The following is a 53,125-nucleotide window of genomic DNA, read 5'->3' on the forward strand; positions in this document are numbered from 1 at the left end:
TTGCAGGCTAGAATTACAATCCTAATTTCTTCTCAAGATAGTGGATGTTAGTACCACCATTTTGGAAGTTTTCATCTGCAAGAATTCTCTTATGCAAAGGAGTATTAGTTTTAATTCCGTCAATTACTAGCTCGTTAAGTGCATTGCGCGCGCGGGCAATAGCTACGTCACGGTTTTCACCGTAAGTAATTAACTTACCAATCATTGAATCATAATGTGGTGGAACCGTGTAGTCAGCGTAAATATGGCTGTCCCAACGAATACCTAAGCCACCTGCTGGATGGAAACGTGTAATTTTACCCGGTGACGGGATAAACGTTTCAGGATCTTCAGCATTAATACGACACTCAATAGCATGACCACGAATAACAACGTCGTCTTGAGTGAATGATAACGGCTGACCCGCTGCAATTTTTAACTGCTCTTTCACTAAATCGATACCAGTAACCATTTCAGTTACAGGGTGTTCAACCTGAATACGTGTATTCATTTCGATGAAGTAAAACTCGCCGTTTTCGTATAAAAACTCAAACGTACCTGCACCGCGGTATCCAATTTCAATACATGCACGTGTACAGCGCTCGCCAATGAATTTACGCGTTTCAGCAGTAATTCCTGGTGCTGGTGCTTCTTCAACTACTTTTTGGTGACGACGTTGCATAGAACAATCACGTTCACCTAAATGCACTGCATTACCTTGGCCGTCTGCTAATACTTGGACTTCGATATGGCGTGGATTTTCAAGGAATTTTTCCATGTAAACCATGCTATTACCAAAGAATTGCTTAGCTTCTTGCTGTGTTAATGCAATTGAATCAATAAGTTCAGATTCGCTGCGAACAACACGCATACCACGACCACCACCGCCACCAGCGGCTTTGATGATTACCGGGTAACCGATACGCTTAGCGATTTGCATGTTACGTTCTTTATCATCTGATACCGGACCGTCTGAGCCTGGTACACATGGTACACCTGCTTTACGCATTGCTGCGATAGCAGACACTTTATCACCCATAAGGCGAATAGTGTCGCCACGAGGACCGATAAATACAAATCCACTTTGCTCAACTTGGTCGGCAAAATCAGCATTTTCTGCAAGGAAACCGTAACCAGGATGAATCGCTACAGCGTCAGTTATTTCAGCCGCAGCAATAATGCGCGGAATATCTAAATAACTTTCAGTTGCTGATGGTCTACCAATACAGATGGTTTCATCTGCAAGCAATACATGCTTAAGATCGCGATCTGCCGTTGAATGCACAGCAACCGTTTTGATCCCAAGCTCTTTGCAGGCGCGCAATATACGAAGTGCAATTTCACCTCGGTTTGCAATGACTACTTTATCTAACATTAGAGTTGGCCTTTTAGGTTACGCTATTATTCAATGATGAATAGAGGTTGATCAAATTCTATTGGCTCGCCATTTTCAGCTAAGATAGCTCTTACTGTACCGGCTTTATCTGATTCAATTTGGTTCATCATTTTCATAGCTTCGATAATACAAAGTGTATCGCCAACTTTAACTTGCTGACCAACTTCTACATATGCTGGAGCTTCAGGAGACGCAGCAGAGTAAAAAGAACCAACCATTGGTGATTTAACTTGATGACCCGTAGGCTCAGCTGGTGCTGCTGCTTCAACAGCTACAGGAGCCGCTGCAACTGGTGCTGCTGGCGCTGGTGCATATTGCTGTGGAGCAAATTGTGGGTAACCTGGGCCTGCACTCATGTTGTTACGGTTAATACGTACTGATTCTTCACCTTCAGTGATTTCTAGCTCAGCAATACCTGATTCTTCTACTAATTCGATAAGCTTCTTTATCTTGCGAATATCCATTACACGACCCGCCTGTAAGTTGTTTGTGTGTTAATTTAAATTAAATTGCGCTTTGCAACTGGTTAACAGCGGCGTTTAATGCTGCGTGATAACCCATTGCACCTAATCCACATATTACGCCTTGTGCCACATCAGAAAAATACGAATGATGACGAAAGGCTTCACGTGCGTGCACATTACTTAAGTGCACCTCAAAAAACGGAATATCAACACTCAACAGTGCATCACGTAATGCGACGCTAGTATGCGTAAATGCAGCTGGATTGATAATTATGTAATCAACCGCTTGCCAAGCATTGTGAATTCGTTCAATGAGTGCTTGCTCACTATTACTTTGAAAATGCGTTAACTCAACATCTAGACTATTAGCAGCACTGGTTAGCTCCTCCATAATCTCACTCAGCGTCTGAAAACCGTATTTATCCGGTTCACGTTTGCCCAGCATGTTTAAATTTGGACCATTTATAACTAAAAGGTTAAATTTTGCAGCCATAATACGCGATATATCCTATAAGTAATGAGTTAAGCGGTTACTAACTAATTTTTCACTTTTAAGTAAGCAGAAAAAACAATGTAGCAACAATTTCTCACGTTAACCAACTATTATAGTGATTTCGACGTAAATAGCAGCAAAATACTGGTCTTATCAGTGTCGTGGGTACAAATATAAGGGGAATTGTGAAGGTGCCACTTAGACAATTCAAGTGGCACTATTGCACTATTATTGTGCGCTGGCGCGCACAACTGCTAGGTGTTTAGCAAAGTCTTCAGCATTTAAAAAGCCCGTTACGCGCTGCGTACTAAGCTCTTGTCCTTGAGTATTAAAAAACAAAATACTAGGTAAACCAAACACAGTGTACTCTTCCATTAGCTCAATTGTTTTATTATCACTTTCAGTTAGATCAATTTGAATAAGCTGATAATGGCTAAACTCACTTTGCACTTTGGCATCAGGAAAGGTGTAATGTTCAAACTCTTTACACGCCACACACCAGTCAGCATATAAATCGACCATAACCATTCGACCTTCGTCGTTTGCTTGTGCAACGGCTTCTTTTAATTCTGCTAAATCAGCAACCTGTTTAAACTCATTATTTTGTGAGCTTACCTGTACTGTTTGTACTTGTACCGGCCAAAAGTAGTTTTTAGTTAACGTAAAGCCAGTAATAACTAATAGAGTTGCTGCAAACCATAATGCAGTTTTTAACTTGCTTTGTGTTTGGCTACTTTGCCAATGATGTAAGTACAGTGCTGTTGCTAATGCAAGCACACCTGCCATTAATAATATAATGTCGGCGCTCACTAGTCGCTCAAGTAATATAAGTGGCACAACGAGCATCACAAAACCAAACAAGGTTTTAACTTGCTCCATCCAACCACCCGCTTTAGGCAGCAATTTACCGCCAGATGTACCAAGTAATAAAAGTGGTAACCCCATACCTAAACTAAGCACGTACAGTGTTAAACCACCTACTAAGTAATCACCACTTTGCGCTACAAATAAGAGCGCCGCCGACAGTGGCGCCGTAGTACAAGGTGATGCTATTAATCCCGAAAGTACACCCATTAAAAATACGCCAACGTAGTTGCCGCCTTTTTGGTTGTTACTTACTTGAGTTAGCTTGCTCATCATACTGCTTGGCAGTTTTATTTCGTACCAACCAAACATCGACATAGCGAGCAATACAAATAATAAACTAAAGCTGATTAACACAAATGGATGCTGTAAATACCCCTGCACTTGCCCACCAAGCGCCGCAACAACTAAGCCTAGTGCTGCATAGGTAACTGCCATGCCTTGTATATATACAAACGACAACGCAAACGCTTTTTTAGTTGAAAGGTTTTGCTGGCCCGCAATTAAGCTCGACAAAATAGGAAACATAGGGAATACGCACGGCGTAAAAGCAAGGCCTACACCAACAGCAAAAAATATGAGTAAATTAGTTATTAAGCTCTGACTTGCTAATTGCTCAGTAAAAGTAAGCTCTTTTTTGGTGTCATCTAAATTTGTTGTAGGCTCAGTAGTTGGCTCGTTGAGTGCTGCAAACGTATTTGCTGCGGTTGCCGTTTCATCGGTAGCGCTATTTTTATCTACATTTTTAATCTGTGCGCCACTAATAACACTAAGTGGAATGCTAATTACCTCTGGCGGATAACAAAGCCCTGCTTTTGCACAGCCCTGATAGCGAACTTTAACCACGGCGCCTTCGGTTACATTACTTAGCTTACTAATAACACTTGCGGAATTAAAAAAAACTTCTGTTTTACCAAAAAATTCATCTTCGATAATTTCGCCACTGCCAGAGTCACCCACCTCTATAGTGGCATCTTTAGCAATGATCTCTATTTTCTTTTTATAAAGGTAATAGTCTGGCGCAATATCCCAACCTACAAACAAGGTGCTGCCTTGCTGGTCAAAATCAAATACAAACGCTTGGTCTACAGGTAAAAAAGTCTGTTGCGGAGGCCCAAGTAGATCACCAAGCACATTATTAGTCGCAGCCTTTACGGGTACGGTTAATAATGTAACCAACAATAAAAAGAAAAAACGCATTAATTCAGTACCTCGTCCATCCAATTAAAATACGCCAAATTTCCCGTAGAAACTTCTAAAACCTGAATCTCTGGCACTTCGTAGCTATGTAGCTCTTTTATTGTTAGAAACACATCGTTCATTTTGTCTGATTTCGTTTTTATAAGTAGCTTAGCTTCAGTTGCTTCTGCCACTTCGCCTTCCCACATATAAATAGAGCCCATGTTAGGTAAAATATTTACACAAGCAGCCAGCTTTTTTTCTACCAACGCCCTTGCAAGTGTGCGCGCTTCTGCTTCGTCTTTGCAGGTCGTAAAAATCATTTTAAAATGCGTAGTCATTATGAACCTATTCTTATTGGACAGTGTCTAGCTTCATAGTATCTGATAGCCGATACAATGTGTAGACGCTAAAATATCAGTAAAATGACGATACCTATGCCCTAACCTTGAAAAGAGACCTCGTCACCCTCATTTATATTTCATCAACTCTTTTGAGTGTCATTATTTAGAGAGCGCTATGTTTAGATTTTTATTTGTGTTGTTTATTATCATCCCTATTATCGAAATCGCTTTGCTGATTCAAGTAAGCGACGTGATTGGCGGATTTGCAACAATTGCACTTGTGGTTATTACTGCGATTTTAGGTGCCAAAATGGTTAAAACACAGGGTATGGGTGCGCTGCAAAACGTACAAGCGCAAATGGCGCAAGGGCAAATGCCAGCCAAAGAATTATTTACCGGAATATGCGTTGTAATTGCAGGTGTATTACTCCTTACTCCTGGCATTATGACTGACGTATTTGGGCTACTGTTATTAACCCCTGCAATTCGTAACAAATTGGCTGCAGGCCTTGCTAGCCAAGCAACTGTTAGAATGAGCGCAGGCATGCAACAAGGGCCATCGCCGTTTGCTGGGCAGCAACATGCTGAACGAGAGCAAGGGCAAATGGAACGACCAACCACTATTGATGGTGAATATGAGAGAAAAGATTAAAAATTTATCGTTTTTTCTCTTGGAATTTTTCACTCTACCCCCATTAATGAATGCAAATTAGAAAAGCTTTTTTCTGTACTGTTCAGAAACTGTTAGGAGAACTAAAAAACATGAACATTCGTCCTTTACAAGATCGCGTAATCGTTAAACGTCTAGAAGAAGAAACAAAATCTGCTGGCGGTATTGTATTAACTGGCTCTGCAGCTGAAAAATCAACTCGCGGAGAAGTTGTAGCCGTAGGTAATGGTCGCGTTTTAGAAAACGGTGACGTGAGAGCGTTAGAAGTTAAAGCCGGTGACACTGTGTTATTTGGCTCATATGTTGAAAAAGTTGAAAAGATCGAAGGTCAAGAGTACCTGATCATGCGTGAAGATAATATTTTAGGCATTGTAGGCTAAACCTACTTTTCGTTTATAAACATTTAAGAATTTAGAGGAATTTAAAACATGGCAGCAAAAGAAGTACTTTTTGCAGGTGACGCACGCGCTAAAATGCTAACTGGCGTAAACATCCTGGCAAACGCAGTAAAAGTTACATTAGGTCCTAAAGGCCGTAACGTTGTACTAGATAAATCATTTGGCTCACCAGTTATCACTAAAGATGGTGTATCTGTAGCAAAAGAAATCGAACTTGAAGACAAGTTTGAAAACATGGGCGCACAAATGGTTAAAGAAGTTGCATCTAAAGCAAATGATGCAGCCGGCGATGGTACAACTACCGCTACAGTACTTGCACAGTCTATTGTTAATGAAGGCCTTAAAGCTGTTGCAGCGGGTATGAACCCAATGGATCTTAAGCGCGGCATCGACAAAGCAGTTATTGCTGCTGTTGCAGAGCTTAAAGCGTTATCTGTTCCTTGTTCTGATACTAAAGCAATTGCACAAGTAGGTACTATTTCAGCTAACTCTGATAAAGAGATTGGCGATATCATTGCACAAGCAATGGAAAAAGTAGGCCGTAATAGCGGTGTTATTACTGTAGAAGAAGGTCAATCACTTGAAAACGAACTAGATGTTGTTGAAGGCATGCAGTTTGACCGTGGTTACTTATCTCCTTACTTTATCAACAGCCCAGAAAAAGGCACTGTTGAACTAGATAACCCATTTATTCTACTTGTAGATAAAAAAATATCTAACATCCGCGAATTATTACCAACATTAGAAGCGGTTGCTAAAGCAAGTAAACCACTACTAATCATCGCAGAAGACCTTGAAGGCGAAGCACTAGCTACTTTAGTAGTTAATAACATGCGCGGTATTGTTAAAGTATCAGCTGTTAAAGCACCTGGTTTTGGCGACCGTCGTAAAGCAATGCTACAAGATATCGCTGTATTAACTGGCGGTACTGTTATTTCTGAAGAAATCGGCTTAGAGCTTGAAAAAGCAACAGTTGAAGACCTAGGTACAGCTAAGCGCGTAATTATCACTAAAGATGATACAACAATCATTGATGGTGCTGGTGAAGAAGCGGGTATTACTGGTCGTGTTTCTCAAATTAAAGCACAAATTGAAGAAGCAACATCAGACTACGATAAAGAAAAACTTCAAGAGCGCATGGCTAAACTAGCTGGCGGTGTTGCAGTAATCAAAGTAGGTGCTGCTACTGAAATCGAAATGAAAGAGAAAAAAGACCGCGTTGAAGATGCATTAAATGCAACTCGTGCAGCGGTTGAAGAAGGCGTAGTACCTGGCGGCGGTGTTGCACTTGTACGTGCTGCTAGCAAGCTAGTTGATTTAGTTGGCGACAACGAAGATCAAAACCACGGTATTAAAGTTGCACTTCGTGCAATGGAAGCACCACTTCGTCAAATCGTAACTAATGCTGGCGAAGAAGCATCTGTTGTAATTAACGCAGTTAAAGGCGGCGACGGTAACTTTGGTTACAACGCAGCAACTGGCGAATACAACGACATGATTGAAATGGGTATCCTAGATCCAACTAAAGTAACACGCTCTGCATTACAATTTGCAGGGTCTATTGCGGGTCTAATGATCACTACTGAAGCAATGGTAGCTGAAATCCCGAAAGATGAAGCTGGTGCACCTGATATGGGTGGCATGGGCGGAATGGGTGGTATGGGCGGCATGATGTGATAAACATCACCGTTTAAGCACCTCGCTTATATAAAAAACCAGCTTCGGCTGGTTTTTTGCTTTTTGGTATAAAAATCATTGATATTGTTCAATTTATACCCATACCTAAGTTACGTATAACTCAGATTTATATTAAATGGATTTATTAAGTAATAACACAATATTCATCTTCTTTGTTTTTGTTGTCCTTGTGACTGGGTTATTTTCATTCGTAGTTTGGGTTATGCTCAAAATGGTCACGTGGGGTAAAAGTATGTCTAAGGGGGCTTATTTATTTTTAGCATTCTTTCCGCTTATTTCTATTATTCCTATCCCACCACCTACCTACGAGAATGTTCAAAAAGCAAAACAAGAACAAAGAAAACGCAAAGAAGACTCAGGTGATCCACTCGACGACGATGAGGACGAACTCACAAGTTAATTAAAATTACACACTACGGGCATATACCCTGCGTAAACGTTTACTAATCTGATATAAAACACATTTATTTAAGAGTACGGAGTAAACTAAGCATGACTAACGTTCAACAGCATATCGGCAGCATTGCATTAGTTGTTAAGGACTACGACGAGGCCATTGAGTTTTATGCTCAAAAGCTCAACTTTGAGTTAGTAGAGGATACTAACTTAGAAGATGGTAAACGCTGGGTGTTAATTTCACCTCCAAATTCAAACGGGGCTAGTTCAAACGGGGCTAGTTCAAACGGGGCTAATTCAAACGAAACTAATTCGAGCAGGACTAATCTGCTGCTTGCTAAAGCCACAACGCCCGAACAGATGAGTGCTATTGGTAATCAAACAGGTGGTCGCGTGTTTTTATTTTTGCATACCAATGACTTTTGGCGAGATTATAATTTAATGCTTTCTAAAGGCGTTACATTTAACGAAGAACCTCGAGTAGAACCCTATGGCACCGTAGTGGTTTTTGAAGATTTATATGGTACAAAATGGGATCTACTACAGCTTAATAATCAGTGAGATAAAATGCTGTTAAATATAAAAGCAAAATTTTTATTAAGCGCAGGAGTTATCGCATCTGCAGCGGCTGTATGGCATTTACTTTGTATATGGGGTGGCACTAGTTGGTTTATATTTGCTCGCGCTCCAATACAAATAATAGAATCATCACAGCAAGGTACATTCCTTGCGCCTTTAGGTAGTATTGTAATAGCTGGACTCATGTTTGCATGTACTGTATTTGCCTTATCAGCAATTGGTTTAGTGCGTAACATAGTACTTACTAGAACCGCTTTAATTGCTATTGCAACTTTGTGTATCATACGAAGTACGATAATTATCCCCGCATTAATACGAGCCGATACGTGGAATATTATAGCGAGCAGTGTTTGGCTTTATGTGGGTGTATGCTTTTTAGTGGGTGCAATAACGTTCCACAATTTAAAACCGAACACTAATAGTTGAGTGACGCTTAAACTCACGTCTCTTTATTAACTAACTCTCTTACAATTGCGAATAAATCACTGGGTAGCATGCCCCTTTGCCCATCTCGCTCACTTGCGATATCACCGGCTTTAGCGTGCAGTGTTACACCATAGCGTGCTGCTTCATCAATATTTAAACCTTGAGCAAGTAATGCACCAATAATACCAGTGAGTACATCGCCACTGCCGCCAACTGCCAATGCCGGGTTGCCATCTTCACATACCCACGTTTGCTGAGCATTATCTATTAACGTTCCAGCCCCTTTTAATACACAAGTCGCGGTATAGCGCTTGGCGCAAAGGCGGGCATAATTAAAACGATCAGATTCGATTTCGCTGGTGCTCACACTCAACAGTCTAGAGGCTTCGCCGGGATGTGGCGTAAGTACGCATTGCTCTAACGTGTATGATGAAGCTTGCTTAGCTAGCAAATTAAGGGCATCTGCATCTATAACCAATGGCATTTTATTGTTTTGGCAATATTGCATTACTTCATCGAATGTTTGCTGTGCCCATTCGTCTTGCCCAAGCCCTGGGCCAATAACAACGCAGCTTGCCCACTCTAGCGCTTGATATAAGTTATTACTGCTTACCATAAGTTCTGGTCTGCCAATGCTAATAGGCGTTATTGAGCTTTCGTGTGTATACACTCTTACCATGCCAGCACCCGTTCTAAGAGCTGCTTCACTACTTAACCTAATTGCACCTGCAGTACCTTGATTGCCACCAACACATAAAAGTTTACCGTGGCTTCCTTTGTGACTATTGATTGCTCGCGTGGCTATTCCTTTAAAGCTATTAATATTAATCAGGGTTCCTGATGATTGCGCTATACAAGTAAATGCATCGCCAATTGCTAAATCATCAAATACTAACTTACCGCTATATTGTTTACCTGCTGTAGTTGTGAGCCCTTGCTTTATACCCACAAAGGTAACGGTTGAAGTCGCTTGTACAGCGCACCCTAAAGGCTGCCCTGTATTAGCCTCAATACCTGATGGAATATCAATGCTTATTACGGGCTTACCACTGTTATTTACAGCCTTAATTATATTCGCAAAATGATCACGCACTGCGCTTTTAAGCCCAGTACCAAAGAGCGCATCAATAACTATATCGCACTCATTAAGGGCATCTTTTGTAAAATGAGAAACTTCCCCACCCGCTTCAATCCATAACTGCTGCGCTTTTGCTGCATCACCGGTTAATATCTTCTCGGGTTCAGCAGCGCATACTGTTACCTTTTTACCTGATTGCATAATAAGCCTAGCTACAACGTAACCGTCTCCAGCGTTATTACCATGGCCAACAATAACTAATGTATGCTGTGCATCAAATAACTGCCATTGCTTATATACAGCCTCGCCTGCACGCTGCATCAGGGTAAATAAATCACAATGACTGTTTTTAGCCGCTAAAGCTTCATTGTTTCTTACTTGTTGTGCGGTAAATAAGGTTTTATTAAGCATAAAGGCTCCTTTACTAGGTGATACTTCACCTTATCAAATACTTATATCCAACGGCTAGTTCAGTTGATAAATTTAAACTGCAATTTTATTTAAAATGTAATTTAGCAAGATACGCCCAAGCCAATTTGGGCATGACCAACATGAGCACGTCTAACTTGAGCAAGGTGAGCTAATTAAAGTACAATGCAGTTAATTAAAGGCTTGGCTTACTTGTAACCCAGGCCTGTTTATTTTTAGGTAGAGAAAAAAATGGCACAAACTCGCGGTAACTTATTTATTTTGTCAGCCCCTTCTGGTGCTGGTAAATCAAGCTTAATCAATGCGTTATTAAAAAAACACGCTGACATGAAAGTATCTGTATCACATACAACTCGCGCCCCTCGCCCAGGTGAAGAAAATGGCGTGCATTATCACTTTGTATCTACAGACGAATTTAAAGCGCTTATTGCCAAAGATGACTTTTTTGAATGGGCTCAAGTATTCGATAATTACTACGGCACATCAAAGCAGGCTATTGAGTCGCAGCTTGATGCGGGTATTGATGTGTTTTTAGATATTGATTGGCAAGGCGCTCAGCAAGTGCGCAAAATTATGCCAAGCGTACAAACTATTTTTATTCTACCGCCTTCAAAAGAAGAATTAGAGCAACGCTTAAATAACCGTGGCCAAGATTCGGCTGAAGTTATTGCCTCTCGTATGGCAAAAGCACAATCTGAAACATCACATTATAACGAATACGACTTTGTAATTGTTAATGATGACTTTGAGAGCGCACTTGCCGACATAGAAACAATTGTAATGGCTCAGCGCTTAACGCTAAAAACCCAAGAAGATCGTCATCAAGTTTTACTAAATAGTCTGCTTAAATAATTTAAGCCTACTTAAATTAGGCTTAGGCAAGTAAAACTGATAAAAATTGAACACTGGCTATTGGCGAAAGTGGCTCCTTGGAGTAAACTACGCCTTTGCTTTTAAATTATTTTTGGAGTGCTGTGATGGCCCGCGTAACAGTTGAAGATGCAGTAGATGCAGTTGGTAATCGTTTTGACTTAATTTTAGTTGCGGCTCGTCGTGCCCGCCAAATTGCTGTTGGTGGTAAAACTCCACTAGTAGACCCTGAAAACGATAAGCCAACGGTAGTTGCTTTACGTGAAATTGAATTAGGTTTAGTTGATAGCTCTTCAATGGACTTAATTGACCGTGAAGAACAACAACACCAAGAAGCAGCAGAATTAGCTGCTGTTGCTGCCATTGTTGGTGGCAACCAATAATCGACCTCCCGGTCTGATTTAGCCAACGGCGCAGTATTTCTACTATAGCCGTTGGCAATCCTTTCATTTCATCGTATATTCGTAACTTACCTAATTTGCTTCACTAGGGCTGTCTATCTTTCGAGGTTAAATTTGCAGTAGTATGCTTGCATAAATGCCAAACATGAGCTGCCCAAAGGGTTCTGCCTAGGGGCAATTTACTCTTTGTTGCTCGATTTTTACTTAGCCCGCTAGGCTAAAAACCTCGCGCCGCGATTAAATCGCCCCTAGATTGAACAAATTTTAATCCTGAAAGGTCAACAGGCCCTAGAACATTGGAGTGTGAATGTATCTTTTTGAAGGTCTTAAAAAGAAAATTTCAGAATACTTGCCCGCTGCTGATGTAGAGCTGGTTCAAAAATCTTACGTGGTAGCCCGAGAGGCCCATGAAGGACAAACTCGCTCAAGTGGCGAACCTTATATTACTCATCCTGTTGAAGTAACCCAAATTCTTGCAGGCATGCATCTTGACCATGAAACGCTCATGGCCGCGCTAATGCACGATGTAATTGAAGATACTGATTTTAGCCAACAAGATTTAGCCGAAATTTTTGGCGAAACAGTGGCAGAACTCGTTGAAGGTGTAAGTAAGCTCGATAAACTTAGCTTTAAAGATAAAAAAGAATTCCAAGCCGAAAACTACCGTAAAATGATCATGGCAATGACTCAGGATATTCGAGTTATTTTAATCAAGCTTGCTGATAGAACGCACAATATGCGTACCTTAGGGGCACTGCGCCCAGATAAGCGCCGCAGAATAGCACGTGAAACGCTTGAAATTTACGCGCCAATAGCAAACCGTTTAGGTATCCACGATATTAAAAATGAGCTTGAAGACTTAGGTTTTCAAGCTTTATATCCTATGCGTCATCGCGCACTTAAATCTGAAGTAGCAAAAGCACGTGGTAATCGCAAAGAAGTTATCACTAATATCCAACACGAAATAGAAGCACGTCTTGAAGAGTCAGGCATTAAAGCGACTGTGTCAGGCCGTGAGAAACATTTATATAGTATTTATAAAAAAATGCTTAATAAAGAACTGCTATTTAACGAAGTTATGGATATTTACGCGTTTAGAATTGCAGTTGATTCTATGGATACGTGTTATCGCGTATTAGGTGTGGCTCATAGTCTTTATAAGCCTATAGAAACACGCTTTAAAGATTATATTGCAGTACCAAAAACTAACGGTTACCAATCGCTTCATACTTCATTAGTTGGCCCACACGGAATACCTGTTGAGATTCAGATTCGTACTCACGATATGGATCAGATGGCCGACAAAGGTGTAGCGGCGCACTGGATGTATAAAAAATCAGGTGATGGTGCAGGTAATACTTCGCAGCAACGTGCTCGCCAATGGATGCAAAGCTTATTAGAGCTTCAGCAAAGTGCGGGTTCATCGTTTGAATTTATTGAAAATGTAAAAACTGAGCTATTCCCAGAAGAAATTTACGTATTTACACCTGATGGTCGTATTGTTGAGCTACCAATGGGCGCTACCGCAGTCGATTTTGCGTATGCAGTTCATACTGATGTAGGCAACACTTGTGTAGGCGCACGCGTTAATCGCAAGCCACATCCTTTAAGTAGGCCATTAGATACAGGGCAAACCATAGAGATAATAACAAGCTCAGGTGCCCACCCTAATGCAACATGGCTAAACTTTATTGTTACTGGTAAAGCACGCTTAGGTGTTCGTAATTACCTTAGAAGCCAGCATCATGAAGAAGCTATGCTTTTAGGGCGTCGTTTGCTTGATTCGGCATTAGGCGAAAACAAACTAGATAGTATTGCTGATGAAAATATAGCGAGAGTACTTGAAGAACACGAACTCTCCACAGTTTTAGAGTTGTTGGTAGAAATTGGCTCTGGTAACTTAATGAGCATGTTAATTGCCAAGCGCTTATTGCAAAATGACAATGACGATTTAACTGATATAACAAACCAAGCCAAAGCGACCATTATTGGTACTGAAGGCATGTTAGTGAATTACTCTAAGTGCTGCCGACCTGTACCAGGTGATGCCATTACGGCTCACATAAGCCAAGGTAAAGGCCTGACTGTTCACCGCCAAGAGTGTAAAAACATTCGTGGTTGGGAAAATGAGCGCTCTAAATACTTAGTTGTAAAATGGGACGATAGCCCAGAAAAAGAATATATTGCAGCTCTGAGAGTTGAAATTATTAACCATCAAGGCGCGTTAGCTAAGCTAACCAATGTTGTTGCTACAACCCAAGCCAATATTGTAGAAATTGCCACTGATGAAAAAGAAAGTAATTTATACGTGATAGATTTAGGGGTTACCGTTAAAAACCGTATCCACGTTGCCAACATTATGCGCCGCATTCGCGTTATGCCTGATGTGCAAAAAGTCTATCGTAAAAAATAAAATAGGAAACACATGAATAAAGCATTTATCTCTACCGACAAAGCACCTGCAGCTATTGGCACTTACAGCCAAGCAGTTAAAGTAGGTACCGCTGTTTATTTATCTGGTCAAATTCCACTAGTTCCAGAAACGATGGAAATGATTTCAGAAGACTTCAGTGAGCAAACGCATCAAGTATTTAAAAATATTACTGCGGTATGTGAAGAAGCAGGCGGAAAAATCCAAGACTTAGTTAAAATCAATATTTACCTAACAGATCTATCTAACTTCGCCACTGTAAATGAAGTAATGAGCCAATACTTTAAACAACCTTACCCAGCGAGAGCTGCATTAGGTGTTCGTGCACTCCCAAAAGGTGCACAAGTTGAAATAGACGGAATAATGGAATTACCTTCTACCAATTAAGTATTACAGGCTATAGAGCTTCTCTATAGCCTTTATTTTCTCGCTCCGCACTTCGTTTTCTCTGACTTCTTGACTCAAATGTAAATTTCTAGCAATCTGTAGTTGTGTTTTAAAAAACAAACTTAACTTAAGTAGTAAAAAAGGATTAACTCGTGTTTAAGCTTGCCAACAATGGAAATGTTTTACTTGATGTAAAAGAACATATTCCTCCCAGCGCTGCATTTATTTTAGAGGCTCTCGAAAAGTCAGCTTTTTGCGACTGTAAAATAGATCATGACGCTATTAATGATTTTTTTAAAAACGAAAACACACAACAAACTCTGGTTGTAGCAACAAAACACAATGCCACTTTAAATGTAACAATTAGCGACGATAAAATGCTGGCCATTGGCGAGCTAACGCTTGCCCAAGGTGGAAAGTTATTAAGCTTAGAAGATGCAAAAAAACAACTCGTTAAAGCAGGTATTGTGCGTGGGTATAAACAAGCTTTTTTAGAACAGCTGCTACAAAAACAATCTGAACACTCTGCGGGATCTGTCGTTAAGGGGATATTAGCTAAAGGTAGACTCCCAAGCGATGGTTTAGCCACTAAACTAATAACAACGGTAGAAACTTTAAAAGATCGTTTAAAAGCGCCCAAACTCAAAGAAGACGGCAGTGTGGACATGCGCGACTTTGGCAAGCTTGCAAGCGTAGAGCCTGGCTCTGTGCTTATTCGCCAACAACCAGCAACTCCCGGTAAAGAAGGATTTACCGTAATAGGTGACATACTGCCTGCAAAACCCGGAGAAAATAAACAATTAGTGGCTGGCGAAGGCACTGAAATATCAAAAATGAATCCGCTTGAGTTAGTCTCTACTATTGCAGGTGTTCCGGTTGAAATTAATAATGGCATGCGTGTCGACGATATTTTTACCATTTCAGATGTAAATGTAAAAAGCGGCCATATTGACTTTCAAGGCAGTGTTATTGTTACTCGCAATATAGACCCAGGGATGAAAGTAACTGCCAAAGGCGATATTACTATATTTGGCACGGTTGAATCTGGCGAGCTTACCGCAGGCGGAAACATCACTGTTAAACAAGGTATTATTGGCCATCAAAAAGTGGATAGTAAATCACTTTCTTGCAAACTAATTGCGCTGGGTGATATTCATGTATCTCACTCACAGTATTGCTACCTCGATGCGAATAATATTTTTATTGATCGCCAAACAAGCCATTGTGTAATGAAAGCTAAGCGCTTACTGCAAGTAGGCCAACCAGACTTACCTAAGGGTAAAATATTTGGTGGCGAAATACTTGATGCAACAACTCTCATTGCTGGCGAAATAGGGAATGAATCAGGCGCTAAAATGATTATTAACCTAGCGGCTTCGGGCGCCGAAATAACAGCGGATACTGATAATTGCTTTAAAGACTTAGCTAAAACAGATGCACAATTAGATACGCTTCAAGCAGCGCTAGAAAAAACTGATTTAGTGAAGGATGCCGAAAAGAAAAAAATATTAATCACCAAAATTGGCGCTACTCAAAAACATTATTGTGAGCAAGCAGAGCTATTAGAAAAACGTCTTTCAAACTTAGACCACGACTTGCACGATTTACTTAGCGACGCTAATTTAGCGGTAAATTCTGTTTTGCATTCAGGTGTAGAAATTCATATTTTTGATAAAGTGCTAAAAACAATCCGTAATTACCCTCCGTGCAACGTTAAACTTTTGAATAACAAAATTGAAATAGAGTTTAAAACAAGCTAAGAACAGAGTGCTCTATTGAGCACTCAAATTAATTCATGTTTTAAAGTAAACCACTTACCTCAACATGTGTTTGCTGCGGCCATACACCCACTTGTACTTGACCAATATGCTGCTTTTGTAGCAATAGCATCACTAAGCGCGACTGCCCTATTCCACCGCCAATTGTTTGCGGGAATTTACTTTGTAGTAGCGCTTTATGCCAATCAAAATCTAAGCGATCTTCATCCCCTGTTGTACTTAACTGCGCTTTTAAAACCTCAGGGCTTACACGTATACCCATTGATGATATTTCAAATGCATCTTCAAGCACTGGGTTCCATACTAAAATGTCACCATTTAAACCCATGTATTGATCGCATGTTGGCGTAGACCAATCATCGTAATCTGGGGCTCTTACATCATGAATTTTGCCATCTCCAAGCACGCCACCAATACCAATTAAAAATACAGCACCATATTCTTGTGCAATGGCTTTTTCGCGTTGCTTAGCACTAAAATCAGGATACATTTTACGTAGCTCCTCACTGTGCACAAACTTAATATCATCCGGTAAAAAAGACGCCAAACCATAAGACTCTCTTACAAAAGCTTCCGTCTCTTTTATCCCTTTATAAATAGACTGAACAGTTTGCTTTAGTGTTGCCAGCGAACGCTCTGTCGTTTCGCTAATTACTTTTTCCCAATCCCACTGATCAACATATACAGAATGAATAGGACTTAATGAATCTTCATCTGGGCGCAAGGCCTTCATTTGAGTGTAAATACCCTCACCAATACTAAAGCCATAAGTAGCCAGTGTTTTACGTTTCCACTTAGCCAGTGAATGCACCACTTCGTAGCGGCTATCTGTAATCGCTTTCACATTTACAGCAACTGCGTTTTCATGGCCGCTTAAGTTATCTTGCGTGCCATCGCCCACTTTAGCCAAAATTGGGGCTTGAACCTCAACCAACCCAAGTTGGGTTTCTAGTTGTTGTGAAAAAAATTGCTTAACTTTACTTATTTGCTGCTGTTGCTGCACATAGTGTGAACTCATAATAATTGGCCTCATTCCCAGTTATTTTTACTTGCTTAATTGATAAAAAGCGCTCTAACTAGCGCCCTTAATGAAGTTAATGTAACGATTTGAAGGATTAATTCAACATCCCATAACAAAAATAGCTTTAATATATAAAAAGCATTAATTAAGTGGTATAAAAACCATATATTCGATAATTTTATGAGAAAAATATAATGGAAAATTATTTAATCGATAATCTCGATAAACAGATACTTCATGCGTTAATGGCAAATGCCCGTACTGCGTACGCCGAATTAGCAAAAAGATTTAATGTAAGCGCGGGGACAATTCACGTAAGAATTGAAAAAATGAAGCAAGCAGGGATCATTACAGGAACTCAATTAACGATTAATACTAAACAGCTAGGCTACGATGTATGCTGCTTTATAGGTATTAATTTAAATAACGCACGTGATTATCCACAAACACTTATAAAGCTAGAAGCATTGGAGGAAGTGGTAGAGGCTTATTACACAACAGGTAACTACAGTATATTTATAAAAGTAATGACAAAATCCATTGATCACTTACAAGATGTGCTGATTAATAAAATACAGGCAATAGAAGCAATCCAATCAACAGAAACACTTATTTCTCTACAAAACCCAATTAGCCGTACGGTAATGCCTTAACTGTAAAAATCTCGTATAATTGCCGAAAAAAGAGGATAACCATGCAGCAAACTCGCTATCAAAGAATCGAAGATGTACTTTCGCGCCGTCAAACAGACTTAACCGTGTGCTTAGAAGACGTGCATAAACACCATAACTTATCGGCAATAGTACGAAGTGCTGATGCGGTTGGTTGCCATCACGTACATGCTGTATGGCCTGAAAAACAAAAATGGCTAACAAACAATACCTCGGGTGGCAGTAAAAACTGGCTAGAGACGCACCTGCATAGAAATATTGATGATGCTGTAGTGGCAATGCGTGAACGCAATCCAGAAATACAAATATTAGCGACTCACCTGTCAGAAGATGCAGTTGATTTTAGAGAAGTAGATTACACCAAGCCAACGGCCATTATTGTTGGACAAGAAAAAACAGGGATATCAGAAAAAGCCCTAGAATATGCCGATCAAAATATTATTATTCCAATGCAAGGCATGGTGCAATCGCTAAATGTTTCGGTTGCTGCTGCGCTAATATTGTTTGAAGCACAGCGTCAACGTGAGCTGGCTGGTTTATATAATAGAGATATGCTGAGCGCCGAAGTTAAGCACCCACTTTACTTTGAAGGTTGCCATCCTATTATTGCAAGGCAGTGTAAACAAAAAAAATTACCCTACCCAGCACTTGATGAAAATGGCGAAATCGTCGCTGATGAGCAATTTTGGCAAGCTTTAAAACATACTTGATGGACTAAAGCTCTGTAAGTACACTTAACTTACTCACAAATAATAAGATTGATACAATTTGTCTAAACCTAGCTTAAATCAATACCCAATTACAGAGCTCAAAGGGGTCGGCCCAAAAATGGCTGAGCGTTTGCTAAAGCTAGGTATTTTAACTGTGCAAGATATGCTTTTTCATTTGCCACTTCGCTACGAAGATCGTACTCGCTTATACGCGATTAGCGAGTTGTCACTGCATAGCCACGTAAGTGTTGAAGCCACAATTGAAACAAGCCAAATAACGTTTGGTAAAAGGCGCATGCTTGTTTGCCAAATCAATGATGGTACTGGCAGGCTAACACTACGATTTTTTAATTTTACCGCCGCACAAAAGAACGCATTTAGTGCAGGTAAAATAATACGTTGTTTTGGTGAGATACGCCGAGGCCGTGTTGGCTTTGAAATGAGTCATCCTGAATACAGCATCAGCGATACCTCTAACGAGCAGCCGGTAGCGACGACATTAACGCCCGTTTATTCAACAACCGAAGGTTTAAAGCAGCTATCGATTAGAGCTTTAAGCGAACAGGCTATTGATTTACTAAACAAATATTCAGTAGAAGAACTGCTGCCTTCAAAATGGCAGCTATCAAGTATGGCGTTAAGCGACGCCTTATTATTACTGCATCGCCCACCTAATGATGTTGATGTAACTGCATTAGAACAAGGTACTCACCCTGCTCAACAGCGCCTTGTATTTGAAGAATTACTTGCACAAAATCTCAGCTTATTAAAAGTAAGAGAGCAAGGGCAACAAGTTAAAGCCGTAGCATTAAATCCGGTCAACACATTAGAAAGCCAATTTTTAGAGCAACTTCCTTTTGCACCCACAAATGCGCAAAGCCGCGTAGTTGCTGAAATTAAAGGTGACATGCAACACGCGTATCCCATGATGCGTTTAGTACAAGGCGATGTAGGCTCAGGTAAAACCCTAGTAGCAGCACTTAGTGCACTAACAGCCATTGCCCAGGGCTTTCAAGTAGCTTTAATGGCACCTACTGAAATTTTATCAGAGCAACATGGTGTTAATTTTACAACGTGGTTTAATCAACTAGGTATAACAGTTGCGTGGCTTGGCGGTAAAACTAAGGGCAAAGAGCGCGTAGCAACACTTGAAAAAATCGCCTCTGGTGAGGCGCAAATGATTGTAGGTACTCACGCTTTATTCCAAGATGAAGTTAAGTTTAATAACTTAGTGCTTATCGTTATTGACGAACAACACCGCTTTGGTGTCCACCAGCGTTTATCACTACGCGAAAAGGGTAAGTTTGGTGATTGCTACCCTCATCAACTAGTTATGACCGCAACACCTATCCCACGTACGCTTGCTATGACCGCCTACGCCGACTTAGAAACTTCTGTGATTGACGAGCTGCCACCAGGGCGTACGCCAATCACAACAGTGGCACTTCCTGATACTCGCAGAGACGATATTATTGCTCGCGTTAAATTAGCGTGTAACGAGCAAGGCCGCCAGGTTTATTGGGTGTGTACACTTATTGATGAATCTGAAGTACTGCAATGCCAAGCAGCGGAGGACAGCGCACTGCAGTTAAAAGAAGCGCTACCAGAGCTAAATGTTGGTTTAGTACATGGCCGAATGAAATCAGCTGAAAAACAAGCCATTATGAGTGAGTTTAAAGCAGGTAATATACATGTTTTAGTTGCCACTACGGTTATTGAAGTTGGTGTAGATGTCCCTAATGCGAGCTTAATCATTATAGAAAACCCCGAGCGCTTAGGTTTAGCACAGCTGCATCAGTTACGTGGGCGAGTTGGCCGTGGCGCTACGGCATCGCATTGCGTGCTTTTATACCACGCACCATTGTCTCACACCGCTCAAAAGCGATTAGGAGTACTACGCGATAGTAACGATGGTTTTGTGATAGCTGAGCGCGATTTAGAAATTCGTGGCCCTGGTGAAGTACTTGGTACAAAACAAACAGGTTTAGCCGAGTTTAAAATTGCCGACCTTACCCGCGATAAGCACATACTTAACCAAGTAAGACCGATTGCACAGCAAATGCTTAAGCAACACCCTGAAGCTGTTGACCCACTAATTCAACGCTGGTTGGGTAATAAGCAAAATTACGCGCAAGCGTAACCACTCTATTTTCGATACTTTTAAGTTTACTAAGTTAATTTACTAAATTAGCTTACTCAGTTAGAGATGCTAAATTTATTCGTTTGCATTTACAAAGGATATAAAAAAGTCAGCTCTAAACAATATAGAGCTGACTACTGATATCTAAGCTAAGCAGCATAAAAGCGATTAGCGCCTTTTACTGCTCTTAGTTAAATTTAAGCTTTGTTAAGCTCAAATATAAGCGATGTTTGCGGGAATGATATTGGCATTTGTAAACCAAACTGCATTAGTGCTTCACCTGTAAATGTTTGACCATTTACCGCAGCAATAGAAGATGGGCGATACTCTTCAAATTTTACCGGCCACACTAAATTAAGTGTGTACTGCGCATCGCCATCTAGGCCAACAAAACGTAATTTATTAGGCGCTGTACGCGGTGTTTCGCGAACGCTGTTATAGGCAAATAACGCTTTTGTTTTTTGCTCATCGATTAAACCAAAGTTAATTGATAAATCGTCGCTATCTAAGCGGTATAAATCGGCGCTATGAATAAACTCACGATGCTCTTTATGAAGTGCTATTGCCGCTTTAAGTGCATTGTATTCGTGATCGGTCAGTTCACGTGGGTCCATTTCAATGCCCATGTGGCCAAACATTGATACCGCAGCACGCATTTCAATACTTACATTACGCCCTGTGATATGACAATCGCGTGGACCTACGTGTGCACCCATAACCGACGATGGAAAGAAGAACGAACACCCACGCTGTATTTCAAGGCGATCAAGCGCATCGTTTGAATCTGACGTCCATACACGGTCTGTGTGTGTAAGTACGCCGTAATCTACACGTGCACCACCTGACGAACAGCTTTCTATTTCAAGCCCTGGGTGCGCCGCTTTAATACGGTCAATTAAACGATAAAGTGCTAATGTTTGCTGGTGCACTGCTGGCTTACCATCAAAATTACCCGCATGGTTAATATCGCGGTTCATATCCCATTTAATGTACTTAATAGTTGGGTATTCAACTAAAATATCGTCGATGGCTTTGTATAGGTACTCAACAACCTCAGAGCGCGTTAGATCAAGTACTAGCTGATTTCTAAAGCTTAACTGTTCGTTGTTTTCAGATCCTAAAACCCAATCTGGATGCGCGCGGTATAAATCGCTATCAGGGTTGACCATTTCTGGTTCAAACCAAATACCAAACTCCATACCCAAGCTATTCACGTGATCAATAACGGGTGATAAACCATCTGGATAAATTTTATAATCTACTGTCCAATCACCTAAACCAGCGTTATCGCCACGGCGGCCTTTAAACCAACCATCATCAAGTACAAAACGTTCAATGCCTAACGGCGCTACTTTGTCGGCTAGTTGCTTAAGCGTGTCTACGTCGTGATCAAAGTATATACCTTCCCATGTGTTGTAATGCACAGGGCGTGTTTTTTCACGCTGTGCTTGGCTAAGTAAATTAGCTTTAACAAAACGATGAAAATTACGAGAAAGCGCACTAAAACCTTCACTCGAAAACGAGCCATAAATGCTCGGGCTTTGATACGTTTGACCTTTAGCAAGCGTAAGCTCACCAGGAAGTAATAGCTCACCCATTTGTACATAACGACGACCTTCAGCTAAAAGCTCTGCACGTAGTTTATTATTGCCACTCCAACCTAAATGAAAGCCATAACATTCGCCGTGTTGCTCGCCTGCATTTTCGTTATGCACTAACAAACCTGGAAATACATCGTGTGATGTTTTGCCTTTACGGTTTTCACGAACAAAACTGCCTAAAACTAAATCAACCGATTGACGTTGAAATTCGTTTGACCAACGACCTTCAAAGCTCACTATTTTGCTTACGCTATCTGGTAGCTGAAATGTTGGTGCTGCGCAAAAGTTCACGCTTAGCGGTAAGCCGCCTAAATTAGTTAATACAGTATGTGCGCTTAGTACATCAGTGTTTTTATCAAGTGTAATGCTGTGCACGACTTCAATACCACGAAGCTTATCTACGCTTACAAATTCAAGTGTTGCGGCTGAAGGCTGACGCACTTCTTGAAGCTCTGGCCCTACTGACCATGCGATTGAGTCGTTTACTAGCTCAAGCCCTGGCGCACCAGTAAAGCCCTCACCTAGTAATGGAGATAGAGAAATAGGTGCTTCTTCAACCACGGCACATTTTACTTCTTGACGCGTAGCAAGCTGAGTTAGCATTGTTTCTGTTGTTTGCTCAGATAGGCATTTACCAAAGTACAGTAACGCCGGTGTTTTGCTCTGGCAGTCGAAAATAACGGTGCTGTTTACACTGTCTAATCGATAAAATGATTTAGTGTCGGCCATGATTTTCCTATCCTCTTGTTCATTGTATGAGTTATAAATATAACGAAAATTAGTAAGCTACACTATGTACTAAATGTATCTCATTGCTTGAGCCACAATCTATTAGACAGTGACATTCAACAATAATAGTATATATCATATAAATTAGATTTTGATAGTCTTTACATCGCAAATAGTCAGATAAACTCACTGGAAGTACCACTGTAATAAAAAGTATTAAACTAACCTTAGCTTTGAAGTTGTCATGTTGCTTTTAATACATATAAAAAAATCGGCCAGAGTTTCCCCATGACCGATTTTGTCAGCTTAAACTATTTATACGTTATTTTTGTACTTGTGCTTGGCCTGCGTCATCAAGTGCCGGTGTTTTACCTGCCCACTGCGCATTCAAACCAAATACCACTTTATTTACTATCAATGCAAAAGCTACACATACGATTAATGTAATTGGCATTAAGTGAATGTAATGAATATCAGTATGTAGTGGTGAGTTTGCAAATGTAAGCATGCCGTACATTACAACACCTAAAATTACTGCAGCAATACCCGCTCGTGCATCAACATTTTTAAATAATAAGCCCACTACAAAAATAGAGAATATAGGCATACTTAATAAGCCATTTAATTGCTGTAGTAAGTTAATAATGCTATCTGCTTGCTGGTAAATTGGTACAAGTACCAGTGTTAAGCTTGTTAGTAGCAATGTTACGTAACCACTTAGCTTTACAACACTTGGCTCTTTATTAAAGTACGCTTCGTGAATGTCACACACATATAGTGCTGTAGCTGAATTTAATAAGCTGTTGTAAGTAGAGAGTACAGCTGCTGCCATTGCCGCTGCGAACACACCGGTTAACCATGCTGGCATTACATCACCCACAATTCGACCATAAGCAGCGTCGCCAATATCGCCATAAAGTTTAAACGAAATAATACCCGGTAATACCACAATTGCAGGGACGATTAAAAAGCGAATACCCGCTGCGGCAAATATACCTTTTTGCGCTTCTTTAACATTAGGTGCTGCCATTGCTCGCTGTGTGATTGTTTGGTTAGTACCCCAGTAATACATTTGAATAAAGATCATACCGGTTAAAAGTGTTGGCCACGGAATAGGTGAGTCAGCATCACCTATGAGTGTTAAGCGCTCCTCAGGAATACCCGTAAAGTCATAATCAATCGCATTAAGTGCTAAAAACACGACTAAAACAGCCATGCCTAGTACAAGTATGCCATTGTAGGTATCCGATACAGCAACTGCTCGCAGGCCGCCAAAAAACGCATAAACAGCACCAATAATGGCAAATGCGGTGGCGATATACATTAGCGGAATATCAACCTTAAACATGGTTTGCATAAATAGCGCGCCAGAATAAATAACCGCTGGCATATAAATAAGTGCATTACCTAAAAAGAATAAACCACCAATAACAGCGCGAATATGTTTGTTGTTATAACGCTTTTCTAAAAGCTCTGTGGTAGTTGTACAGTTGTATTTGTAATAAACAGGAATGAACACTTTGGCTAAAATAATCAAACCTATAATTGCTGCAAGCTCCCACCAAACCAGTAAAGCCATTTGGTTACCATTCATACCTACAAGCTGATCAGTACTTAAATTAGTTAATGTGATTGAACCTGCAACAAACATCCAAGTAAGGCCACCGCCCGCTAAAAAATACTCTTTGGTTTGGCTTTGTCCGTTATTGCGATTTTGGCCTCGGCATTTCCAATAAGTAAGGCCACCAATTAAAGCGGTGACAAAAACAAAAACCACCAGCTGTAAAATGTTATCTGACATGTGTGTGTCTCCTGCGCGTTATACGCAATGTCTGTGTAATAAAAAAGTGCACGCTACAGCGCGTGCGCATCTCGACTTAGTTCTAACTTAATTTGCTTTAAAGGCATAAGTTCGGGACGTTGGTTGTGCAGCTTTACCAATGCATTTAACTGAAACAGTGAAATAAGCATACTGTTAAGCACACTTAGGTAACCTTGCTTGTGTAAGTTTGCAACGGTATCGCTATCTAAAGTTTGCAGTTTGTCTTCATCAACGGTGCTCAAACCTTGAATAGTTTGGGTTTCGCCTTGTTCAAACTGCAATACAATATCTATGTTTTTAATAAGCCCTAAGCGCGCTACTTCTTGGGTAAATTGATACGTTTGATAATCATTTTTTAAATCGCTCTCAAGTAGCTTTTGCTGTGAATTTAAAAATAAGCTTGGCTTACCTTTAGCATCAAATAGTGCCTCGCCTTGCTGCGTATTTACGGCTGAGCTTTGATCATCAATCGCAATAAAGTAGTCGCTGCTATTTGCTTCACGGGTCATTAAATAAAGAGGGTGAGTTTGTATACATACCGGTGTGTAAAGCGCCTGCCACTGGTGGTTATTAACCAATAAACTTTGCCCAGCACTAAAGCTTGTTAAACCCGATACGGTATAACTGCCGTTTTGCGCATTTCGTGCTAAAAATATAGGCAAGTCGCATGCAGCTTTTGCCACTTCGTTAGCTCTTAAATTAACTAAATGCTGCGTTTTTGCATATTCAATACCTGCATTAGGGTTAATTTTTAATGTTTGGTGTTTGGTGTTTACTAGTTCACTAATAGCCATAGTTACACATCCTTAAACTGGGTTAGCCGCTAACCACTGCTCAATATAAGCGCGGTGTGGCGGCAAAGTTTGCAACATCTGCTGTGTAAGCTGGCTGTTACGTTCAATTATTTGTTTGGCTTGCGCGTCTTGTGAATACAAATAAGCCTGTTTAGTAAAGTCTGGTTTGAAGCCCATACCATATAAAACGTACTGGTAGCTGGCGGCTGGGAATAACTCTAATGCGCCATGAAAATCTTGAATAAGCGGGCCACGGCTTCCCCAAAGAAGTAAATCTTCTTGCAGGGTTTGTGGAATAGTATTGGGCTGTACATGTGCTTGCCAGTAAGGTTCTGGGCGCTTGGTTAGCATGTAATGCAGCTTTAAAAAGTCGATAATACGCTGCCAGCGGTAATCCATCTGCTCGTTAAAGCGTTTAGCTACTATAGGCATTACTTGTGTATCTGCTGGCATGTGCTCTGCTACAAAGCGTGCTGAAATTTCAACAAGCATAATAGCGGTTGCTTCAAGCGGCTCTACAAACCCTGCTGACATACCCACTGCAACACAGTTTTTATGCCAAAACTTCTCACGGTAGCCCGACTCAAAGCTAATTTTACGGGCAGTTAAACCGTTTGCTGCATCGCCTAAATAGTTTCGTAAGTTTTGCTCTGCTTCATCGTCTGATAAAAATTTGCTTGAATATACATGCCCTACACCTCGGCGGTGCGTTAAACCTATATCCCAAATCCATCCAGCGTTTTGCGCTGTTGCTATGGTATGGCTGGCTAAGGAGTCATCGTTTTCATCGTAAGGGACTTGCATCGCCAGTGCGCTGTCGTTAAATAGCACGTGGTCCATTTTTTTAAACGGTACGTTGAGCGCTTGGCCTAATAACAATGATGAAAAACCAGTACAGTCTATAAATAAATCGGCGCTTATAATGCGGGTTTGATCTTTTAGAGTAAGCTCATTTATTGCACCATCGTCATCAAGTTTTACCTGATCAACAGTACCAATAATATGCTCTACACCAAGCTTACTTTTACAATGTTGTTTAAGCATTTCTGCAAAAGCGCCGGCATCTAAGTGATAAGCGTAATTACAGTTACCTTGATATTCACCTTGCGCTATACCTCTTGGGGCTAAGCTTGCTTCGCAAATATCATGTTGAAAATTAGTTTGCTGTGCAAAGTCTTCAACATTATCTAAATATGGGGCTAAATCTATACGGCCGTAGCCTAGCGGTACAGTAAATGGATGGTAGTAAAAGTCATTATTGCCATGCGTCCAATTTACAAACTTTCCGCCTTGTTTGAAGGTAGCATTACAGGCTTTAAACACATCAACTTCACGCAAGCCTATTTGCTGAAGTGTGTTTTTCATCGTGGGCCAGGTACCTTCACCTACGCCAATAGTTGGAATGTCTGACGATTCAACCAACATCACTTTTAAGCCGTCACCATTTTGACCTTGGTGATACGAAGCTATAATTGCAGCGCTCAGCCATCCTGCTGTACCACCGCCAACTACCGCTACTGTTTTTATTGCTTTATTCATAATGGACTACTCTTTGAGTATTTTTTGATAACGTTTTATACAACAAATGCCCGTTAGGGCATTTTGATTTAATGTGAATTCATTTTAGCCAATTAGGTTAACTAATATACATTACTGCTAAATTAACCTAATTGGTATTAGCACCTTCGTGCTGTAATGAAAACTAAGAGGCGAAAAGTACGCCTCCATCATTAATTAAAACGATCCGCGAATACCAAACGCGTAACGTGAGCCATTATCTTCTACTGAATAGATTTGGTTAGCAAAACGACCTGTTTGCACTAACTCTTCTTCAGTGATGTTGATGCCTTCTGCAAAAATAGTGAAGTTTTCGTTAATATCGTAGCTTGCACTAATATCCCACTGGCCGTAAGTTTCTACGTTCACTGGTTCACCGTTAAAGCCGTTATCAACTAAGCGTAAAAAGCCTTCACGGTTGTTAAATGCAACACGTGCTTGCCAGTTTTCTTGCTCATAGAAAAATATTAAGTTTTGTGAATCCCCAAGACCTTCTAGTGCAAATGTTTGTGTAGTATCGTCACCCACACTAATGTCGCTATTCACAACAGTTGCATTAGCAATAAAACCAAAGCCATTTTCAAACATGTGAGTAACACCGACTTCAAAGCCGGTTACAGTTGCAGACTCACCATTTTGAGGACGACTTACAGTGTAAACTTCTGAACTACCAATAAGTTCGTCATCTGTTTGATCTGTACATGTAGTACACGCAAAATCAGGGCCTGAACGATCAGACATTTCGTATGTTTCGGCACCTGTTAGGGTAACAATAAAGTCGTCTACTTCTTTACTAAATACTGCAAAGCTAAATAAGTTAGCATCGTTGTAGTACCACTCGTAAGAAATATCCCAGTTTTCTGATTGGAATGGTTTAAGTGCTGGATTACCACCACTTGCCGTTAAGTTTTGACGACGTGGCTCGTTAAAGTTTGTCGCAGGAGATAGCTGAGACATCGTTGGACGAGTAATACTGTCATACGCCGCAAAGCGTAAAATCATGTTGTCTTGCAGCTCTAACTTAACATTGAAAGACGGTAATAAGTTTGAGTAGCTAGTGCCTTGCTCGATGTTCGTTGCAGGCCCAAAAACATTCTGAAACAATGTTGCGTCAGATGTTGGTATTACATCGCTAATAAAGCTTTGTATTGCAGCAACTTTAATATCAGTTTCTGAGTAACGAGCACCCATATTTACGGTTACTGGCATATCAGCTAGGTCAAAACCAAGCGTAAAGTCCATGTATAAGCTAGTGATGTCTTCGTTAATTGTGTAACGGTTATTTTGTAGCGTTGGCTCTACTGGGAAACCTTGATCGGCTAGGTAATCAAGCATTTTATCACCGTCGTAGGTGTAGAATGTATCGATTAAGCCTGGGAAGTAATTGCTTGCTTGGTATGCTTCAAAATCAATTGCATCAAGTGGTGCTTGTGTACCATAACCACAGAACTGACATTGACTACCAAAGATTTGAAAGCTTGATTTTTCACGCTCTTGGCGATAAGCACCAAAGTTAATGCGATCAACTGGGCCTTTATCTGGCACATATTCAAAATCGGCTTTTACTTCAGTAATTTCATCTTCATCTGTAAATTGATTACCAATTTCGTTGTAATGAAGACGCGCTAGGCTTGGATCTGGCAGCGAACCATTTTCAAAACCGTCATGCTGTACAGTAGGAATGCTGCCTGTACCGTCAAAAGTATAGCTATTGATAACACCTACAACGTTAAAACGATCTCTACCAGCACGGTCGTTTTCGGCTGTTGAGCGAGATACATCAAATTTAGCTTTTAATGACTCGTTTACTTGCCAATCAACGTTAATACCAAATGCTTTATTAGTTACATCACGTGAATTACGTGTATGCGATACAAAGTCACTTGCAGGGTCGCCACTTGGCGCGCCTAAACCAACTTCTTGAGAGAAAGTTAAAAGAGTGCCTGTTTCTGGATCAATCGTTGCACTGCCTACGCGGTCTGGTTCAAACCAAGATGCTAAATCGCGGACTGTTGAGTCAACTTCGAATTTTGAAATCATGCCATCAACAGTAATCGTAACATCGTCAGACGGTGCGTATTGAAGTACTAAACTTGCATTTGTACGCTCGCGGTCTTGCTCATCAACTACTTGGTCCCAGTTACGTGGAATGTAAGCATTTTCAAACAATACACCATCAGTTGGGTTAGAAATTGTTTGGCCACCGCGCCAACCTGCCGTTAAAATTTGGTTATTTTGAAGTTTACGTTGTTGATTAGTGATGGCAAAAAGCACACCTAGCTTGTCATCGTTAAACGTATTACTTATTAAGAATGATGTTGATGGAGATACTTCTTCAGAAAGGCTTTCGTACATACCTTTAACTGAACCTAAAATATGTAAACCACCAAAATCAAAAGGACGTGCTGTAGTTACGTTAACCGTACCGCCAATGCCGCCTTCTTGAAGAGTTGCTGTATTACTTTTATAAATATCAGCACCGGTGATTTGATCCGCGGCCAATACATCAAAGTTAAATTCACGACCTGCGCTGTCGGTCGCAATTTGACGACCATTAACAAGTACAGTATTAAATTGTGGACCAAAACCACGAATAGTTACCGCTTGGCCTTCACCACCACTACGGTCAATTGCTACACCTGTAATACGTTGCAGAGATTCTGCTACGTTTAAATCAGGAAATTTACCAAGATCTTCTGCTTTAATCCCGTCTGTAACAACATTAGATGCTTTTTTATCCAACATTGATGAACGTAAGCTGCTGCGGATACCCGTTACTGCGATAACTTCAACATCTTCATTTACTACTGTAGGCGTATTGCCTTCAGCGCCTTGAGCTGCAACGTTTCCGCTTGCCAATATGCCAGTGATAGCAATACTGATCGCGGTTTTCTTGTTGAACGATAACTTATTGTTAATTATCATTTTTTAAAAACTCCTGATTGTGTGTAGTCGTTGTGTCGTTGTGGTAGTGCATATAGTTTCAAATACTATTTATATTATAAATACTTTAAAACAGCAAAAAGTGCAACCTTTTCCTGAATTATAGATAGCATTTAATCACCGTATTTTTGCTTTTAATTTTCTTTAAATTAACATTGAAAGGCTGAATTCACTCAGAAAAAGAGTAAATAATAACCTGCTCGTAATCCTCTCCCGGCAATAAATTAGCTTTTGGGAAATTTTCACGATTTGGCGCATCAGGCCAATTTTGCGCTTCAAAGCACAAAGCTTGCCGTGCTTTAAAAGGCGCACCAACAAAGTTAGCAGTATATAGTTGCATACCTGGCTGAGTGCTTTTAAGGGTTAAATTAACCTTCGTGTGTGGCGAAGTTAATGTAGCCATCGTCTTTAAACTGCTGTCATCATTAAAAATATAGCAGTGATCAAAGCCATTTCCAGCTTCTAACTGAGGATGAACAGCGCTTAATGCCGCACCAACTTGAGCTGGCTTGGTAAAATCAAAGCAGGTGCCTGTAACTAAAGCGGATTCATTAAGTGGAATACTGGTTTTATCGATAGGAAGATAGTAATTGGTATTAACTTGAACAAGGTGTTCATTAATTGATTCGCTGCCATCAAGATTAAAGTAACAATGGTTGGTAAAGTTAACGAGCGTTTCTTTATTGGTTAGCGCTTTAAAGTGCAGAGTAAGCTCGCCGTTTTTAGCGCTAATAGTTTGCCAAACCTGCAACTCACCAGGGAAACCTTGTTCGCCGTCGGGAGAGCAATAATAAAGCTCAACTTCACTTTCAGTTTGTTTGGTTACTTGCCAAAGTACTTTATTAAAGCCTTTAACGCCGCCATGCAGGCTATTAGGACCGTTATTTGCTTCCAGTTGATACTGCGTACCAGATAAGTTAAAACGCCCCTTTGCAATGCGATTAGCGTATCGACCTACTGTAGCGCCAAGATAAAATGGGTTTTCAAGATAGTATTGAGGGTCATCGACGCTAAGCGTCATCTCTTGTTTTTTAAATTTAATGCTTTTTATTATTGCGCCAAACGGCAAAATTTCAGCTGTTAAATTTTCACCATCACTGAGCTGAATAACTTGTAAAGGTTGGTCACTGGCAATAGATGTCACACGCATACTCCAATCAAATTACCGAATTAACATTTCCTGTTATAACGGCGCAACAATATATATTATAAATACTATATAACTGAAGCCTGTAACTCAATCTAAATGCGTTAAAATTTCTCGACAAAAATTTACAGTTGCCGTCATATATTTACAATAATTCAGCTCAGCACGAGCTTATATAAAATATAAGCTTCGTAAGGTTAACTGCTTTGGTAAATATGCTCATTAAGCGCCGCTTTTTCGTCAACGCTAAGCGCTTGCTTTGATTTAGCGATAAAATCGTATCTCACCATCACGGCTTTGCCTATTGCGCAGCATTTATCGTGTTGCCATGCTTCTTGCCTCAGCGTAAAAGAACTAGTGCCTATATGCTCTACAGAGGTTTTTACTGTCACTTCGTGGCCATAAAATAATTCGCCTACAAACGACACTTCTACTTTGGCAATTATCAACTTCCAATCATGTGGATTTAAGTCCGGTGTAAAAAACTTAAAAATAGGTCCACGCGCGACTTCAAACCATACAGGGAGTACGGTATTGTTAATGTGTCCGAGTGCATCTGTTTCGCTAAAGCGCGGCATCACTTTTTCAATAAACATAAAAATCCAATAATAATTATATAAAGGTAAACCATGACGGACTTTATACGCGTTATTGATAACGCATTAAGCGATGAGTTTTGCGATGAATTTATTACCACATTCGCGCAAAGCCCGCATGTAAAACAAGGGGTAACATCGGGCGGTGTCGACTTAAAGAAAAAAGACAGCCACGATCTGCATTTAAATAATCACCCCGAATATGCACAACAATTAAAACATATACAACAAACGACTGCACAGCATGTTTTTAAGTATGTTGAAGAACATATTTTTATGATGATTGGGGCGTTTGGATTAAAGGTCTATCACCCAAAAACAGGTGAAGTAGTCGATTTAACTCAAGACAATTTTGAAGAAGTAGGTAAACCGCAACTACCTGTTTTAGTACAGCAAATTTTTAGACTTGGCAATATCCAGGCGCAAAAATACGAAGTAAATAAGGGTGGCTATCCTTACTGGCACAGTGAGGTATATCCGCAGCTACAACACAATGAAGCTTTGCATCGCGTGTTGTTATTTATGTTTTATTTAAACGATGTAGAAGAAGGTGGTGAAACTGAGTTTTACTATCAAAATCGTAAAATAGCACCTAAAAAAGGCACTATGGTAATAGCCCCAGGCTACTTTACACATACTCATAGAGGTAATAAGCCAGTATCAAACGATAAGTATATTTTAACCTCGTGGGTGCTGTTTAATCGTGCAGAACAAATATATGGTGCGCCAAAAAGTTAGCGCACCATAGCTTATATGATTAACCTAGTAGCTCATCAAATAAATCAAACAGTTGATCAAGCTCTTTAATAGTGTTGTAGTGCATACAACCAATGCGCACTACACCGCCTTTATCAAGCACATCTAACTGCTTGCATAAACCTTGCGCGTAAAAATTACCATCCCACACACATATATGCTGCTTACCTAAAAATTCTGAAACGGCGCGTGGCTCAAGCCCTTCAAAAATTAAAGCAAAAGTAGGTGTACGCTCATTCAAGCGATCAAAGTCATCAATACCAAACAACTTAATGCGTGGGTAGTTTACCAAGCGCGTTAAAAAGTGCTCACTAAGCGCCATTTCATGCTGTTTAGTTTTAGCAAAGGCCACGCTTAACTTTTCGCGGCGTGAATGGCTATCATCAAGCTCGCTTATTGCTGCAATATAATCAACTGCCGCGATAAAACCCGCCATTGCTTCAAAGCTTTGTGTACCAGTTTCCCAGCGACCTGGTGCTACGTCTTTAGCGGGTTCTACTTTGTACGGTGTAAACCCATCTAAATGTTCTTTTTTACCGTAAACCATACCTAAATGCGGGCCAAAAAACTTATATGCAGAGCAGGCTAAAAAGTCGCAATCAAGCGCTTGCACGTCAACAAGCTCGTGCGGTGCATAATGTACGGCATCAACATAAACAAGTGCGCCTACAGCGTGAGCAAGCTCTACAATACGTTTAATATTGTTGATTGAACCTGTGGTATTTGACGCATACGTTACCGCTACAAGCCTAGTATTGCTGTTTAATAAGCTTTCAAATTGCACCATATCTAAGCTGCAATCTGCTTCGTTAATAAGCGCTGTATTTACAACAACGCCTTTATCTTCTGCGGCTTGCTGCCACGACGATACATTTGAGAAGTGATCGGCATTGGTTACAATTATTTCATCGCCAGCTTGCCAGTCGCGTGAAATAGCACGGCTAAAGCTAAATGTTAGGCTGGTCATGTTTGGACCAAACACAATTTGTTGTGAGCTAGGTGCATTAAGTAAGTCAGCAGCTGCTTGGCGCGCATTCGCCATCAGTTCAACCGTTTTATCACTTGAAAAAAACGCGCCACCTAGGTTTGAGTTGTAGTGCCCTAAATAAGCTGTCATCGCATTAAGCACCGATGTTGGTACCTGCGAGCCGCCTGGTCCATCTAAAAATATTGGCGATTTACCATCAACGGTCTGCATTAATGCAGGATACTGCTCACGTAATTGCGTTATGTTCATGCCTAACTCCCTTAAGACGTTAATACAAAACAATCCAGGTAACCTGGTTTGCTAGCATCAATTTTGTTCATAGGTGTTGCGTTATGCCACACTTGACGGTCATTTATTAATGCAAACATGCCGTCTTTTATTTCCATTTTAAAACAAGGCTCAGCTTGCTTGTTTTCGTATACAAGTAGCTCGCCACCTTCTAAATTTTCATGAGAAACACCGCATATACATACATGGTCAAAACCATCTTGATGCACGCCTTCTGGCGCTGCTGGTGTATCACTATTAATAGCAAGCATACGGAACTGATGAATTTCAATATCACGCTGCTCATCAATGCCGGTAAGTTGGCGAAACTCATTTACAATGCTTTTCATACCTTCTGACTCAAGTAAACTTTGCTCTAAGTTTTCGTAAGTGCGCTCTACATTACCTTGAAAAGTATTAATTGAATCGTCTTGAACAAATGCTTTGGCTTGCTGTAGCTTTATTTCACCATTTTGCATTTTAACTACTGAGTAACGACGTTTACGAAAGGCACCATCTGCATAAGGATTAGCAGGCAGGTTATCAAAAGAAGGCTTAACCAAATTAATATTTGCTTGGTTAACAAAACGTAGTTGCAGTAAATTCTGGTTGTTTAATGCTGTCATAAAATCTCGCTTAAAATAATGAGAATATTGATGAGGATTTTAATGCATTTTGATAGGAATTTTTGCGCGATTAATTACTTTAAAAGTAACTTAAGACTAGATTTAATACAATAATATAAAAAAAGAAGCATGAACTATCTAATATTTATTTTAGCCAATAAAAAACCCGCCTAAGCGGGTTTTTAAACAAACTCTAAAAATTATACAGCTTGTTGAATAATCACGTTGTCTGCTTTTTTAGTGTAAGCAGGCATACGGTGGAAGTTCAAGTAACGGTATGTATCTGAAGCCGTTGCATTGATCTTCGCAGCATATTCTTGGTACTCAGCAGCTGTAGGTAGTCTACCTATGATTGCAGCAATTGCAGCAAGCTCAGATGATGCTAAGAATACGTTTGCGCCATTACCTAAACGGTTAGGGAAGTTACGTGTAGAGGTAGACACAACCGTTGCTTTATCTGCAACACGTGCTTGGTTACCCATACATAGTGAACAACCTGGAGTTTCGATACGTGCGCCAACACGACCAAAAATACCGTAGTAACCTTCTTCTGTAAGTTGATCTTTGTCCATCTTAGTAGGTGGAGCAACCCAAAGCTGAGTCGGAAGTTGACCTTTAAAGCCATCAAGCAACTTACCAGCAGCACGGAAGTGACCAATGTTAGTCATACAAGAACCGATGAATACTTCATCAATTTTCTCGCCAGCAACATCAGAAAGAAGACGCGCATCATCTGGGTCATTTGGAGCACAAAGAACTGGCTCTTTAATCTCAGCTAAATCAATTTCAACGATATGCTTGTACTCTGCATCAGCGTCAGCTTCCATTAGTTCTGGGTTAGCTAACCAATCTTGCATTGCAGTAATACGACGTTCAATCGTACGTACATCGCCGTAACCTTCAGAAATCATCCACTTAAGCATAACAATGTTAGATTCAAGGTACTCAGAGATAGACTCTTTAGAAAGCTTAACTGTACAACCAGCTGCAGAACGCTCTGCAGATGCATCTGATAATTCAAACGCTTGCTCAACAGTAAGGTGCTCAACGCCTTCAATTTCTAGTACGCGACCAGAGAATTCGTTAATTTTACCTTTTTTCTCAACTGTTAATAAACCTTGTTTGATACCGTAGTAAGGGATTGCATGAACAAGATCACGTAACGTGATACCTGGTTGCATTTCGCCTTTAAAACGAACCAAAATAGATTCAGGCATATCAAGTGGCATAACACCCGTTGCTGCTGCGAATGCTACTGCACCCGAACCTGCTGGGAATGAAATACCTAATGGGAAACGTGTATGTGAATCACCACCAGTACCTACGGTATCTGGTAATAACATACGGTTTAACCACGAGTGAATAATACCATCACCTGGACGAAGTGAAACACCGCCACGGTTCATGATGAAATCAGGAAGCGTATGGTGAGTGCTTACATCGATAGGCTTAGGATAAGCTGATGTATGACAAAATGACTGCATTGTTAAATCTGCAGAGAAACCTAAACATGCTAAATCTTTAAGTTCATCACGTGTCATAGGACCTGTTGTATCTTGCGAACCAACAGTTGTCATTTTAGGTTCACAGTACTGACCTGGGCGAATACCTGCAACGTTACATGCTTTACCAACCATTTTTTGCGCTAGTGTGAAGCCTTTATCAGAAACTTCTGTTGCTGTTGGTACCTTAAATATATCAGTTGCGCCTAAGCCAAGAGATGTACGTGCTTTATTAGTTAAACCACGACCGATAATTAGTGGAATACGACCACCAGCACGAACTTCATCTAAAATCACATCAGATTTAAGTTCAAAAGTAGAAATCACTTTATCAGTACCATGTTGCTTAACAACACCTTCGTACGGATAAATGTCGATTTGCTCACCCATGTTGAGTTCATCAACATTTAATTCGATTGGTAATGCGCCTGAATCTTCCATTGTGTTGAAGAAGATTGGAGCAATTTTATTACCTAAACATACACCGCCAACACGCTTGTTTGGTACGAACGGGATATCATCGCCCATAAACCAAAGTACAGAGTTAGTTGCAGACTTACGAGAAGAACCCGTACCAACAACATCACCTACGTAAGCAAGTGGTAAACCTTTAGTTTTTAATTCTTCAAGCTGAGTAATTGGACCTACTTCGCCCGCTTTATCAGGTGTAATACCGTCACGTTCAATTTTTAGCATTGCTAAAGCATGAAGTGGGATGTCTGGACGAGACCATGCATCTGGTGCAGGTGACAAGTCATCAGTATTTGTTTCGCCAGTTACTTTAAATACAGTAACTGAGATCTTTTCAGCAACAGCTGGCTTATTAGTAAACCATTCTGCATTTGCCCAAGATTCGATAATTTGCTTAGCGAATGTGTTACCCGCCTTTGCTTTTTCTTCTACATCGTAGAACGCATCAAACATAAGTAATGTATTTGAAAGGCCTTTAACTACGATTGGTGCAAGTGTTTCGTCATCAAGTAGGTCAATCATTGGTGCGATATTGTAACCGCCCAACATTGTACCTAACAATTCTGCCGCTTTTTCTTTAGAAACAAGTGGAGAATTAGTTTCACCTTTAGCTAAAGCTGCTAAAAATCCCGCTTTAATATAAGCAGCATCATCAACACCTGCTGGTATACGCTGAATGAACAAATCTAAAATGAATTCTTCTTCACCTGCTGGTGGAGTTTTTATTAATTCAATAAGATCAGCAGTTTGCTGAGCATCTAATGGCGCTGGTACGATACCTAACGCGGCACGTTCTTCTACGTGTTTACGATATTCTTGTAGCACAATATTGCCCTCTTGGTGACGTGAAAGTATCCGGTAGCGCTTCAAGCGCAAATAAGTTACCCAATACTTATAGTATTCTAACGCGTAATTATAAAGCTTTTATGGATAGATGAAAATCCATCCAGTTGCGCAACTGATTATACCGATTATAAATACTATGAATAGTGGTTGTAGTAAAAACTATTTTCATGAATACTTATTAAGTAATAATCATTACCATTAACCAATATTAATTTATTACAGCCATAAAAAAACCCAGCACTTGGCTGGGTTTTTATTACAAACTATTTAATTAACGTAAAACTTTAACGTTTTTGATAGTTTTGATATGCGCTTCTACACGACGGTTTTCTGCGTTTGCAGCTTTAGTGTTTGCATCATTTTTAAGACGCTCTTCACCTAAACCAACTGTAGTAATACGGTCTTTAGCAATGCCATCAGAAACTAATTGCTCAGCTACTGCATCAGCACGTTTTTTAGATAACCATTTGTTGTAAGTTGCTTTACCTACAGAAGAAGTGTGACCTTCTAAAAGTACTGTTGTATCTGGGTACTCTTTTAAGAATGCAGATACTTTTTCAATATCGTTTAAATACTGAGTAGATACCGCTGAAGCATTGTTAGGGAAAGTCACTAATAAGCTTACAGTTACTTCTTTATCTTCATATAAAGTACAACCAGTGCCATCAACTGCATCAGTCATAGGTGTGTTAGCACACTTATCATCTGCATCAGCAATGTTGTCGTTGTCGCTATCTGTAGGAGCTACAGCTACTTCAATTACCTTAGGCTCTGGAGCTGGTTTAACTGGCTCTACAGGAGCTGAATTTTGGCCGAATAAGTAGTTAATACCAATTTTAGCGCCTACATCTGTGTAACCACGGTCAAGACCTTGGTATACAGCTGTTTCAGCATTTACAAATAAGCCATCTGTAATGAAATGTTGGTAACCAACACCTGCATTTAAGAATGTGTTGTCATCTACTACGTCCATTTCTTTAATACCGAAAAGACCGTAGAAAGGACCACCATTTAAATGGTAAAGAGCATCAATACCGTAACGCTCGCCATCAATACTGTTGCGGTTGCCAGCAACTTTATCAAAAGCATTAAAATCCATATCTGCATATTCAAGACGTGCGCTCCAGTAGTCACTGAAACGGTAACCGGCTTCAACACCCCAGCCAGTTGATTCATTTACGTCAAGACCAGCTTGAGCACGCATGTTTTTCCAAGATGCGTCATAGTAGTCGCCAAATGCGCCAATGTAGAAACCTTCTTCTTTATCAGCAGCGAATGTAGATGCGCTAGTTGCAGCCAACGCGATTGCAATTGTAAGTGATTTTAATTTCATTGTTTTCTTCCCATTTGAACAATTTTAAATTGTAGCTAATCGATACTAGCTCAATCAGTTTTGTATAGACTAACTGAGCCTTTGTTAATCAATACTTAACGAAAAATAAAGTTTATAACTTTTTTCTATGCCCTGTCACAACACACATCCACTTACTATAGGCGAAATTGAAACTTTATTGAAAAATAAATATAGTAGTTTTTTGTAAATTAGTACTTAGCAAGGAATGTAAGAGCAATTAAATGCACTTATAAATGCAAAGAAATATTGCTTGGCTTTAATTCGGCGCATAATACCATCAGAATTAACATTCCCCTAGATATATGCGCATATTTGATTAAAAAATGACTCTTTTTAATCATGTAGTTATATTAAATGTTAAGAATTAAGTACCACAAAAGGTCTGGTAATCATTATCATTTATCGGTGAAGTTTGAAATTCTGATAATTTTTCACTATCAGAATACGGGCTACCCGCTACTTTTATAAAGCGCTGTAGTAACTCACTAGACCCTGTAGCGTTATATTGTGTAATTATTTCTTCGATCACATGATTACGCGGTATTACACGAGGATTTGCAGCTCTCATTACTTCATAACTATTATTGTCAGTTAAGCTTACCCACTTAGCTCTCCATTCAATTAGCGACTCAGGTATTACTGTTTCTTCTTTTAAGGATTCAGTAAGCGCATCGAAGGTATTGGTGTAATCGAGCTGGTTATCTTTTAATAGTGTTAACAACTCTGCGATTAACTCGCCATCACTGCTGCTAGATTCATTTAAACCCAGTTTTTGTTCCCACATAGCAGTAAACTCAATATTAAATTGCTCAGCAAAGCTATTAATGTATGGCGTCATTAACGTAACAGCCTGCTCGTCATCATCATTAATAAGTGGTATTAAACTCTCGGCCAAGCGTGCACAGTTCCAGTTAGCCATATTTGGCTGATTCCCAAAGGCATACCGACCTTGTTTATCGATAGAGCTAAATACGGTGTCAAAATCAAAATTATTCATCATAGCGCAGGGGCCGTAATCAATGGTTTCTCCGCTCACTAGCGTATTATCAGTATTCATTACTCCATGAATAAAGCCAACACGCATCCAGCTCACAACTAGCTTAACTTGGTTTTTAATCACAGCGCCTAAAAATGCTAAATAGCGCTGTGGTCCGGTGTCGGTTATTTCTGGATAATGTCGCTCTATAGCTAAATCGGCTAAATTTTTAAGCCCTTCAACATCGCCTTGCGTCGCTAAATATTGAAACGAGCCAACGCGAATATGACTGGTTGCTAAACGAGTAACTATTGCGCCTGCTTGTGGTGGGTTGCGATAAACCGTTTCACCGCTGCCAACGACCGCTAAACATCGGGTAGTTTTAATGCCTAGTGCATGCATTGCTTCGCTCATTACGTATTCACGAATAGCGGGCCCAAGTGCACAACGGCCATCACCCCCTCTTGAATAAGGAGTAGCGCCAGAGCCCTTTAATTGAATATCCCATAACTGGTTTTCATTGTCAGTAATAGCCCCTAATAAGTGGGCTCGTCCGTCACCTAAACGTGGTGAAAAATGTCCAAATTGGTGCCCAGAGTAACCAAGTGCAACTGCAGGAATCGCCTGCTTTTCATTACCGCTAAAAGTATTAGCACGTAAATCATCAGCGACATTAATATTAAACTGTTTTGCTAAGCTCTCGTTCCACAGCAATAACTGAGGGGAGGCAACACTTGCAGGGAAATCTTCAATTGCGAAGTTTTCCGCAATATCTGTGTATCTTGGCACTAATTTCATGGTAATTCCTATTATTGCTGACTTATACCCACGCGGTTATCACCTACACCATAGGCCACAATTAAGCTTAGCTCTTGCATACTTAAACCACTTTGCTTTTGCATTTCATTAAAAAAGGCTTGGGCTGCATTCAGTGATTTTTTGGTTTGTAAGCCGCCGTCTATAATTTTATGCGCACGCAAATAATTCTCTACATCGCGTGATAGTAAAAAAGTATCTTTACCAAGTGCTCGTAGCGCATAAGGCCCTGTATTTCCGCCTAAACGCGAACCATGCTTTTTTAAATACGCCCATAAACCAATAATATCGTCTGTTGGCCAATTAGCGACAAACTGGCTAAAACTGCCATGTTCTTGTGCTATTTCGTGGATCATGTAAGCATTTTCGGTAATTGTTTTTACTTTTTTATAGTTACGAACAATTCGCTCATCCGTTGCTTTTTGTTCCAGCATATCGGGTGGCATCATTAATAATTTATCAACACTAAAATCCCAAAAAACCTCTCTAAAGCCCGGCCACTTATTATTAATTACTGACCAATAAAAGCCGCTTTGAAATACTTTTCGAGTAAATTCTTCAAGCCAATCGTCGTCACTTAACGTGCTTAGTTGTTTTTTAGATAGCGGTTTTGCAAGTAATAACTTAAGCATTTCTTCAGAGCCTTTTCGCTCTACCGCTCGCTTATAAATATCGCTAAATTTTTCCATACTAATTAAATACCTCACTACTTATATTGCTAGTGTACGAGAAAAGCACCCAATACGTAACCACTCCCATTATGGATGAATGAATATGTATTTAGTAGCTTGACACCTAGACGGCTAAAATGCTTTAATCGCCGTAATTACCCTATTTAAATTGCAGCGGTTTGTAAGTTTTTACTCTACAAACAGGTGCAAAGGGCTAGAAGAGGTGCGTTATTCAGGTAGCGTATGTTAGGAGCGCAAACTCCAGTGAGCATACGTGAGGGGAATTAACGCCGAGAAGTAATCACTTTTGCGAAGTGTTTATTTCGGGCGACTAGGTTGAACCCTAGCGACTGTCACCAATAGCTGCTTATAACAAGCAGCTTATTAGTTTGGTGGAGAGCTTCTGGTCTTAAATATTAAGGCCGTGCGCCCTATTATTTTAAGCCCATTCGCTCTTCGAATTATTAGTTCGAACGACGTTAATGCGGCTCCTTCCATAAAGCTTTTTAACTCTTCGAATAACTTATAAGTTCGTGAGAGATGATCAACAACTTCAATTTAAACGACTACTCATTGTGGACCGCGCTTGTTACGCCATTTGATCAACACGGCGATGTTGACTACAACACGTTAACTAAGCTGGTTAGCGAGCAAGAAGCGGCACATAACGGTATTTTACTACTTGGTAGTACGGGCGAAGGCTTGGCGCTAACGCAAGAAGAGCAGCAAGCCATTGTTGAACACGTATGCCAGCTAAAACCAGCGGTACCATTAATGGTTGCTGTGGGTGGTAGTAACTTAAAGCAACAAATTGAGTGGGTTAACTATTGTAATACACTACCCATTCATAGCTTTTTACTTGGCTCACCCCTTTATGCAAAGCCCGGCGCTATAGGCCAAACTCATTGGTTTGAAAGCCTACTTAATGCAAGCGCTCACCCGTGTATGCTTTATAACGTACCGGGGCGCAGTGCTGTTAGCATCCCAACGGCAACAATTCAAAACTTACAAAACAATAAAAATTTATGGGCGTTAAAAGAAGCGAGCGGCAGCATTGCTCAGTTTGAAGCTTACCGCCAAGCGGCGCCTAATTTAGCTATATTTAGTGGCGACGATGCGCTAATGCCTTATTTTGCCCAAGCCGGCGCAAAAGGGTTAGTGTCGGTAGCTGCAAACGCATGGCCCGCACAAACTCACGAGTTTGTTAAACGCAGTTTAAGTGGTCAACATCCTAATTTATTTGCTCAGTGGACTAGTGCCATTAATAGCCTATTTGCTGTCGCAAACCCCATTCCCGTAAAGGTATTGATGCATTTGCAAGGCCGCTTAAGCAGCCCGCAACTTCGTCCACCTTTAACACACCTTGAGTTAACTCAAACCGATTGCATCACAACTGCAAACAACACCATTTTATCTTGGCATTAAATACAGGTTTTTATAATGAGCTGGTTAGAACTATTAAATAATTTAGAATCGGGCGCAGTACGCGCAGCATCACAAAACGAAAGCGGCCAATGGCAAGCTAACGTAGAAGTAAAAAAAGGCATTTTAGAAGCCTTTAAAAATGGCACTAATACTGAGTTTGCAGGCGGTTTTGTTGATAAACACAACTTAGCTCCACAAGAGTTTAGTACTGATGATGGCGTACGTATGGTGCCGGGTGGATCTAGCGTTCGCCGTGGTGCTTATGTTGCTAAAGGCACGATTATTATGCCACCAGCGTATGTAAACATCGGTGCATATATCGACGAAGGCACAATGGTAGATAGCCACGCATTAGTTGGCTCGTGTGCACAAGTAGGTAAAAACGTACATTTAAGTGCAGCAGTGCAGCTTGGTGGTGTACTTGAGCCAATTGGTGCAAGCCCAGTAGTTGTCGAAGACGATGCATTTATTGGCGCAGGCTGCGTTATTGTTGAAGGGGTAGTCATTAAAAAAGGTGCAGTGCTTGCACCAGGCGTGCGTTTATCTGCGACTATTCCAGTTTACGACTGCGTAAACGAGCGCCAACTAGATAAAGGCGAGCCTATTCCTGAATATGCCATTGTAATACCGGGCTCTCGTCCTGCGTCAAACGAATGGGCACGCAAGCAAGGCTTAAGTATGTCGTGTGCGTTAATTGTCAAATACCGCGACGAGAAAAGCGATGCATCATTATTACTTGAAGAGGTTTTACGATAATGAGCTTTTTGAGCACGCCTATCAAAACTGCTGTAAATACTATTACACAACAACTTGATACACCTTTTTTTGTTTACGACCTAGATCAACTAAACACGCATCTTGCGCGTTTAGTTGCGCAAACCGATGTAAAACTGTGGTACGCGGTAAAAGCAAACCCACTGTCTAAAATTATTCAAAGCTTAGACAACGCCGGTTTTAATTTTGACGTAGCAAGTAAAGGTGAGCTTGAGCAAGTATTAGCACAAGGTATTAGCTCACAGCGCGTGCTCAACACGGGGCCTGCAAAAAGCCCCAAACAAATTAAACACTTTATTGAGCGCGGCGTACGTATATTTGTAGCCGAAAGCCTCAATCAAGTCCGTTGGTTAAACCAACAAGCACAACTACAAAACACGCAGTTACAAGTACTTTTACGTGTACAGTTGCGCTGGCCTGAAGGTGAAAAAAACCCATTAGGTGGCGACAGCCTTACCCCATTTGGTTTGGGTTGTAATGAATGGCAAGCACTTAATGTAGCCGACTACCCTGCACTTAAGTTTGACGGCTTACATATTTTTCAGTGGGGCAACATGCTTAGCACGCAAAAGCTAAGCGAATTGTGGTCACAAATGATTGCACCACTTAGCCAACTTGCCGGCGATTTAAATATTAGCCTTAAAATTCTCGATTTAGGTGGTGGTTTAGGTATTCCCTATACACAAAGCGAAACAACACTTGATTGGGATGACTTAATAACGGCGCTCGCTAAAATTAAAAATGATGCAGGTGTAGAAGAGTTGTGGATGGAGCTTGGTCGCTATGCCGTTGGCGAATGCGGTCATTACGCCAACCCAGTAGTCGAACGCAAACAAAACTACAATCAAGAACAAGTCATTTTAAGCGGCGGTATAAACCACCTATTGCGCCCCGCTGTTACCAGTCAAGATTTTCCTGCAGCATTACTGCGCGAATCCAGTGCAAAAACTCAAGCGGTCACTTTATACGGGCCGCTTTGTACCGCGCTTGATTGCTTGGGTGAGCATAACCTACCAAGCGATTTAAATGAGCACGACTGGCTAGTGTTTAGCCAATGCGGTGCTTACGGCTTTACCGAAAGTATGCCGTATTTTTTATGCCACGAGCTAGCTGCCGAGTATACCCTGCAAAACGGTGAGCTTACCTGTGTTCGCCAAGCTGAAAATGCCAGTCATTATTTAAGGTAATAACTATGAGTAATACAACCCACATCAGCCAAGAGAACATCGTAGTAGGGGAAGTTGCAAACGGCTTACCGCTTACAATTCCTGTATATCGTTTAAAAGGCGATGGCACAGGGCCAAGTGTTTACATTCAGGCCAATATGCATGGCGCTGAAGTGCAAGGTAACGCGGTAATTTTTCAACTACTTGAGCAATTAAAACACCTAAACCTTAATGGCGACATTACATTAGTGCCTTATGCAAATCCGATTGGTTGTAATCAAAAGTCGGGCGAGTTTACCCTTGGCAGGTTCGATCCGATTACGGGCACTAATTGGAATCGCATGTACCACTACAATAAAAATTTAGTGACGCAGTTTGCACAAAATCATACTCAGTATGATGACGCTACATTAAAAAGTAACTTTAAACAGGCGCTTATTGACGAAGTAGACAGCAAACTCAACGGCCCTGCTTATTTACTTAATACGGGTAAACGCATTGCGCTTAACTTACAAAAGCTCGCTCATCAGGCTGATATAGTACTCGATTTACACACGGGGCCTATTTCAAGCAAACACTTGTATTGCCCAACTTATGCAACCGACAGCGCGCGCTATTTTAATATTGAACATGTACTGCTTATTCCGAGTGATTTTGACGGCGCTATGGACGAAGCTAACTTTTGCCCATGGTGGCATTTAAGTGATGCACTTAGCGAGCAAGGCCGTGAATTAACCATTCCCGTAGAAGCATTTACTGTAGAGCTAGGCAGCCAAGAAAAAATAGACTTAAAAGAAGCACTAAACGATGTAAACAGTATTTTAAGTTACTTAAATCATAAGGGCGTACTGCAAAACGCAACGAATACCCCTGCTGATATTACTCGTTATGCGTGTAATTTAGATGACTATTTTGCTTACTACGCCCCCATTGGCGGTATGGTTGAATACATAGCACCACTTGGCGGGCACATTAAAGCTGGTGAGCCTATTGCTAATATTTTACGGATGGAACGCTACTTAAGCGAGCAACCACTGCAGACACTTACTCTAGATTGCGATGCAATTGCCATTTTGCACTTTGCCTCAGCGAGTGTTAACCAAGGCACCGAGCTTTATAAGTTTTTTACTAACATATTTGAGCTTTAGCTCACCCTTCTCATTGCGTGAGAGCAGATTAACTAAAATAATTAATCTGCATTAAAAAAGCGGCCTAGGTCGCTTTTTTTCTGATCTATATTTACTTTATATACGTATAATGGTTGCTGTGAATACAAATTCAGTAAAAGTTCACCGTTACATATGTAAAAAGACGTTATAATTAAATTAACGCATACAACAACCCGAACTCACAAGGAATTACAATGAGCTGGCGTCACTGGATCACACTTTCTGCCTTAATAAGTACAGCGACCTTCGCACAAGAAGAAGTTGCTACAAACGAGCAAGATAACGACATCGAACTTGTAAAGCAGTGTATTTTAAATGAAGTAATTGGCGGAGACGGTAAACAGACATTAGACGATCTTCGTAAAAAGTGTTCAGCTCTTGAAGAAAACAAACAACTTACCGCGCTTGATAAACGCCAAGCTCGAGAAGAAGTCGGTAAAAAAAATAGAAACGTAATTACGCCACATAAGCGTAACTATATTTTACCGCTTTCGTACGTATCACACCCAAACGATCGCCCTTTTGATGGTTTTGACGAATTAACAGATGATAACGATGGCGAGCCACTAGACAACCTAGAAGCAAAATACCAGCTTTCAATCAAAGTGCCTCTATATGATAACTTTTCTGATGAAGACCAAGCCATATTTTTTGGCTTTACTCTGCAATCTTACTGGCAGCTTTATAACTCAGAAATCTCTTCTCCATTTCGTGAAACCAACTACGAACCAGAAATATTTTGGATAAACTACCTCGACCCAGAAAACGTATTATGGGGCGACGAAATGGCAATTTCACTAGGTATTTCGCATCAATCAAATGGTCGCAGCCAGCCAAACTCGCGTTCGTGGAACCGTATTTATGCAGACTTTATTTGGGAAAACAGAGGCTTTGTTTTTAGCTTTAAACCTTGGTACCGCATAGCTGAGGACGAAAAAGACAACGTTTTAGAAGCTAAAGGCGACGATAATCCAGACATATACAAATACATGGGCTATTTCGAATTTAGTGGTGCATACCGTCTTAACGATCATGAATTTAGCTTCATGACGCGTAACAACTTAAATTCAGAAAACCGTGGTGCAATTCAACTCGACTGGTCATTTCCGTTATGGGGTCGCGTTCGTGGTTATGCACAATATTTTAACGGTTATGGCGAAAGCTTAATTGATTACAACGCGGATGTAGAACGTATTGGTGTAGGTATATTATTAACTGACTTGTTATAAAACGAGCTCACAAAAAAGCCAAGCATTGCTTGGCTTTTTGTTTTTCGACATTAAACAATTATTTTTTAACCGCAAACACACCTTCAAACTCTGCAACTACATTGTCACCATCATAAATAGTAACAGGCACAATATAGGTTGCTTTACCGTCGGTTTCTAAATCGCTTAACTTGCCCTTACATGTTTGTATATCAACACAACCACGTGGGTCTGTAGTAAGCGGTTTTAAGTACTTAATGTTAGCATCGGCCAATACAATATTACCTTCAAGCCCAGCTTCTTTAAGTGCTAAGTACGTAGCGCCCCAACCTGTTAGCGTGGCCAAGCTATAAATAGACCCTGCAAACATCGTGTTATGTAGGTTTAAGTTAGCGTCAAGGTCGGCACTGGTTGTAAATTGCCAATCGGTATAGCTTTCTACCTTAATGCCCATCGCGTCACTAATTGGAATAGACTCACGCCATATATTTTGTAGTACTTGCGTCCAATTAGGGTGGCGGAACCAACCTGGTTCACATGGCTTTTGCTTTACCATTTTAAAGTGTTGAACATCACCATACGCTAAATGCGCTTTTTCTTTTAATTCATAACCGTGGCGCTTATAAAACTCAAGTGCTCGTTCGCGTGCAAACAATACAAGTTCACCGGCATTTTGAACCCATGCAATTTTTTCAAGCTCGTGCAGTAAGCGACTACCAATATGCTGGTTACGATTACCCTCAGCAACTGCCATATAACGCACTTGTGCTTGCTCATGATTGTTAAAGTGCAAACGTGCTACGCCTAGCACTTCACCTTCTTTATTTTTTATAAAGCGATGCTCAGAATCTTGTTCCATATCGTCTTGTTCAGAGCCACGAGGCTCGCCCCAAGGCGCGCGTAATACCTGCCAACGCAATTGATAATACGCTTGCCAATCTTCGCTACTTTGTGGGGTGCTTACCTGAAACATACATACTCCTGTTGTTATATAAGCCGCAAATAAAAGTCAAAAAAGGCTACGGCGCTATACTAATCGTATTGGTTATCTACCAAGCTAGAAAAATAAAATAATTAAATTGATTGGTATTATTATGGCAAATACCATACTCCATCCTAAAAAAACTGCAAATACGACTTTGGTGATGCCTGCAAAATAACGTAAAAAATAATAGCAAAGGGCATTGCGCTTTAACGTTGCTAGTTTATGCTGAGAATATGACTGAAAAAATCAATTATATAAATTCACTGACGGGTTTGCTAAGCGATCAATTTATTGAAAATAGCCACAGCATTGGTCAGTTAATCTATTGGCATAAATGCAGTGGTGATCACATTCAAGTACGTGAGCACGAGCAGTTACGCTGGTTACTTATTAACGACACCCTTCAATCTGTTATTGATTTAAATAATCCGAGCTTATTACTTTTTCCGCATTTATTGTACTTAGATAAGCATTGGCAAGCTCTTAAGCCGCCACAAAATGTGTTAGAACTTGGCCTTGGCGGTGGAGCAATTCGTAATTATTTACAGTATAAATACCCTAAAGCACAAATAACATCGGTTGAAAAAAACGCCGATATTATTGATTGCTATACCCAGTTTTTTTCGTCAAATAAAAATGAGCAACTGCTTTGCGCCGATGCGCAACAGGTTTTAAAAAGTGCGCTAAATGTTGATTGGGTTATTCTAGATTTATTTAGCCAAATAGATGCACCTCGATTTTTATTTGAAGAGGCATTTTATAAAAAAATCTACTCGGCTTTAAATAACAACGGCGTGCTATTTATTAACTTTTTATCGCAGCATGAGTCGCAATTAAAGCAACTTCAGCAGCTGTTACTCGATGTATTTGGTTGTAACGTCAGCCCGCAAAAAATTACGGGCTATGTAAATCATATTGTCGTGATCACTAAAAAAGAGGCATAAAAATAGGCTTAAACAGATAAGTTAAACGTAACGGGCCCGTCGTTACACAAGCTTACTTGCATATCGGCACCAAACTCACCTGTGGCTATTGTAAGCCCCAACTCTTTAGCTTGAGCAACAAAGTACTCGTAAAGCTCATTAGCTTGGCTTGGCGTTGCCGCAGATGAAAAACTAGGGCGCATACCCTTTTTAGTGTCAGCCGCTAGCGTAAATTGCGAAACCACAAGTAACTCACCTTTAATATCTTTAAGGCTTAAGTTCATTTTGTCGTTTTCGTCAGTAAAAATACGATAATTACTTACTTTGTGTAAAAGCTTGTCGGACGTTTGCTTGTCGTCGTGTTTTTCAACACCTAATAGCAACAATATACCATTGCCAATTTCGCCTACTACTTGGTTATTAATTTCTACTTTGGCATGCTTTACACGCTGTATTAAACCTTGCATTTAAACTGTGTCCTTTATTGCTGGTTCATCATCTTCTAGTTCAAGCTCAGGTGTTTCTGGAATATCATTTGGGCTAATGCACGCTGTAAATTCAGCGCCAAGCAAAACAACTACCCACGACAAATACACCCATACAAACAAAATAGGAATGGTAGCTACTGCACCATAAATAACTTCGTACGAAGGAAAATGGCTAATATAAAGTGCAAACCCTTTTTTAGTCAGCTCAAATAAAAGTGCCGCAAAAAAAGCGCCAGGTATTGCCGCTCTAAACGACACGCGCGTATTAGGCACTAAGGTGTAGAGCATAATAAAGCCCACCATCGAAATCCCGTACGGCAATAACTTTAACAAAAATCCGCTAAACCCAGGAATACCCTGATCTGCAAACGATACCAACGATACAATGTAAGAGGTAACACCAATACTAGCTCCGAGCAACATAGGCCCTAAGCTCAAAACCATCCAGTATACAGCAAATGAGATCATCATTGGGCGTTTTTTCTTAATTCGCCAAATTCGGTTTAATGTGGCATCTACATTGCGTATTAATAGTAAGGCTATTGCAGCTAAAAAGCCAATACCTACTGCCGTCATTTGGTTGGCATTGCCCGCAAAGGAGCTAATGTGCTCTCTAATAACATCGGTAGAAGTAGGGACAAAGTTGGTAAACAAAAAGCTCTCAATTTCCATGCGAGTAGATTCAAAGCCCGGAAAAGCCGAAAATATAGCAACACCCACCGCAATTAATGGCACTAACGACAGAAGTGTCACGTAAGCAAGGTAACCTGCATTAACCGTTATTTGATCGTCTATACAACGATTAAAATACTGCATCCACCAACCAGGTTGCTGGCGTATAAAGGACTTAACTTGCTGTTTGTAATGTGAGAGCTTATCATTCATACAATTGACTTGTGCTTATATAGTTTTGATTATAATAACAATCAGCGCCATAATTTACAGCACTAACGCACGTAAACAGGAATTCAAATGAAAAAACAAACATTACTCAGTGTTTCAATGCTTGTAGTAACACTTACTTTAACTGGCTGCCAATCAGCTTATTACTCTGCAATGGAAAAAGTGGGTGTTCACAAACGCGATATTCTTATCGACCGCGTAGAAGAAACCAAAGACTCTCAAGAAGAGTCACAAGAAGAATTTAAATCGGCACTAGAGCGCTTAACGACTCTAATCGATTTTAATGGTGGCGAATTACAAGACACTTATAATCAGTTAAACGACGATTACGAGTCGAGCTTAAATGCCGCTAACGAAGTCTCAACTAACATCAATAAGGTAGAAGACGTGGCAGAAGCGCTATTTGATGAGTGGGGCGATGAGTTGGAGCAGTACAAAAGCGCATCACTTAAGCGTGAAAGCAGCAAAAAGCTAGCCGCGACTCAGCGTCAATTTGATCAGCTATTACGCTCAATGCGCAGCGCAGAGAGTAAAATGGAGCCAGTATTAACCTCGCTTCATGATAACGTTTTATACTTAAAGCATAACTTAAATGCACAAGCGGTATCGGCTATTAAAGGTGAATTCACTAACCTTAAGCGCGATATTCAATTGTTGATGAACGACATGAACAAATCGATTGCCGATTCAAACAAATTTATTGAACAAATGAACAGCGCTGGCTAATCATTTGTTACTTTAACAAGCCTGCTTAATTGCAGGCTTTTTTATGTTAAAGGGAATGCTAAAAGGGATTTACAATGAAAAGCTTTTTAATCGCAACAATGCTCTTATGTATACTAACGGCCTGCGGTGCACCTAATAATATTAATCGTATTACCAGCCCCGACTCAGTTATAGTTATTAACGATAAAAACGGTCGTTATAAAAATTTATACACAGGTGAAAAAACATATCCTACTACCTGCACTGAAAACTGCTACCCAACCCACCCAGACTTACTATGCAAAACCGGCAGCGAAAACTGCCAGTATCAAGGCCAGCAAACTAAACCACAACTTAGCACCGGCTATACTGTGCGCTGGCTTGGTCACGCTAGTTTTGTAATTAACACCCCAAATGGTCAAAGTGTGCTGTTTGATCCGGTAAAAAATCAGTTTGATTCTCCAGTCGCACTTGGCTTTAAACTCGGCGGTGGTATTTATCGTAAAGCAGGCGCTTGGCCTAGTGAACAAGAACTGGAAAATATTGATGCGGTAATGTATTCGCATATTCATTACGATCACTTTAATAAAGCCGATATACAAAGCATTGGCAATAAACCTCATTATTTAACACCACTCGGTATGGCCGACAACTTCCCCACCGGCGGTTTTAATATTAGCGAAATGCCATGGTACTCAACAACCAATATTGACGACTTGGTTATTAATGCCGTGCCAGCTCATCATTTTAGCGCTCGAGTATTGGTGCCCTTTATTTACGAAGATAACAATAAAGACTTATGGAATGGCTGGCTGCTTGAACAAAACGGCAATACCTTATTTTTTGCAGGCGATACGGGCTACTCAAAACACTTTAAAGATATACAGCAAAAATATGGCGATATAGATGTGTGCTTAATACCAATCGCATCTTACTACAGTAAAGAAAGTGGCAAATTTTATCGCTACGTTCACACTACACCAGAAGACGCGCTTAACGCAGCACAAGAGCTTAACTGCAAAGTAATGATACCGTGGGGATACGGTAACTCAAGTTGGAAAATGGGCGACCACTCTAGTCACTCTGCTTTGCTACGTTTATTACACATGGTTAAAAAAATGGATGCTAAAACACCCCTGTATATTTTAAACGAAGGCGAAAGTATTTCACTGTAACTATTTACTTAGCTGTTTTAAGATTGTTATTACATTAAGCCAAATCCACAATAAAATTGAGAAATTAATGAAAAAATTAGCACTCGCCTTAAGCTTTTTATTAAGCACGCCAGCAATGGCCATTGATGTTGAACATACATCAACTCCAATTACTATTGATGGCGTATCTGAAAGTGCGTGGGATAAAGCCACTTGGCACGATATGCCTTATTTAATGGATGGCACACTGCCATCAAACGATGCCGATTTTAAAGGGCGTTATCGCTTACTGTGGGATCAAAACTACTTATACCTACAAGCCGATATAGTGGATGATGTTTTAATAGATACACACGCAGATCCAACCTATAAATATTGGGATGACGATGCATTAGAGATATTTATTGATAGCGATGCATCGGGCGGAAACCACCAATTTAATCACACCGCTTTGGCGTACCATATTGGCCTTGATAACCAAGCTGCCGATTACGGCCCAGATAAAAAAGCCCATTTGTATACCGACCACCTAGTCAGTAACTGGAAGCGCAACACCACCGCACCTTTTAACATCACGTGGGAAGTAGCAATAAAACTCTACCCGAACGATTATAAAGAAGGTGCTAAAAATACCCCAATTACACTTAGCGAAAAGCAAGTAATAGGCTTTATGTTAGCGTATTGCGATAACGATGGCAGCGACGTGCGCGAGCACTTTATGGGCTCACACGAAGTACAGCCAGTAAACGGCGACAGAAACCGTGGGTTTATAGACGCCGATGTATTTGGCAAAATCACCCTACTCCCTAAAAAGTAAGCCCCCCACACCAATAAGTAGATACCATCTCTTCTAATCAGCCTCAAGCTTTCTTTAAATAGCTTGGGGCTGATATTCAGTTTGATTCTTCACAACACCAAAACAGATATGTGTCAGCTTTCTCATTGCAGCACCAATTGCCTG

Annotated in this window: 47 protein-coding genes and 1 riboswitch; of the genes, 24 read left to right on the forward strand and 23 right to left on the reverse strand. The window is 40.5% G+C overall.

Annotated features, from left to right (window positions below; genetic code table 11):
- Positions 1-13: 13 nt before the first annotated feature.
- The 5 genes from accC to cutA form a co-directional block, all read right to left on the reverse strand.
- Entirely contained in the window at positions 14-1,354 is a 1,341-nt protein-coding gene (accC, locus tag BW142_RS17445; RefSeq protein ID WP_007580045.1) for an acetyl-CoA carboxylase biotin carboxylase subunit, read from the reverse strand.
- Positions 1,355-1,380: 26 nt separating this feature from the next.
- On the reverse strand, positions 1,381-1,839 hold the full coding sequence (accB, locus tag BW142_RS17450; RefSeq protein ID WP_007580042.1) for an acetyl-CoA carboxylase biotin carboxyl carrier protein: 459 nt from the start codon (positions 1,837-1,839) through the stop codon (positions 1,381-1,383).
- 40 nt (positions 1,840-1,879) lie between these two features.
- The gene (aroQ, locus tag BW142_RS17455) at positions 1,880-2,332 is read right to left on the reverse strand and encodes a type II 3-dehydroquinate dehydratase (RefSeq protein ID WP_076925775.1); all 453 of its coding nucleotides are present in this window, start codon (positions 2,330-2,332) and stop codon (positions 1,880-1,882) included.
- A 228-nt stretch (positions 2,333-2,560) separates the two neighbouring features.
- Entirely contained in the window at positions 2,561-4,396 is a 1,836-nt protein-coding gene (locus BW142_RS17460; protein ID WP_076925776.1) for a protein-disulfide reductase DsbD, read from the reverse strand.
- Positions 4,396-4,716 carry a divalent-cation tolerance protein CutA gene (gene cutA, locus BW142_RS17465; protein WP_007580036.1) on the reverse strand — a complete coding sequence of 107 codons (321 nt, stop codon included), beginning with the start codon at positions 4,714-4,716 and terminating at the stop codon, positions 4,396-4,398. The genes BW142_RS17460 and cutA overlap by 1 nt, the downstream gene beginning before the upstream one ends.
- A gap of 178 nt (positions 4,717-4,894) precedes the next feature.
- On the opposite strand from cutA, the gene BW142_RS17470 reads away from it, so the two are divergent.
- The 6 genes from BW142_RS17470 (at position 4,895) to BW142_RS17495 (ending at position 8,886) form a co-directional block, all read left to right on the forward strand.
- Positions 4,895-5,371 (forward strand): FxsA family protein, encoded by a 477-nt coding sequence (locus BW142_RS17470; RefSeq protein WP_007580034.1) that lies wholly within the window; start codon positions 4,895-4,897, stop codon positions 5,369-5,371.
- Positions 5,372-5,481: 110 nt separating this feature from the next.
- Entirely contained in the window at positions 5,482-5,769 is a 288-nt protein-coding gene (locus tag BW142_RS17475) for a co-chaperone GroES (RefSeq protein WP_007580032.1), read from the forward strand.
- Positions 5,770-5,817: 48 nt separating this feature from the next.
- On the forward strand, positions 5,818-7,464 hold the full coding sequence (groL, locus tag BW142_RS17480) for a chaperonin GroEL (protein WP_076925777.1): 1,647 nt from the start codon (positions 5,818-5,820) through the stop codon (positions 7,462-7,464).
- 253 nt (positions 7,465-7,717) lie between these two features.
- Positions 7,718-7,885: a hypothetical protein gene (locus BW142_RS17485; protein WP_171972340.1), complete on the forward strand. Its 168-nt coding sequence runs from the start codon at positions 7,718-7,720 to the stop codon at positions 7,883-7,885.
- A 92-nt stretch (positions 7,886-7,977) separates the two neighbouring features.
- Positions 7,978-8,442, forward strand: a complete 465-nt coding sequence (locus BW142_RS17490; protein WP_076925778.1) for a VOC family protein — start codon at positions 7,978-7,980, stop codon at positions 8,440-8,442.
- A 6-nt stretch (positions 8,443-8,448) separates the two neighbouring features.
- Positions 8,449-8,886, forward strand: a complete 438-nt coding sequence (locus BW142_RS17495) for a hypothetical protein (protein ID WP_076925779.1) — start codon at positions 8,449-8,451, stop codon at positions 8,884-8,886.
- 13 nt (positions 8,887-8,899) lie between these two features.
- On the opposite strand, the gene BW142_RS17500 is transcribed toward BW142_RS17495, so the two are convergent.
- On the reverse strand, positions 8,900-10,375 hold the full coding sequence (locus BW142_RS17500) for an NAD(P)H-hydrate dehydratase (RefSeq protein ID WP_076925780.1): 1,476 nt from the start codon (positions 10,373-10,375) through the stop codon (positions 8,900-8,902).
- A gap of 249 nt (positions 10,376-10,624) precedes the next feature.
- Here BW142_RS17500 and gmk point away from each other — a divergent pair, with 249 nt between their 5' ends.
- The 5 genes from gmk to BW142_RS17525 all read left to right on the forward strand — a co-directional run bounded on the left by gmk (position 10,625) and on the right by BW142_RS17525 (position 16,242).
- Positions 10,625-11,245, forward strand: coding sequence for a guanylate kinase (gene gmk / locus BW142_RS17505; RefSeq protein ID WP_024600051.1), 621 nt, complete (start codon positions 10,625-10,627; stop codon positions 11,243-11,245).
- Positions 11,246-11,370: 125 nt separating this feature from the next.
- A complete protein-coding gene (gene rpoZ, locus BW142_RS17510; RefSeq protein ID WP_002958829.1) occupies positions 11,371-11,646 on the forward strand; it encodes a DNA-directed RNA polymerase subunit omega in 276 nt (91 codons plus the stop codon).
- A gap of 325 nt (positions 11,647-11,971) precedes the next feature.
- Positions 11,972-14,077 carry a bifunctional GTP diphosphokinase/guanosine-3',5'-bis pyrophosphate 3'-pyrophosphohydrolase gene (spoT, locus tag BW142_RS17515; protein WP_024600050.1) on the forward strand — a complete coding sequence of 702 codons (2,106 nt, stop codon included), beginning with the start codon at positions 11,972-11,974 and terminating at the stop codon, positions 14,075-14,077.
- 12 nt (positions 14,078-14,089) lie between these two features.
- Positions 14,090-14,482: a RidA family protein gene (locus BW142_RS17520; RefSeq protein WP_024600049.1), complete on the forward strand. Its 393-nt coding sequence runs from the start codon at positions 14,090-14,092 to the stop codon at positions 14,480-14,482.
- A gap of 152 nt (positions 14,483-14,634) precedes the next feature.
- Positions 14,635-16,242 carry a FapA family protein gene (locus BW142_RS17525; RefSeq protein WP_076925781.1) on the forward strand — a complete coding sequence of 536 codons (1,608 nt, stop codon included), beginning with the start codon at positions 14,635-14,637 and terminating at the stop codon, positions 16,240-16,242.
- A 40-nt stretch (positions 16,243-16,282) separates the two neighbouring features.
- Here the strand turns inward: BW142_RS17525 and asnA are convergent, their stop codons facing one another.
- Complete coding sequence (gene asnA, locus BW142_RS17530) at positions 16,283-17,278, reverse strand: aspartate--ammonia ligase (protein WP_076925782.1); 996 nt, start codon at positions 17,276-17,278, stop codon at positions 16,283-16,285.
- Between the two features lie 197 nt (positions 17,279-17,475).
- Between asnA and asnC the strand changes: the two genes are divergently transcribed.
- The 3 genes from asnC to recG are packed head-to-tail and all read left to right on the forward strand — an operon-like array spanning position 17,476 to position 20,802.
- Positions 17,476-17,934: a transcriptional regulator AsnC gene (gene asnC / locus BW142_RS17535; RefSeq protein WP_002958822.1), complete on the forward strand. Its 459-nt coding sequence runs from the start codon at positions 17,476-17,478 to the stop codon at positions 17,932-17,934.
- Positions 17,935-17,975: 41 nt separating this feature from the next.
- On the forward strand, positions 17,976-18,662 hold the full coding sequence (gene trmH, locus BW142_RS17540) for a tRNA (guanosine(18)-2'-O)-methyltransferase TrmH (protein ID WP_076925783.1): 687 nt from the start codon (positions 17,976-17,978) through the stop codon (positions 18,660-18,662).
- A 58-nt stretch (positions 18,663-18,720) separates the two neighbouring features.
- The gene (gene recG / locus BW142_RS17545) at positions 18,721-20,802 is read left to right on the forward strand and encodes an ATP-dependent DNA helicase RecG (protein WP_076925784.1); all 2,082 of its coding nucleotides are present in this window, start codon (positions 18,721-18,723) and stop codon (positions 20,800-20,802) included.
- 197 nt (positions 20,803-20,999) lie between these two features.
- On the opposite strand, the gene BW142_RS17550 is transcribed toward recG, so the two are convergent.
- From BW142_RS17550 to BW142_RS17580, 7 genes are all read right to left on the reverse strand, one after another.
- Positions 21,000-23,132 carry an alpha-galactosidase gene (locus BW142_RS17550; RefSeq protein ID WP_076925785.1) on the reverse strand — a complete coding sequence of 711 codons (2,133 nt, stop codon included), beginning with the start codon at positions 23,130-23,132 and terminating at the stop codon, positions 21,000-21,002.
- A gap of 322 nt (positions 23,133-23,454) precedes the next feature.
- Positions 23,455-24,933: an SLC5 family protein gene (locus tag BW142_RS17555; RefSeq protein WP_007580003.1), complete on the reverse strand. Its 1,479-nt coding sequence runs from the start codon at positions 24,931-24,933 to the stop codon at positions 23,455-23,457.
- A gap of 53 nt (positions 24,934-24,986) precedes the next feature.
- Positions 24,987-25,748, reverse strand: coding sequence for a SapC family protein (locus tag BW142_RS17560; RefSeq protein WP_076925786.1), 762 nt, complete (start codon positions 25,746-25,748; stop codon positions 24,987-24,989).
- A gap of 12 nt (positions 25,749-25,760) precedes the next feature.
- Positions 25,761-27,287 (reverse strand): tryptophan halogenase family protein, encoded by a 1,527-nt coding sequence (locus BW142_RS17565; protein WP_076925787.1) that lies wholly within the window; start codon positions 27,285-27,287, stop codon positions 25,761-25,763.
- Positions 27,288-27,482: 195 nt separating this feature from the next.
- Complete coding sequence (locus BW142_RS17570) at positions 27,483-30,230, reverse strand: TonB-dependent receptor (RefSeq protein ID WP_076925788.1); 2,748 nt, start codon at positions 30,228-30,230, stop codon at positions 27,483-27,485.
- Between the two features lie 187 nt (positions 30,231-30,417).
- Positions 30,418-31,392, reverse strand: coding sequence for an aldose epimerase family protein (locus tag BW142_RS17575; protein WP_076925806.1), 975 nt, complete (start codon positions 31,390-31,392; stop codon positions 30,418-30,420).
- Between the two features lie 200 nt (positions 31,393-31,592).
- On the reverse strand, positions 31,593-31,991 hold the full coding sequence (locus BW142_RS17580; protein ID WP_076925789.1) for an acyl-CoA thioesterase: 399 nt from the start codon (positions 31,989-31,991) through the stop codon (positions 31,593-31,595).
- A 33-nt stretch (positions 31,992-32,024) separates the two neighbouring features.
- Here BW142_RS17580 and BW142_RS17585 point away from each other — a divergent pair, with 33 nt between their 5' ends.
- The gene (locus tag BW142_RS17585; RefSeq protein WP_024600038.1) at positions 32,025-32,729 is read left to right on the forward strand and encodes a 2OG-Fe(II) oxygenase; all 705 of its coding nucleotides are present in this window, start codon (positions 32,025-32,027) and stop codon (positions 32,727-32,729) included.
- 19 nt (positions 32,730-32,748) lie between these two features.
- Here BW142_RS17585 and BW142_RS17590 read toward each other — a convergent pair whose 3' ends face one another.
- The 6 genes from BW142_RS17590 to BW142_RS17615 form a co-directional block, all read right to left on the reverse strand.
- Entirely contained in the window at positions 32,749-33,984 is a 1,236-nt protein-coding gene (locus tag BW142_RS17590; RefSeq protein ID WP_076925790.1) for a cysteine desulfurase-like protein, read from the reverse strand.
- An 11-nt stretch (positions 33,985-33,995) separates the two neighbouring features.
- Positions 33,996-34,628 (reverse strand): 2OG-Fe dioxygenase family protein, encoded by a 633-nt coding sequence (locus tag BW142_RS17595; protein WP_076925791.1) that lies wholly within the window; start codon positions 34,626-34,628, stop codon positions 33,996-33,998.
- Between the two features lie 200 nt (positions 34,629-34,828).
- Positions 34,829-37,426 (reverse strand): bifunctional aconitate hydratase 2/2-methylisocitrate dehydratase, encoded by a 2,598-nt coding sequence (acnB, locus tag BW142_RS17600; protein WP_076925792.1) that lies wholly within the window; start codon positions 37,424-37,426, stop codon positions 34,829-34,831.
- Positions 37,427-37,718: 292 nt separating this feature from the next.
- Entirely contained in the window at positions 37,719-38,780 is a 1,062-nt protein-coding gene (locus tag BW142_RS17605) for an OmpA family protein (protein ID WP_076925793.1), read from the reverse strand.
- Positions 38,781-39,165: 385 nt separating this feature from the next.
- The gene (locus tag BW142_RS17610; protein ID WP_076925794.1) at positions 39,166-40,575 is read right to left on the reverse strand and encodes a protein adenylyltransferase SelO family protein; all 1,410 of its coding nucleotides are present in this window, start codon (positions 40,573-40,575) and stop codon (positions 39,166-39,168) included.
- Between the two features lie 11 nt (positions 40,576-40,586).
- On the reverse strand, positions 40,587-41,282 hold the full coding sequence (locus BW142_RS17615; protein ID WP_076925795.1) for a DNA-3-methyladenine glycosylase I: 696 nt from the start codon (positions 41,280-41,282) through the stop codon (positions 40,587-40,589).
- A gap of 192 nt (positions 41,283-41,474) precedes the next feature.
- Positions 41,475-41,675: riboswitch (Lysine riboswitch) on the forward strand.
- A gap of 129 nt (positions 41,676-41,804) precedes the next feature.
- On the opposite strand from BW142_RS17615, the gene dapA reads away from it, so the two are divergent.
- From dapA to BW142_RS17640, 5 genes are all read left to right on the forward strand, one after another.
- Positions 41,805-42,689 carry a 4-hydroxy-tetrahydrodipicolinate synthase gene (dapA, locus tag BW142_RS17620; protein WP_024606521.1) on the forward strand — a complete coding sequence of 295 codons (885 nt, stop codon included), beginning with the start codon at positions 41,805-41,807 and terminating at the stop codon, positions 42,687-42,689.
- Positions 42,690-42,704: 15 nt separating this feature from the next.
- Entirely contained in the window at positions 42,705-43,445 is a 741-nt protein-coding gene (locus BW142_RS17625) for a 2,3,4,5-tetrahydropyridine-2,6-dicarboxylate N-succinyltransferase (RefSeq protein WP_076925796.1), read from the forward strand.
- Complete coding sequence (locus BW142_RS17630; RefSeq protein ID WP_076925797.1) at positions 43,445-44,650, forward strand: PLP-dependent decarboxylase; 1,206 nt, start codon at positions 43,445-43,447, stop codon at positions 44,648-44,650. Before BW142_RS17625 ends, BW142_RS17630 begins: the two co-directional genes overlap by 1 nt.
- Before the next feature lie 5 nt (positions 44,651-44,655).
- Positions 44,656-45,777 carry a succinylglutamate desuccinylase/aspartoacylase family protein gene (locus BW142_RS17635; protein ID WP_076925798.1) on the forward strand — a complete coding sequence of 374 codons (1,122 nt, stop codon included), beginning with the start codon at positions 44,656-44,658 and terminating at the stop codon, positions 45,775-45,777.
- Between the two features lie 215 nt (positions 45,778-45,992).
- Positions 45,993-47,027: a phospholipase A gene (locus BW142_RS17640; RefSeq protein WP_076925799.1), complete on the forward strand. Its 1,035-nt coding sequence runs from the start codon at positions 45,993-45,995 to the stop codon at positions 47,025-47,027.
- 58 nt (positions 47,028-47,085) lie between these two features.
- Here BW142_RS17640 and BW142_RS17645 read toward each other — a convergent pair whose 3' ends face one another.
- Positions 47,086-47,979, reverse strand: a complete 894-nt coding sequence (locus BW142_RS17645; protein WP_076925800.1) for a bifunctional GNAT family N-acetyltransferase/hotdog fold thioesterase — start codon at positions 47,977-47,979, stop codon at positions 47,086-47,088.
- Between the two features lie 245 nt (positions 47,980-48,224).
- Between BW142_RS17645 and BW142_RS17650 the strand changes: the two genes are divergently transcribed.
- Entirely contained in the window at positions 48,225-48,935 is a 711-nt protein-coding gene (locus tag BW142_RS17650; RefSeq protein WP_076925801.1) for a methyltransferase, read from the forward strand.
- 8 nt (positions 48,936-48,943) lie between these two features.
- Here BW142_RS17650 and dtd read toward each other — a convergent pair whose 3' ends face one another.
- Together dtd and BW142_RS17660 are read right to left on the reverse strand one after the other, a co-directional pair.
- Positions 48,944-49,381 carry a D-aminoacyl-tRNA deacylase gene (gene dtd / locus BW142_RS17655; RefSeq protein WP_024600024.1) on the reverse strand — a complete coding sequence of 146 codons (438 nt, stop codon included), beginning with the start codon at positions 49,379-49,381 and terminating at the stop codon, positions 48,944-48,946.
- Positions 49,382-50,287: a virulence factor BrkB family protein gene (locus BW142_RS17660; RefSeq protein WP_024600023.1), complete on the reverse strand. Its 906-nt coding sequence runs from the start codon at positions 50,285-50,287 to the stop codon at positions 49,382-49,384.
- An 87-nt stretch (positions 50,288-50,374) separates the two neighbouring features.
- Between BW142_RS17660 and BW142_RS17665 the strand changes: the two genes are divergently transcribed.
- The 3 genes from BW142_RS17665 (at position 50,375) to BW142_RS17675 (ending at position 52,981) form a co-directional block, all read left to right on the forward strand.
- Positions 50,375-51,031: a DUF2959 domain-containing protein gene (locus BW142_RS17665; RefSeq protein WP_076925802.1), complete on the forward strand. Its 657-nt coding sequence runs from the start codon at positions 50,375-50,377 to the stop codon at positions 51,029-51,031.
- Positions 51,032-51,105: 74 nt separating this feature from the next.
- A complete protein-coding gene (locus BW142_RS17670) occupies positions 51,106-52,185 on the forward strand; it encodes an MBL fold metallo-hydrolase (protein ID WP_076925803.1) in 1,080 nt (359 codons plus the stop codon).
- 67 nt (positions 52,186-52,252) lie between these two features.
- The gene (locus BW142_RS17675) at positions 52,253-52,981 is read left to right on the forward strand and encodes a CBM9 family sugar-binding protein (protein WP_076925804.1); all 729 of its coding nucleotides are present in this window, start codon (positions 52,253-52,255) and stop codon (positions 52,979-52,981) included.
- Positions 52,982-53,125 lie beyond the last annotated feature (144 nt).

This window comes from Pseudoalteromonas sp. EB27, assembly GCF_001974875.1.
Classification (GTDB): Bacteria; Pseudomonadota; Gammaproteobacteria; order Enterobacterales; family Alteromonadaceae; genus Pseudoalteromonas.

Excerpts from the sequence above, each read along its gene's own strand:
- accC (WP_007580045.1), bottom strand. The coding sequence starts at position 1,354 with ATGTTAGATAAAGTAGTCATTGCAAACCGAGGTGAAATTGCACTTCGT.
- accB (WP_007580042.1), bottom strand. The coding sequence starts at position 1,839 with ATGGATATTCGCAAGATAAAGAAGCTTATCGAATTAGTAGAAGAATCA.
- aroQ (WP_076925775.1), bottom strand. The coding sequence starts at position 2,332 with ATGGCTGCAAAATTTAACCTTTTAGTTATAAATGGTCCAAATTTAAAC.
- BW142_RS17460 (WP_076925776.1), bottom strand. The coding sequence starts at position 4,396 with ATGCGTTTTTTCTTTTTATTGTTGGTTACATTATTAACCGTACCCGTA.
- cutA (WP_007580036.1), bottom strand. The coding sequence starts at position 4,716 with ATGACTACGCATTTTAAAATGATTTTTACGACCTGCAAAGACGAAGCA.
- BW142_RS17470 (WP_007580034.1), top strand. The coding sequence starts at position 4,895 with ATGTTTAGATTTTTATTTGTGTTGTTTATTATCATCCCTATTATCGAA.
- BW142_RS17475 (WP_007580032.1), top strand. The coding sequence starts at position 5,482 with ATGAACATTCGTCCTTTACAAGATCGCGTAATCGTTAAACGTCTAGAA.
- groL (WP_076925777.1), top strand. The coding sequence starts at position 5,818 with ATGGCAGCAAAAGAAGTACTTTTTGCAGGTGACGCACGCGCTAAAATG.
- BW142_RS17485 (WP_171972340.1), top strand. The coding sequence starts at position 7,718 with ATGTCTAAGGGGGCTTATTTATTTTTAGCATTCTTTCCGCTTATTTCT.
- BW142_RS17490 (WP_076925778.1), top strand. The coding sequence starts at position 7,978 with ATGACTAACGTTCAACAGCATATCGGCAGCATTGCATTAGTTGTTAAG.
- BW142_RS17495 (WP_076925779.1), top strand. The coding sequence starts at position 8,449 with ATGCTGTTAAATATAAAAGCAAAATTTTTATTAAGCGCAGGAGTTATC.
- BW142_RS17500 (WP_076925780.1), bottom strand. The coding sequence starts at position 10,375 with ATGCTTAATAAAACCTTATTTACCGCACAACAAGTAAGAAACAATGAA.
- gmk (WP_024600051.1), top strand. The coding sequence starts at position 10,625 with ATGGCACAAACTCGCGGTAACTTATTTATTTTGTCAGCCCCTTCTGGT.
- rpoZ (WP_002958829.1), top strand. The coding sequence starts at position 11,371 with ATGGCCCGCGTAACAGTTGAAGATGCAGTAGATGCAGTTGGTAATCGT.
- spoT (WP_024600050.1), top strand. The coding sequence starts at position 11,972 with ATGTATCTTTTTGAAGGTCTTAAAAAGAAAATTTCAGAATACTTGCCC.
- BW142_RS17520 (WP_024600049.1), top strand. The coding sequence starts at position 14,090 with ATGAATAAAGCATTTATCTCTACCGACAAAGCACCTGCAGCTATTGGC.
- asnA (WP_076925782.1), bottom strand. The coding sequence starts at position 17,278 with ATGAGTTCACACTATGTGCAGCAACAGCAGCAAATAAGTAAAGTTAAG.
- asnC (WP_002958822.1), top strand. The coding sequence starts at position 17,476 with ATGGAAAATTATTTAATCGATAATCTCGATAAACAGATACTTCATGCG.
- trmH (WP_076925783.1), top strand. The coding sequence starts at position 17,976 with ATGCAGCAAACTCGCTATCAAAGAATCGAAGATGTACTTTCGCGCCGT.
- BW142_RS17550 (WP_076925785.1), bottom strand. The coding sequence starts at position 23,132 with ATGGCCGACACTAAATCATTTTATCGATTAGACAGTGTAAACAGCACC.
- BW142_RS17555 (WP_007580003.1), bottom strand. The coding sequence starts at position 24,933 with ATGTCAGATAACATTTTACAGCTGGTGGTTTTTGTTTTTGTCACCGCT.
- BW142_RS17560 (WP_076925786.1), bottom strand. The coding sequence starts at position 25,748 with ATGGCTATTAGTGAACTAGTAAACACCAAACACCAAACATTAAAAATT.
- BW142_RS17565 (WP_076925787.1), bottom strand. The coding sequence starts at position 27,287 with ATGAATAAAGCAATAAAAACAGTAGCGGTAGTTGGCGGTGGTACAGCA.
- BW142_RS17570 (WP_076925788.1), bottom strand. The coding sequence starts at position 30,230 with ATGATAATTAACAATAAGTTATCGTTCAACAAGAAAACCGCGATCAGT.
- BW142_RS17580 (WP_076925789.1), bottom strand. The coding sequence starts at position 31,991 with ATGTTTATTGAAAAAGTGATGCCGCGCTTTAGCGAAACAGATGCACTC.
- BW142_RS17585 (WP_024600038.1), top strand. The coding sequence starts at position 32,025 with ATGACGGACTTTATACGCGTTATTGATAACGCATTAAGCGATGAGTTT.
- BW142_RS17590 (WP_076925790.1), bottom strand. The coding sequence starts at position 33,984 with ATGAACATAACGCAATTACGTGAGCAGTATCCTGCATTAATGCAGACC.
- BW142_RS17595 (WP_076925791.1), bottom strand. The coding sequence starts at position 34,628 with ATGACAGCATTAAACAACCAGAATTTACTGCAACTACGTTTTGTTAAC.
- BW142_RS17605 (WP_076925793.1), bottom strand. The coding sequence starts at position 38,780 with ATGAAATTAAAATCACTTACAATTGCAATCGCGTTGGCTGCAACTAGC.
- BW142_RS17610 (WP_076925794.1), bottom strand. The coding sequence starts at position 40,575 with ATGAAATTAGTGCCAAGATACACAGATATTGCGGAAAACTTCGCAATT.
- BW142_RS17615 (WP_076925795.1), bottom strand. The coding sequence starts at position 41,282 with ATGGAAAAATTTAGCGATATTTATAAGCGAGCGGTAGAGCGAAAAGGC.
- dapA (WP_024606521.1), top strand. The coding sequence starts at position 41,805 with ATGATCAACAACTTCAATTTAAACGACTACTCATTGTGGACCGCGCTT.
- BW142_RS17625 (WP_076925796.1), top strand. The coding sequence starts at position 42,705 with ATGAGCTGGTTAGAACTATTAAATAATTTAGAATCGGGCGCAGTACGC.
- BW142_RS17630 (WP_076925797.1), top strand. The coding sequence starts at position 43,445 with ATGAGCTTTTTGAGCACGCCTATCAAAACTGCTGTAAATACTATTACA.
- BW142_RS17635 (WP_076925798.1), top strand. The coding sequence starts at position 44,656 with ATGAGTAATACAACCCACATCAGCCAAGAGAACATCGTAGTAGGGGAA.
- BW142_RS17640 (WP_076925799.1), top strand. The coding sequence starts at position 45,993 with ATGAGCTGGCGTCACTGGATCACACTTTCTGCCTTAATAAGTACAGCG.
- BW142_RS17645 (WP_076925800.1), bottom strand. The coding sequence starts at position 47,979 with ATGTTTCAGGTAAGCACCCCACAAAGTAGCGAAGATTGGCAAGCGTAT.
- BW142_RS17650 (WP_076925801.1), top strand. The coding sequence starts at position 48,225 with ATGACTGAAAAAATCAATTATATAAATTCACTGACGGGTTTGCTAAGC.
- dtd (WP_024600024.1), bottom strand. The coding sequence starts at position 49,381 with ATGCAAGGTTTAATACAGCGTGTAAAGCATGCCAAAGTAGAAATTAAT.
- BW142_RS17660 (WP_024600023.1), bottom strand. The coding sequence starts at position 50,287 with ATGAATGATAAGCTCTCACATTACAAACAGCAAGTTAAGTCCTTTATA.
- BW142_RS17665 (WP_076925802.1), top strand. The coding sequence starts at position 50,375 with ATGAAAAAACAAACATTACTCAGTGTTTCAATGCTTGTAGTAACACTT.
- BW142_RS17670 (WP_076925803.1), top strand. The coding sequence starts at position 51,106 with ATGAAAAGCTTTTTAATCGCAACAATGCTCTTATGTATACTAACGGCC.
- BW142_RS17675 (WP_076925804.1), top strand. The coding sequence starts at position 52,253 with ATGAAAAAATTAGCACTCGCCTTAAGCTTTTTATTAAGCACGCCAGCA.